The sequence below is a fragment of the Candidatus Nitrosopumilus sp. genome (assembly GCF_040878665.1).
In the GTDB taxonomy this organism is placed as follows: Archaea; Thermoproteota; Nitrososphaeria; order Nitrososphaerales; family Nitrosopumilaceae; genus Nitrosopumilus.
Genome location: NZ_JBBDLU010000008.1, coordinates 161,258 through 218,928 on the forward strand (window position 1 = coordinate 161,258; position 57,671 = coordinate 218,928).

At 32.4% G+C, this 57,671-nt stretch carries 63 protein-coding genes and 1 tRNA gene (2 of these 64 running past the window's edge); 19 read left to right on the top strand and 45 right to left on the bottom strand.

From position 1 onward, the window contains the following. The 3 genes from WDZ98_RS08930 to thrC form a co-directional block, all read right to left on the bottom strand. A protein-coding gene (locus WDZ98_RS08930) for a hypothetical protein (protein ID WP_368060383.1) crosses the window boundary here: on the bottom strand, window positions 1-1,710 show its 5' end (the start). 3,417 nt of this gene lie to the left of the window's left edge; the window shows 1,710 of its 5,127 coding nt (coding positions 1-1,710); its start codon is at window positions 1,708-1,710; its stop codon lies beyond the left edge, outside the window. Between the two features lie 210 nt (window positions 1,711-1,920). After that, on the bottom strand, window positions 1,921-3,258 hold the full coding sequence (locus WDZ98_RS08935) for a ThiF family adenylyltransferase (protein WP_368060381.1): 1,338 nt from the start codon (window positions 3,256-3,258) through the stop codon (window positions 1,921-1,923). Continuing rightward, window positions 3,258-4,472 (bottom strand): threonine synthase, encoded by a 1,215-nt coding sequence (thrC, locus tag WDZ98_RS08940; RefSeq protein ID WP_368060379.1) that lies wholly within the window; start codon window positions 4,470-4,472, stop codon window positions 3,258-3,260. Before thrC ends, WDZ98_RS08935 begins: the two co-directional genes overlap by 1 nt. A gap of 184 nt (window positions 4,473-4,656) precedes the next feature. Here thrC and WDZ98_RS08945 point away from each other — a divergent pair, with 184 nt between their 5' ends. Next, entirely contained in the window at window positions 4,657-5,289 is a 633-nt protein-coding gene (locus WDZ98_RS08945) for a hypothetical protein (protein WP_368060377.1), read from the top strand. Window position 5,290: 1 nt separating this feature from the next. On the opposite strand, the gene hisI is transcribed toward WDZ98_RS08945, so the two are convergent. From hisI to WDZ98_RS09005, 12 genes are all read right to left on the bottom strand, one after another. Beyond that, window positions 5,291-5,617, bottom strand: a complete 327-nt coding sequence (hisI, locus tag WDZ98_RS08950) for a phosphoribosyl-AMP cyclohydrolase (RefSeq protein WP_368060375.1) — start codon at window positions 5,615-5,617, stop codon at window positions 5,291-5,293. Window positions 5,618-5,640: 23 nt separating this feature from the next. After that, window positions 5,641-6,444 carry an imidazole glycerol phosphate synthase subunit HisF gene (gene hisF / locus WDZ98_RS08955; protein ID WP_368060373.1) on the bottom strand — a complete coding sequence of 268 codons (804 nt, stop codon included), beginning with the start codon at window positions 6,442-6,444 and terminating at the stop codon, window positions 5,641-5,643. Then, a complete protein-coding gene (hisA, locus tag WDZ98_RS08960) occupies window positions 6,441-7,148 on the bottom strand; it encodes a 1-(5-phosphoribosyl)-5-[(5-phosphoribosylamino)methylideneamino]imidazole-4-carboxamide isomerase (protein WP_368060371.1) in 708 nt (235 codons plus the stop codon). The genes hisF and hisA overlap by 4 nt, the downstream gene beginning before the upstream one ends. Continuing rightward, window positions 7,145-7,750, bottom strand: a complete 606-nt coding sequence (hisH, locus tag WDZ98_RS08965; protein ID WP_368060369.1) for an imidazole glycerol phosphate synthase subunit HisH — start codon at window positions 7,748-7,750, stop codon at window positions 7,145-7,147. The genes hisA and hisH overlap by 4 nt, the downstream gene beginning before the upstream one ends. Beyond that, window positions 7,750-8,337 carry an imidazoleglycerol-phosphate dehydratase HisB gene (gene hisB, locus WDZ98_RS08970; RefSeq protein ID WP_368060367.1) on the bottom strand — a complete coding sequence of 196 codons (588 nt, stop codon included), beginning with the start codon at window positions 8,335-8,337 and terminating at the stop codon, window positions 7,750-7,752. Before hisB ends, hisH begins: the two co-directional genes overlap by 1 nt. Window positions 8,338-8,363: 26 nt before the next feature. Next, window positions 8,364-9,338: an HAD family hydrolase gene (locus WDZ98_RS08975; RefSeq protein WP_368060365.1), complete on the bottom strand. Its 975-nt coding sequence runs from the start codon at window positions 9,336-9,338 to the stop codon at window positions 8,364-8,366. Beyond that, the gene (gene hisC / locus WDZ98_RS08980) at window positions 9,335-10,405 is read right to left on the bottom strand and encodes a histidinol-phosphate transaminase (protein WP_368060363.1); all 1,071 of its coding nucleotides are present in this window, start codon (window positions 10,403-10,405) and stop codon (window positions 9,335-9,337) included. The genes WDZ98_RS08975 and hisC overlap by 4 nt, the downstream gene beginning before the upstream one ends. Continuing rightward, complete coding sequence (hisD, locus tag WDZ98_RS08985) at window positions 10,402-11,673, bottom strand: histidinol dehydrogenase (protein ID WP_368060361.1); 1,272 nt, start codon at window positions 11,671-11,673, stop codon at window positions 10,402-10,404. The genes hisC and hisD overlap by 4 nt, the downstream gene beginning before the upstream one ends. Beyond that, window positions 11,673-12,650, bottom strand: a complete 978-nt coding sequence (gene hisG / locus WDZ98_RS08990) for an ATP phosphoribosyltransferase (RefSeq protein ID WP_368060359.1) — start codon at window positions 12,648-12,650, stop codon at window positions 11,673-11,675. The genes hisD and hisG overlap by 1 nt, the downstream gene beginning before the upstream one ends. Before the next feature lie 103 nt (window positions 12,651-12,753). Then, complete coding sequence (locus tag WDZ98_RS08995) at window positions 12,754-13,893, bottom strand: RNA-guided endonuclease InsQ/TnpB family protein (protein WP_368060357.1); 1,140 nt, start codon at window positions 13,891-13,893, stop codon at window positions 12,754-12,756. 102 nt (window positions 13,894-13,995) lie between these two features. Further along, window positions 13,996-15,255 (bottom strand): hydroxymethylglutaryl-CoA reductase, degradative, encoded by a 1,260-nt coding sequence (locus tag WDZ98_RS09000; protein WP_368060355.1) that lies wholly within the window; start codon window positions 15,253-15,255, stop codon window positions 13,996-13,998. Then, a complete protein-coding gene (locus WDZ98_RS09005; RefSeq protein ID WP_368060353.1) occupies window positions 15,252-16,343 on the bottom strand; it encodes a PQQ-dependent sugar dehydrogenase in 1,092 nt (363 codons plus the stop codon). Before WDZ98_RS09005 ends, WDZ98_RS09000 begins: the two co-directional genes overlap by 4 nt. Before the next feature lie 82 nt (window positions 16,344-16,425). Between WDZ98_RS09005 and WDZ98_RS09010 the strand changes: the two genes are divergently transcribed. Then, window positions 16,426-16,500 (top strand) — tRNA-Met (locus WDZ98_RS09010). 1 nt (window position 16,501) lies between these two features. Here the strand turns inward: WDZ98_RS09010 and WDZ98_RS09015 are convergent. Beyond that, window positions 16,502-17,830 carry a DUF1743 domain-containing protein gene (locus WDZ98_RS09015; RefSeq protein WP_368060351.1) on the bottom strand — a complete coding sequence of 443 codons (1,329 nt, stop codon included), beginning with the start codon at window positions 17,828-17,830 and terminating at the stop codon, window positions 16,502-16,504. Window positions 17,831-17,912: 82 nt separating this feature from the next. Here WDZ98_RS09015 and dph2 point away from each other — a divergent pair, with 82 nt between their 5' ends. Further along, a complete protein-coding gene (dph2, locus tag WDZ98_RS09020; RefSeq protein WP_368060349.1) occupies window positions 17,913-18,908 on the top strand; it encodes a diphthamide biosynthesis enzyme Dph2 in 996 nt (331 codons plus the stop codon). Here dph2 and WDZ98_RS09025 read toward each other — a convergent pair whose 3' ends face one another. Further along, the gene (locus tag WDZ98_RS09025; RefSeq protein WP_368060347.1) at window positions 18,909-19,508 is read right to left on the bottom strand and encodes a tetratricopeptide repeat protein; all 600 of its coding nucleotides are present in this window, start codon (window positions 19,506-19,508) and stop codon (window positions 18,909-18,911) included. A gap of 5 nt (window positions 19,509-19,513) precedes the next feature. Beyond that, window positions 19,514-20,590, bottom strand: a complete 1,077-nt coding sequence (locus tag WDZ98_RS09030) for a zinc-binding dehydrogenase (protein WP_368060345.1) — start codon at window positions 20,588-20,590, stop codon at window positions 19,514-19,516. Between the two features lie 88 nt (window positions 20,591-20,678). Between WDZ98_RS09030 and WDZ98_RS09035 the strand changes: the two genes are divergently transcribed. Together WDZ98_RS09035 and pheA are read left to right on the top strand one after the other, a co-directional pair. Beyond that, a complete protein-coding gene (locus WDZ98_RS09035; protein WP_368060343.1) occupies window positions 20,679-21,230 on the top strand; it encodes an exosome complex RNA-binding protein Csl4 in 552 nt (183 codons plus the stop codon). Between the two features lie 3 nt (window positions 21,231-21,233). Beyond that, the gene (gene pheA / locus WDZ98_RS09040) at window positions 21,234-22,049 is read left to right on the top strand and encodes a prephenate dehydratase (protein ID WP_368060341.1); all 816 of its coding nucleotides are present in this window, start codon (window positions 21,234-21,236) and stop codon (window positions 22,047-22,049) included. Here the strand turns inward: pheA and WDZ98_RS09045 are convergent. From WDZ98_RS09045 to folP, 4 genes are all read right to left on the bottom strand, one after another. Then, window positions 22,046-22,546 (bottom strand): hypothetical protein, encoded by a 501-nt coding sequence (locus WDZ98_RS09045; RefSeq protein WP_368060339.1) that lies wholly within the window; start codon window positions 22,544-22,546, stop codon window positions 22,046-22,048. The genes pheA and WDZ98_RS09045 overlap by 4 nt on opposite strands. A 131-nt stretch (window positions 22,547-22,677) precedes the next feature. Next, entirely contained in the window at window positions 22,678-24,042 is a 1,365-nt protein-coding gene (locus WDZ98_RS09050) for an MBL fold metallo-hydrolase (protein ID WP_368060337.1), read from the bottom strand. A gap of 77 nt (window positions 24,043-24,119) precedes the next feature. Next, on the bottom strand, window positions 24,120-25,550 hold the full coding sequence (guaB, locus tag WDZ98_RS09055; RefSeq protein WP_368060335.1) for an IMP dehydrogenase: 1,431 nt from the start codon (window positions 25,548-25,550) through the stop codon (window positions 24,120-24,122). Window positions 25,551-25,580: 30 nt separating this feature from the next. Next, the gene (folP, locus tag WDZ98_RS09060) at window positions 25,581-26,447 is read right to left on the bottom strand and encodes a dihydropteroate synthase (RefSeq protein ID WP_368060333.1); all 867 of its coding nucleotides are present in this window, start codon (window positions 26,445-26,447) and stop codon (window positions 25,581-25,583) included. Between the two features lie 34 nt (window positions 26,448-26,481). Here folP and WDZ98_RS09065 point away from each other — a divergent pair, with 34 nt between their 5' ends. The 5 genes from WDZ98_RS09065 to WDZ98_RS09085 are packed head-to-tail and all read left to right on the top strand — an operon-like array spanning window position 26,482 to window position 29,994. Further along, window positions 26,482-27,219, top strand: a complete 738-nt coding sequence (locus tag WDZ98_RS09065; RefSeq protein WP_368060331.1) for a 6-hydroxymethylpterin diphosphokinase MptE-like protein — start codon at window positions 26,482-26,484, stop codon at window positions 27,217-27,219. Window positions 27,220-27,254: 35 nt separating this feature from the next. Beyond that, window positions 27,255-27,824, top strand: coding sequence for a hypothetical protein (locus tag WDZ98_RS09070; RefSeq protein ID WP_368060329.1), 570 nt, complete (start codon window positions 27,255-27,257; stop codon window positions 27,822-27,824). 4 nt (window positions 27,825-27,828) lie between these two features. Then, entirely contained in the window at window positions 27,829-29,352 is a 1,524-nt protein-coding gene (gene guaA, locus WDZ98_RS09075) for a glutamine-hydrolyzing GMP synthase (RefSeq protein ID WP_368060327.1), read from the top strand. An 8-nt stretch (window positions 29,353-29,360) separates the two neighbouring features. Beyond that, a complete protein-coding gene (locus WDZ98_RS09080; protein ID WP_368060753.1) occupies window positions 29,361-29,720 on the top strand; it encodes a hypothetical protein in 360 nt (119 codons plus the stop codon). 13 nt (window positions 29,721-29,733) lie between these two features. After that, window positions 29,734-29,994, top strand: a complete 261-nt coding sequence (locus tag WDZ98_RS09085; RefSeq protein WP_368060325.1) for a DUF2024 family protein — start codon at window positions 29,734-29,736, stop codon at window positions 29,992-29,994. On the opposite strand, the gene WDZ98_RS09090 is transcribed toward WDZ98_RS09085, so the two are convergent. The 4 genes from WDZ98_RS09090 to WDZ98_RS09105 form a co-directional block, all read right to left on the bottom strand. Then, window positions 29,991-30,599, bottom strand: coding sequence for a hypothetical protein (locus WDZ98_RS09090; RefSeq protein ID WP_368060976.1), 609 nt, complete (start codon window positions 30,597-30,599; stop codon window positions 29,991-29,993). The genes WDZ98_RS09085 and WDZ98_RS09090 overlap by 4 nt on opposite strands. A gap of 118 nt (window positions 30,600-30,717) precedes the next feature. Beyond that, complete coding sequence (locus WDZ98_RS09095) at window positions 30,718-31,584, bottom strand: ROK family protein (protein WP_368060751.1); 867 nt, start codon at window positions 31,582-31,584, stop codon at window positions 30,718-30,720. Between the two features lie 40 nt (window positions 31,585-31,624). Continuing rightward, the gene (gene thsB / locus WDZ98_RS09100) at window positions 31,625-33,244 is read right to left on the bottom strand and encodes a thermosome subunit beta (RefSeq protein WP_368060321.1); all 1,620 of its coding nucleotides are present in this window, start codon (window positions 33,242-33,244) and stop codon (window positions 31,625-31,627) included. 44 nt (window positions 33,245-33,288) lie between these two features. Then, the gene (locus WDZ98_RS09105) at window positions 33,289-35,004 is read right to left on the bottom strand and encodes an adenine deaminase (RefSeq protein ID WP_368060749.1); all 1,716 of its coding nucleotides are present in this window, start codon (window positions 35,002-35,004) and stop codon (window positions 33,289-33,291) included. A gap of 118 nt (window positions 35,005-35,122) precedes the next feature. Here WDZ98_RS09105 and WDZ98_RS09110 point away from each other — a divergent pair, with 118 nt between their 5' ends. Both WDZ98_RS09110 and WDZ98_RS09115 read left to right on the top strand, forming a co-directional pair. Further along, window positions 35,123-35,404 carry a 50S ribosomal protein L44e gene (locus WDZ98_RS09110; protein WP_368060319.1) on the top strand — a complete coding sequence of 94 codons (282 nt, stop codon included), beginning with the start codon at window positions 35,123-35,125 and terminating at the stop codon, window positions 35,402-35,404. Further along, on the top strand, window positions 35,401-35,598 hold the full coding sequence (locus WDZ98_RS09115; RefSeq protein WP_368060317.1) for a 30S ribosomal protein S27e: 198 nt from the start codon (window positions 35,401-35,403) through the stop codon (window positions 35,596-35,598). The genes WDZ98_RS09110 and WDZ98_RS09115 overlap by 4 nt, the downstream gene beginning before the upstream one ends. On the opposite strand, the gene WDZ98_RS09120 is transcribed toward WDZ98_RS09115, so the two are convergent. The 13 genes from WDZ98_RS09120 to WDZ98_RS09180 form a co-directional block, all read right to left on the bottom strand. Then, window positions 35,581-36,165 carry an NTP transferase domain-containing protein gene (locus WDZ98_RS09120; protein WP_368060315.1) on the bottom strand — a complete coding sequence of 195 codons (585 nt, stop codon included), beginning with the start codon at window positions 36,163-36,165 and terminating at the stop codon, window positions 35,581-35,583. The genes WDZ98_RS09115 and WDZ98_RS09120 overlap by 18 nt on opposite strands. After that, window positions 36,162-36,887, bottom strand: coding sequence for an adenosylcobinamide-GDP ribazoletransferase (gene cobS / locus WDZ98_RS09125; protein ID WP_368060313.1), 726 nt, complete (start codon window positions 36,885-36,887; stop codon window positions 36,162-36,164). The genes WDZ98_RS09120 and cobS overlap by 4 nt, the downstream gene beginning before the upstream one ends. Next, the gene (locus tag WDZ98_RS09130; protein ID WP_368060747.1) at window positions 36,880-37,851 is read right to left on the bottom strand and encodes a cobalamin biosynthesis protein; all 972 of its coding nucleotides are present in this window, start codon (window positions 37,849-37,851) and stop codon (window positions 36,880-36,882) included. Before WDZ98_RS09130 ends, cobS begins: the two co-directional genes overlap by 8 nt. Then, window positions 37,851-38,687, bottom strand: coding sequence for a cobyric acid synthase (locus WDZ98_RS09135; protein WP_368060311.1), 837 nt, complete (start codon window positions 38,685-38,687; stop codon window positions 37,851-37,853). Before WDZ98_RS09135 ends, WDZ98_RS09130 begins: the two co-directional genes overlap by 1 nt. Continuing rightward, window positions 38,684-39,766, bottom strand: coding sequence for a histidinol-phosphate transaminase (locus WDZ98_RS09140; protein WP_368060309.1), 1,083 nt, complete (start codon window positions 39,764-39,766; stop codon window positions 38,684-38,686). Before WDZ98_RS09140 ends, WDZ98_RS09135 begins: the two co-directional genes overlap by 4 nt. Window positions 39,767-39,921: 155 nt before the next feature. Further along, window positions 39,922-40,434, bottom strand: coding sequence for a hypothetical protein (locus tag WDZ98_RS09145; protein ID WP_368060307.1), 513 nt, complete (start codon window positions 40,432-40,434; stop codon window positions 39,922-39,924). Next, the gene (locus WDZ98_RS09150; RefSeq protein WP_368060305.1) at window positions 40,431-41,051 is read right to left on the bottom strand and encodes a hypothetical protein; all 621 of its coding nucleotides are present in this window, start codon (window positions 41,049-41,051) and stop codon (window positions 40,431-40,433) included. Before WDZ98_RS09150 ends, WDZ98_RS09145 begins: the two co-directional genes overlap by 4 nt. Before the next feature lie 3 nt (window positions 41,052-41,054). Then, window positions 41,055-41,735 (bottom strand): hypothetical protein, encoded by a 681-nt coding sequence (locus WDZ98_RS09155; RefSeq protein ID WP_368060303.1) that lies wholly within the window; start codon window positions 41,733-41,735, stop codon window positions 41,055-41,057. Continuing rightward, window positions 41,732-42,574, bottom strand: a complete 843-nt coding sequence (locus tag WDZ98_RS09160; protein ID WP_368060978.1) for a hypothetical protein — start codon at window positions 42,572-42,574, stop codon at window positions 41,732-41,734. The genes WDZ98_RS09155 and WDZ98_RS09160 overlap by 4 nt, the downstream gene beginning before the upstream one ends. A 149-nt stretch (window positions 42,575-42,723) precedes the next feature. Further along, the gene (locus WDZ98_RS09165; RefSeq protein WP_368060299.1) at window positions 42,724-43,911 is read right to left on the bottom strand and encodes a hypothetical protein; all 1,188 of its coding nucleotides are present in this window, start codon (window positions 43,909-43,911) and stop codon (window positions 42,724-42,726) included. Between the two features lie 323 nt (window positions 43,912-44,234). After that, window positions 44,235-44,438 (bottom strand): hypothetical protein, encoded by a 204-nt coding sequence (locus WDZ98_RS09170; RefSeq protein WP_368060297.1) that lies wholly within the window; start codon window positions 44,436-44,438, stop codon window positions 44,235-44,237. Between the two features lie 51 nt (window positions 44,439-44,489). Next, window positions 44,490-45,902 carry a hypothetical protein gene (locus tag WDZ98_RS09175; protein WP_368060295.1) on the bottom strand — a complete coding sequence of 471 codons (1,413 nt, stop codon included), beginning with the start codon at window positions 45,900-45,902 and terminating at the stop codon, window positions 44,490-44,492. 8 nt (window positions 45,903-45,910) lie between these two features. Next, window positions 45,911-46,114: a hypothetical protein gene (locus WDZ98_RS09180; RefSeq protein ID WP_368060293.1), complete on the bottom strand. Its 204-nt coding sequence runs from the start codon at window positions 46,112-46,114 to the stop codon at window positions 45,911-45,913. A 605-nt stretch (window positions 46,115-46,719) separates the two neighbouring features. Between WDZ98_RS09180 and WDZ98_RS09185 the strand changes: the two genes are divergently transcribed. Then, window positions 46,720-47,091, top strand: coding sequence for a hypothetical protein (locus WDZ98_RS09185; protein WP_368060291.1), 372 nt, complete (start codon window positions 46,720-46,722; stop codon window positions 47,089-47,091). Here WDZ98_RS09185 and WDZ98_RS09190 read toward each other — a convergent pair. After that, on the bottom strand, window positions 47,072-48,739 hold the full coding sequence (locus WDZ98_RS09190) for a hypothetical protein (protein ID WP_368060289.1): 1,668 nt from the start codon (window positions 48,737-48,739) through the stop codon (window positions 47,072-47,074). The genes WDZ98_RS09185 and WDZ98_RS09190 overlap by 20 nt on opposite strands. 164 nt (window positions 48,740-48,903) lie before the next feature. Between WDZ98_RS09190 and WDZ98_RS09195 the strand changes: the two genes are divergently transcribed. Then, window positions 48,904-49,170, top strand: a complete 267-nt coding sequence (locus WDZ98_RS09195; RefSeq protein ID WP_368060287.1) for a hypothetical protein — start codon at window positions 48,904-48,906, stop codon at window positions 49,168-49,170. 192 nt (window positions 49,171-49,362) lie between these two features. On the opposite strand, the gene WDZ98_RS09200 is transcribed toward WDZ98_RS09195, so the two are convergent. Together WDZ98_RS09200 and WDZ98_RS09205 are read right to left on the bottom strand one after the other, a co-directional pair. Beyond that, window positions 49,363-50,001: a DUF4352 domain-containing protein gene (locus WDZ98_RS09200; RefSeq protein ID WP_368060285.1), complete on the bottom strand. Its 639-nt coding sequence runs from the start codon at window positions 49,999-50,001 to the stop codon at window positions 49,363-49,365. 177 nt (window positions 50,002-50,178) lie between these two features. After that, the gene (locus WDZ98_RS09205) at window positions 50,179-51,531 is read right to left on the bottom strand and encodes a hypothetical protein (RefSeq protein ID WP_368060283.1); all 1,353 of its coding nucleotides are present in this window, start codon (window positions 51,529-51,531) and stop codon (window positions 50,179-50,181) included. Window positions 51,532-52,251: 720 nt separating this feature from the next. Between WDZ98_RS09205 and asd the strand changes: the two genes are divergently transcribed. The 3 genes from asd (at window position 52,252) to cyoE (ending at window position 54,799) form a co-directional block, all read left to right on the top strand. After that, window positions 52,252-53,328, top strand: coding sequence for an aspartate-semialdehyde dehydrogenase (asd, locus tag WDZ98_RS09210; protein WP_368060281.1), 1,077 nt, complete (start codon window positions 52,252-52,254; stop codon window positions 53,326-53,328). A 131-nt stretch (window positions 53,329-53,459) separates the two neighbouring features. Then, window positions 53,460-53,867 (top strand): Lrp/AsnC family transcriptional regulator, encoded by a 408-nt coding sequence (locus WDZ98_RS09215; RefSeq protein ID WP_368060745.1) that lies wholly within the window; start codon window positions 53,460-53,462, stop codon window positions 53,865-53,867. Between the two features lie 2 nt (window positions 53,868-53,869). Then, complete coding sequence (gene cyoE / locus WDZ98_RS09220; protein WP_368060279.1) at window positions 53,870-54,799, top strand: heme o synthase; 930 nt, start codon at window positions 53,870-53,872, stop codon at window positions 54,797-54,799. Here cyoE and WDZ98_RS09225 read toward each other — a convergent pair. After that, complete coding sequence (locus tag WDZ98_RS09225) at window positions 54,794-55,000, bottom strand: hypothetical protein (RefSeq protein ID WP_368060277.1); 207 nt, start codon at window positions 54,998-55,000, stop codon at window positions 54,794-54,796. The two genes, cyoE and WDZ98_RS09225, sit on opposite strands and share 6 nt — an antisense overlap. A 321-nt stretch (window positions 55,001-55,321) precedes the next feature. Between WDZ98_RS09225 and WDZ98_RS09230 the strand changes: the two genes are divergently transcribed. Next, window positions 55,322-55,804 (top strand): hypothetical protein, encoded by a 483-nt coding sequence (locus tag WDZ98_RS09230; RefSeq protein WP_368060275.1) that lies wholly within the window; start codon window positions 55,322-55,324, stop codon window positions 55,802-55,804. A gap of 24 nt (window positions 55,805-55,828) precedes the next feature. Here the strand turns inward: WDZ98_RS09230 and WDZ98_RS09235 are convergent, their stop codons facing one another. Together WDZ98_RS09235 and WDZ98_RS09240 are read right to left on the bottom strand one after the other, a co-directional pair. Beyond that, entirely contained in the window at window positions 55,829-56,833 is a 1,005-nt protein-coding gene (locus WDZ98_RS09235) for a DUF5679 domain-containing protein (protein ID WP_368060273.1), read from the bottom strand. Window positions 56,834-56,876: 43 nt separating this feature from the next. Beyond that, on the bottom strand, window positions 56,877-57,257 hold the full coding sequence (locus tag WDZ98_RS09240; RefSeq protein ID WP_368060271.1) for a PleD family two-component system response regulator: 381 nt from the start codon (window positions 57,255-57,257) through the stop codon (window positions 56,877-56,879). 112 nt (window positions 57,258-57,369) lie between these two features. Between WDZ98_RS09240 and WDZ98_RS09245 the strand changes: the two genes are divergently transcribed. After that, window positions 57,370-57,671: the 5' portion of a hypothetical protein gene (locus WDZ98_RS09245; protein ID WP_368060269.1), read on the top strand. The gene runs 82 nt beyond the window's last position; 302 of the gene's 384 nt are visible here — the first part of the coding sequence; it begins with the start codon at window positions 57,370-57,372; its stop codon lies off the right edge, out of view.

The following is a 57,671-nucleotide window of genomic DNA, read 5'->3' on the forward strand; positions in this document are numbered from 1 at the left end:
TAGTTCTGCAGCGTCAGTGCCCAAGTCAATTGTTAATGATGTTGCATTAACAGACTCGTTTGGATCAATGATAGCTCTTTGACTAAATCTATCGACATTAACAGTTGCAGTAACGTTTCCTTCTCCAACACCTGAAGTTGTTGCAATGATATTTTTCACAACATCACCTGCAACACCACTTTTACCTGTGAAGGTAATATCTACAGTATTGTTGGTAAACAAGGCTCTTTGTATTCCAGTTGCACCAGTGCCTGATTCTCCTAGGGAGAATGGGTCACCAGTGACTAATGATGGAATAAGAGGAACGTCAGGGTTGTTAAGATCAAGATCTTCATCAACTCTGCTGTTCAAGTTTGCATCTGTATCAACTAGTACAACAGGAATTTCTTCACCAGAAGTCCATTCATCATCAGTTGGTTGGATATCGATAGTACCGAATCCAAATCCGACTAGAATAGTCTTTGGGGTCTCATTGTAATCTATGCTTGCTGATACACCTCTTGTGGCATTGCTTGCAATGGCCAAGTTAGATACATCATTTTCATCATAGTTTGCAAAGAGACCAGCGTTTGATGATAGTTCAGTAAATGTTACTGGTTGTGTTCCTGCATGGAACGTGGTAGTTGTAGTACCAACATTAGATGCTTTGATAGTTGCAGATCCGTTAGTAACAGAGTCACCGTTGTCGATGATTCTTAATACTTCGTTACCTACACCTTGTGCATCTAAGTCAATCAATAGTATACCGTTATCTTCAAACATAAAGTCTGCTGTTCCGAGGGTGGTTGAGAGGTCTACTGCACCTGCGGTACCGTCTGCATCAGCTACTCCATTTTCATTGAAGTTCTGATAAACGACAGTACTGTTGGATGCACTAGTTCCCCAAGTCCAAGAGTCCTCGTCAGTTGGGTCAATATTTAGTTGTACATCAGTTAGTGTGAGGTGTACGTTTGCACCGGTTGGAAATACAGTACGATCTGATTCAACTTTAGCGAATTGATCAACTGAATCAAAAGTAAGTGTTGTTGATTGAACACCACCACCTTTGTTATAGTTAATTATAACGCTACCAGTTGGGTTTAGATCGAATGCCTGAATTACAGGCCATGTATTATTTGCCCAACCAATTTGTCCATTGACTGTGCCTCCGTCTGCGTTAGTGTTGATTGTTTTGTTTTCTCTGATTACGTGCATTGTAGCTGCTCCTGTTGGAGTAGTACATACGCCAGTAAATGCACCTTGTACATCACCAGTCATGTCACGTGGGAACCATACACCAACAGTGTTGGTGAATGTTACTGAACCTGCAGTAGAAGTATTACTACATGAAGAACCAAAGTCCAGACCTCGGCCTGAATTCTGGGTTTGTGTATTATCTGCTGCTAAAGAGGCATCAGAGTCTGCAAAGTAACCATACCAGTTACCGTCTGTGGCTTGGGCCATTCTCAGGTCTTTGCCTTGTACGGTGACATCTGGTTCACCTTCACCCTCATTTGTATCACTAATTGCGGAATCAATTACAACTACTTCGATGACCATAGGGCCAGCCATGTAGTTTTGGAATTGAGAGTTTTCTGCGGAAACAAATAGGTTAGCGTTGGCTGCATGTGCTGCTGGCATTACACCAGGAATAGCAAATGTCATACCACCGGCTAACATAATTGTCATTAATGTAAGACTAGTTATTTTACGTCCTATTTCGTTATTCATGTTATTGGCTTTTTTCTTTAAAATTAGTATTTAAGCCTAATGGACAAATTGTCCACAATTACACAATTTTTTGTAATTATTTCACTGTATTTTAAAATTTAATAAAATATCTAGATATTTTCTCTATAATAATTATACTTTACATCACAAAATTAGATCTGATCTGCATATTCTTTATAGTTTACGCATAATTTATGAAATTTTTATAGCCTATTTAATAGGCTTGAACTCTTTTCCTATCAAACTTTTGTATAATGTTATCGCGTCAGACTCATCTTTTGGACCAACAACTACTGCAGAACCTCGTTTCATAAAACTAACAGATAGATCATTTGTTCGCAGAGACAATCCCAAGTCACCTTGATTATCCACAACAAAGCCTTTCTCTTTTGCAATCAAAGTGACATTGCCAACATCAAGATCAAATGTATCAGTAGGAGTAATAGAGTAAGTTCTCTTACCGCGATTTCGTCCGCATAGTTCTTCTAGGATTAATTCTTGTTTTTCTACAACATCAAGTTTTCCTGTTCCGCAAATTGGACATTCTTCAGCTCGAAATGTTCTAGTGCTGTTAAAATCAAGATTTTCCAAATCAATATGTAATATTTTTTCAGACAAGCTAGGTTTTTTTCCAATAATAATTTTTACAGCTTCTGCGACTTCAATTCCACCAACTATAGACAGTATTGACGGATGAACACCTTCAATACTACATGTTGGCATTGAGTCTTCATCCAGTGATGGAAACATGCAATAGTAACATGCAGACTTTTTAGGCAACACAGTAAATGCTTGTCCAGAAACACCAACTGCAGCTCCTGTAACAAAAGGAATTCCAAAATGCACACATGCTTTGTTTAGTGCATATCTAGCATTAACACTATCAAGTGCATCAATTACAACATCACATCCTTGTACTACTTCTAGTGCAGTATAATCATTAACAGATACAGCTAGTGCTTCAATCTTACAGTCAGGGTTTAGTTTTTGCAATTTCTTTGCTGCGACTTCGACTTTGATTTGACCAACATCATCTTCATCAAACATTGTTTGTCTGTGTAAATTTGATAACTCTATTACGTCTCTATCAACTATTCGTAACGTTCCAACACCCATTGCAGCTAATCTTGTTGTTATCGGGTTACCTAGTCCACCAGTCCCAACAACACAGACTATAGAATTTTTTAGTTTTAATTGTCCTGTATATCCTATCTCTTCAAGCATTACTTGTCTTGAAAATCTATCTAGTTCTTTGGGAGAAAGTTCTTCAGAACCGCCTGCTACTGCAGGCAATATGTAAACTTCATCGCCATCATTAAGAATAGTTTCCATACCGTTTGAAAATTTGGCATTTTTTCCATTTATGTAAATATTAATCAAAGAGCGTGGCGTACCGTCGCTTTCTAATACTCTGCGCTTAAAATCATCACCTAAAATCTCTGAGATTTTTGCAAATGCATCAGATAGTGAGGCTGCAGATAGTTCTGTTTTCTTTTCTCCTCCACTTTGATTTAGTACAGATGGAATTGTGAACACTATATTTGCCATTATTGAACTACCGCCGATATCTCTTTTACATCTGCTTTCATTACTTTGGGTTTAGTCAAAACCTCCATGATTGCCTCAGTTGCTTTCAGACCGTTTCCTGTAACATAGCACACCACCGTATCACTTTTGTCAATCTTTCCTTGTTCTACCATTTTTTGCAGTACAGAGACAGAAACACCGCCGGCAGGTTCTGTAAATATTCCCTCAGTTCTTGCCAAAAGTAAAATGGCATCAAGAATTTCTTTATTGTTTGTCTCTTCTGCAAATCCATTGTATTGTTTTAATCGTTTGAGTACGTATCTGCCATCACCAGGATCACCAATGGCCAAACTTTTTGCAACAGTATCAGGATGCTCAACAGGAATCACTTCATTGCTGTTTTTCTTAAACGCATCAACAATTGGAGCGCATCCATGTGGCTGTGCTGCAATCATATGCATGTTTGAAACATTATCAAGTAGTGAAACAGATTGCAATTCCTCAAATCCTTTACAAATTGCATTAAGCATTGCACCGCTACCCACAGGTACAATCAGTTGATCAGGAACTTGCCAATCAAGTTGTTCTGCAACTTCAAATGCTAGAGTCTTTGATCCTTCAACATAATGTGAACGCATGTTGATATTTACAATGCCAATTCCTTTACTGTCACCAATTTGTGCAGCAATCCTGTTTGCGTCATCGTATGTACCATCTACTGCAATGTAGTTTGCACCATAAGACAAGGCTTGTGCAATCTTTGCCATTTCAATATCGCTTGGTGCAAATATGTGACATGGGAATCCACCTTTTGCTGCATGTGCAGCAGTTGCAGAAGCTAAATTACCAGTAGATGCACATCCAACAGCAGACAATCCAAACTCTTTAGCTTTTGAAATTGCAACACCGGCAGGTCTATCTTTAAATGAGAATGTAGGATTAACAGAATCATTTTTTATGTAAAGATTTTTCAAACCTAGTATCCCACCAAGCTTGTCAGCTTTCAATAATGGTGTCATTCCAGCACCAATGCTGATTATGTTAGATTTGTTCTCTATTGGGAGCAGCTCAAAGTATCTCCAATAGGTTTGTTCTCTATTTGAAAAAGTATCTTTTGATATGGGAGGAAAACTGTATTTTACATCTAATGGGCCAAAGCAATCATCACAGACATACTTGAAAGCAGATTCGTATTCTTTTTTGCACTCTCTGCATTGTAATGATGTTCTAGCCAAGATTAATCATTCCTTTAAAACCATACATAAAAAATCCTAATATCAAGTTAAGTAATACTTAATTTTAAGGATTAAAAAATATAGTGAACAATAGTAATCATAAGGGGAAAAATAGGAAAACAGTAAATTAATTGAATTTACAATAATGAGTAAGGTTTTTAGAGATTTTTAGAGATTTTGTACTGTGGATAAAAATTCTAGCATCATTGCAGGAATTATTGGGATTACAGTCATCATAATTCTTGGAGCATATTTCATTAATGAATATGGAATTTCAGATATCAGTAAAGAAAAAGAGATTCAACAAGAGAATGATATTTCAGTAGAAAATCAACAAGAGAATGATATTTCAGTAGAAAATCAACAAGAGAATGATATTTCAGAAGTAGACAAAAAATTAAACGATATTGAAAAGAAAGCATCTGAAAATCAATTCACACCAGAACCAAGAGAGTGGATTACATCAGGACCATTTCAAATTGATCGTAGTCAATATCATTTAGGAGAGAAAATTTTTCTGAGAATTGGTGGATTAGATGTCAATGAAAAAGGACAAGTTGCATTTTTAAGACCATTAAATGAAACACATTATTCTGTTTATCAAACAATTCCATTTGACGGTACACAGAAAAATGCTTTTAATTATTACTTGGATGTGCGTTTATCAAAAGCATTAGGAATTTGTACAGTAGAAGACATTACCAGAGGAGAATGGGCTGTTGTTTTTAGGGGAACTGATTATCCAACTATAAAATTCAAATTCACAGATGAATTTATTCCAGGTGAAGAAGATGCATTTGAAGATTCACCATGTTAGATTATTTCAAATCATTGTGAAAGCAAACTCTTTCACCTGTATGACATGCAGGGCCTGATGGCTCAACAAGATAAATTATTGCATCAGAATCACAATCAACAAGTATCTGTTTTACTTTTTGAGTATTGCCAGATTCCTCACCTTTCATCCAAAGTTTATTTCTAGAACGACTCCAAAACCAAGAGTTGCCAGTTTTTTTTGTTAATTCAAGTGATTCTTTATTGGAATAAGCAAGAGTGAGAATATCTTTTGATGTAATATCTTGGACAATTACGGGTACAAGCCCGCCACTTTTTTCAAAGTCAATTTCATCAATAGATTTTTCCATGATGTAAAATGTAAAAATCACTATTATAATCTTACAGGAATTGATTTATTTTTTAAATAAGATTTGACACCATTCACGCCATGAGTTTCATAATGAAATATAGATGCAGCAAGTGCGGCATCTACGTTTGATTCTTGAAAAACATTAACCATGTCATCAGGTTTACCACATCCACCTGATGCAATCACAGGAATGGAAACAGAATTTACAACTTGAGCAGTTAACAAAATATCATATCCATCTTTAGTTCCATCTTTGTCTATACTGGTTAGTAGTATCTCGCCAGCACCTAATTTTTCTGCATCTTTAGCCCATTTTATAACATCAATTCCAGTTCCTTCCTTTCCTCCATAGATGAAGACTTCAAACCAGAACTGTTTATCGTTTTCAGTGAAAATATTTTTTGTTGTATCAATGTTATAGTTTCTTTTTGCATCAATTGCCACTACAACACATTGTCGTCCAAATAATTTCATTAATTCAGTTATTACTTGAGGATTATTAATTGCACCAGTGTTAATTCCTACTTTGTCTGCTCCATTAAGTAAAATATTTCGTGCATCCTCTAATGATTTAACGCCACCGCCAACTGTAAACGGAATATCAATTACAGATGCAACTTTTCTTACTAGATCTTTGATTGTTTTTCGTTGTTCATCAGATGCGGTAATATCCAAGAAAACAAGTTCATCAGCGCCTTCATCACTGTATTTTTTTGCTAGTTCTACAGGATCACCTGCATCTTTAATTGATTCAAAATGTAATCCTTTTACAACTCGTCCGTTTTTTACATCTAAACAGGGAATAATTCTTTTAGTTAATGTCATGATAGTTTCTTTGCATCTCCAATTGATAATCTGTTCTCATATAGTGCTTTTCCAAGAATCACTCCAAATGCGTTTTTTTCTTTTACTTTTTGAATATCATTTACATTAGAAATGCCTCCACTTGCAATGATATTGGCATTTGGTAAATTACATGCCTGTTCTAAAAATTCCAAATCAGGGCCTTCAAGAGTTCCGTCACGACTAACATTAGTTAGTAAAAATTCTGTGAATCCCATGTCAAGAAATTCTTTGATTGCAGGAATCAACTTTATTCCAGTATTTTTTTGCCAGCCATGAATAACAATTTCACCATCTTTATGATCAACTGAGATTACAATTTTTTTTGAACCTAGCTCGGATAATAGTGATTTTAACAGTGATTTGTCTTTGAAAGCTAGAGTTCCCAACACTATTCTCTCTGATAAGTTTGAAACTTCAACAACTAATGATTTCTCACGTAACCCACCAGCAACTTCTACAGGAATTGATACTGTTTCAAGGATTTTTTTAATAGTATCAAGATTAGAGCCCAGTCCAAGTGTGGCATCAAGATCCACTAAATGAAGAATGTCAGCACCGTCAGATTCCCATTGTTTGGCAACTTGTATAGGATTTGTACTGTATACTGTTTTTTGATTCGGATCTCCTTTGTACAATCTTACAACTTTTCCATCCATCAAGTCAATTGCAGGAATTATTTTCATCTTTTACACTCTTTGAGAAAATTTCCCAACATGATTTTTCCCACAGTACTTGATTTTTCAGGATGAAATTGTGTACCAAAAAAATTCTTGTATTCTACAACAGCTGGAACTTTGATTCCATAATCAGATACTGCAGTGATTACATCATTAGAATCAGGTTTGATTCTGTATGAATGAACAAAATATGCCCAAGAACCATCTTCAACTCCTTCAAGAATTTTTCCAGGTTTTTTTATTTCAAGGTTATTCCATCCCATGTGAGGTACTGTCATTGATGATGGAAGTACAATTACTTTTCCATCAATTACATTCAAACCCTGCTCTTTACCTTCTTCACTTTTTTCAAAAAACATCTCCATCCCAAGACAAATTCCCAAAACAGGCATGTTTCCTACATAGTCTTGAAAAAGAGTTTTGGATAAATCCCTAACACTATTCATAGCAGGATCAAAATTACCAACACCTGGAAGAAACAAACCTGAATAAATGTTAGGAGAATCAAAGTTTGTTATAACATCAACTGTTGCCCCTATCTTTTCAAGAGAATTTTTCAGACTGAAAATATTTCCAGCACCATAATCAAAAATTGCAACATTTACCATTACATTGAACCTTTTGTACTTGGTATGCCTTTCTGTTTCTTGTCTAACATAGATGCATTTCTTAGTGCTACAGCTAATGATTTTATGGCAGCTTCTACTTTGTGATGATCATTGTCTCCATACTTTACAGTAAGGTGAATGCAGCTGTTCAGATTCTGTAGTAGGGATTGGAAGAAATGTTCTAGATCCTCTTTTGAAACATCTTCAATTTTATTTCGTTTAATCAACAAAGTTAATTTCCAAAAAGGTCGTTTGATTAAATCAATTGAAGCCTCAGCGAGAGACTCATCCATTGGTACAGAAGCATAGCTAAACCTAGTAATACCACTTCTAGTGCCTAATGCCTTGTCAATTGTTTGTCCTATTGTAATTGCAGCATCTTCGATGAGATGATGCTCTATGTTGTCATTTGACTTTGCATCAACTTTGAGATCCATCATGGCATGTTTACCAAATGACACTATCAAATGATCAAGGAAATTTATTCCAGTTTTGACGCTAGTTTTTCCAGTACCATCCAAGTTTACAGATACTAAAACACTAGTTTCTTTTGTATTTCGTTTGATTGATGCCTTTCGTGGTGCCATATGTATCACAGATTATTTAATTTGTATCATTCTAAATTTAATACCTTTGGTAGTTGGTAGATTGAATCTAACACCAAGATAGCATCATTTTGTTCAAATAAATTTAATTTTTCTTGAGGGTTTTTGCTAGTTCCAATAATTCCACAAAATATAGTGCTATATCCCAGATCAGTCACTTTTTTTGCCATTATAAAATCCTCCATAGAATCTCCAACATATAGAGTAGAAATAGAATTCATTCCTTGAATTGAATTCAAGAGTGGTTGAGGGTTAGGTTTTGCAAGATCTCGGGATTCATCTTCAAGAAATACAGAGTTATCCAAATTGAATTTATTTAGTAGTGATTTTAGAGAATACTTTACTGATTCTTTTCCTCTGCCAGTAACCATAGCAATATTGGAATTAAATTTTTTTCTTAATTTATCAACTAACATATCATTTAAAATTACATCATCATTTTCAATCAAACCAGATTCAGAAAAATTTGAAATTTTATTAAATAATTTTTTGTATAATTCAGGTCCATAAAACAACTGATCAAATATTTGATATAATGGATTTTGATGATGAGTTCCTGGATATGATAACTGTTTTTTAATATCAGATATGTCAACTAAATTTTCAATATATTTTTCCACAGAAACAATACCTGTAGAATCTGTATTTTTTATTACTTGAAAAATAAAATCAGTTTGATCTTTTTCTAGTTTTGTTGCAGCAACTATACAAAGTATTGCAGCATATGTCAAATCTACTTCGTCGTTAAACCCGCCAGTTGATTTGAACCCATCTATAATTTTAAAATCAACAGATGTTACATTATTGATTTTAGCAAAATTTTCTAAGACGTATTGAACAGTTTTAATAATTGCCAAATCATAAGATTTGGTAATATCAATTAAAACTCCATCACAATCAAAAATTATAGTGTCAATCTCGTTTAGAATTTTAATTTTAGAATCATCTACATAGATCCCATCAGATTGTTTTGTTAGTGTCATACCAATAAATCACGAATAGCCAACAAAAATTTTGAGTTCATTTCTTTTGTTCCAATAGTAACTCTAAGGCATCCTTCATGATTTCCAATTTTACCAAGTTTACGAATTGAAATTCCCTGCTCAGCAAGTGCCGAATAGACACGTTTGTAGGAACTATGAGCATCAAATAGTACAAAATTAGCCTTGGAATCAAAGACTTCAAAGGTATCATATTTTTGTAGAGTGTCAATTATTCTTTTTCTTTCAATTTTGATGTTTTCTACTGCATCTTTCATGACATGGAATTTTTCAATGGATTCTATTCCAGATTCAATTGTAATAGTACTGAGCGGATATGGGTATTGCAACACTTTCATAAATACATCAGTGAATTTTTTATTTGCAATAAAATATCCCAATCTAAGTCCTGCAAGACCAAATGACTTTGAAAGCGTCTGAACTACAATTAGATTATTTTGAGTTTTCACCATATTTGAAAGTGAATAGTCACTAAACTCTCCATAAGCTTCATCAATAATCACAAGACCGTTAAAAGATTCTACAAGTTTTTGTAATTCATTTTTTGAAAATTGAAATCCTGTTGGGTTATTTGGAGAATCAAGATATAAAATATCTGCATTTTTTGACTGTTTTAGAAAATCCTCAACATCTAATTTCATATACTCAGAGAAAGGAATCGTAATTAGTGGAATACCATATAACTTACAGCGTTCTTCAAAGAAGCCAAATGTAGGATTAGATGTTAGAATTTTAGTTTGTTTTGATGCAAAATTTGAGAGAATTAAATCCAAGATTTGATCAGAGCCATTACCAACACCAATCATTGAAGAAGGTATTTTTGTAAACTTTGATAATGCATTAATTAATCTCTCAACACCGCCTAGTGGATATTCTCTTATATCAGAATTTTTTCGTGCAGATAAAATAATGTCATTTTGAAACTGTTTTGGAATTACATAATTTTCATTTGAATCAAGTTTTATTGAATCTTGAATGAGTTCAGGTTTTTGATAACCCCCAATAGAGCTAAACTGTGCAATTTTTTCTTCAAACCAATTTGTTTTCAATTCAATCTTCCTCTAACTGCTTCAAAGTGATTAGAAAGACCCTCAGCATTTGTCAATACTTTGAGATATTTTGAAATTTTCAATAGAGAGGGTTTTGATGAGGTAATCTCTGTATTTATCTTGATAAAATCCAAAACAGATAGAGAGCCTCTAGTTTTTCCAAAGCCATTCGTAGGAAGAATATGATTTGAGCCTAAAATATAATCACTGGCTGAGGAAGGAGTATTGTCTCCAAGTAGAATTAATCCCGAAGAAGTAATTTTAGATGATATGGATTCAGGATTCTTTGTCATTATTTGCAAGTGTTCTGGAGCTAGAATGTTTGCAAGTTTTATCATATCAGAATTGGTTTTGCATATTCCAATAAATCCATTATTTTTTAAACTAAATTTTGCAATTTTTCCTCGAGAAATCTTTGGAAGTAATTCTAAAACAATCTTGTTAACTGAATTTGCAAGTATTTTAGAAGTTGTAAGTAAATAACAAAAAGTATCATTACTGTGCTCTGCTTGAGATATCAAATCTAATGCAATGAATTTTGGATTGGCTGAATTATCTGCAATAATTCCTAGTTCTGTAGGACCTGCCAACATATCAATTGCTGTTTGATCACTAATCAATGATTTTGCAGTAGTTACAAATGAACCACCAGGACCTACAATTTTATCTACTTTAGAAATTGTTTTTGTACCATAAGACAATGCTGCAATTGATTGTGCACCACCAGTTTTGTAGATTTCATCAGCACCACAAATATCAGCAGTGACAACTGTTAATGGATCTATATTTCCAGCAGAATTTGGAGGGGACACAACTACAATTCTTTTAACACCAGCAGTTTTAGCTGGAACTACAGACATTATTACAGAGCTTGGATATCTTGCTAAACCGCCTGGAATATAGCATCCAACACTTTGAATTGGAATAAATTTTTTAGAAATTTTTACTCCGTCATGATTAATTGTTTGATTTTTAAATAAAGATTTGATTACAGATTCTGTTTTTTCAAGCCTAGTTTTTGCTAAACGTAATGCATCAAGTTCAGTTTTAGATACTTTAGAATATGCATTTTTGATTTCATTTGAGGATAAACGTAATGAGGAAAGATTTGCTTTGCTGAATTTTTTTTCGTATTTTTTTAGCGCACTGTCTCCATTTTTTTTTACATTTTTTATAATAGATTCAACAATAGTTTTGTTGTTTTGAGGCTGTTTTGGAATTATTTGTGCTGCAAACTTTTCAACATTAGTTATTTTGATTGTTCTCATCAATTTTCTTCGTCACGCTTTATCTCCTCAAGTTCAAGTATTTGTCGTGGTTCATGAACCACAAGGCCTTGAGCAATCTTCCTTAGTTTAGGGATTAGTTTGTGAAATTCGTCTTTTTTAATTACTGTGTTTACACCAAACCATCCTTCTTCGCTTAGTGGGCTAATTGTAGGCTTTTTTAGTGAGGGCATTTGTGTCAAAAGTTTTTTGAGGTTTTTTTCTTCAACATTGAGATAAATGTGCAAATATTTTTTGCCATGAACAGCACCCCTCATCAAAGTTACAATATCAAATATCTTTTCACGTTTTTTAGGATCTTTTAATGATTTTTTGTTTACAATCAAGTGTGCAGTTGATGTAAGTACTTCATCAACAATTTTCAGCTTGTTTTGTTTCAGAGTGGTTCCAGTTTCTGTAACATCTATAATTGCATCAACGTCTTCTGGTGGTTTTGCTTCAGTTGCTCCAAATGACAGGTGTATTTGAACACTCTTGTTGGTTCCAAGTCTAACCCAGGGAGTTACAATTAACGGATCTTTAGAACCATAGTATTTTTTATATGATTTTGATTGTTTAAGAAATTTTGAAGCAGTGATAAGATATTCTGAAGAAATGCGAAGTGTTTTTTTGTTTTTACCATAATCTGCAATCATTTCATCAAGATTTTTGTATTTGTATTTATCAGGAAATGCAACTACTAGTCGAATTTTACCATATTCTAAATCTAAAATAGGTTCGACATCAGAATTTGTTTCACCTACCCAATCTTTACCAGTGATACCTACATCATACAATCCTTCTGCAACCAAAGTTGGAATTTCTTGAGGTCGAAGCATTTTGACTACAATACTTGGATCATCAAGATATACTCTGTATGTTCTATCTTTTCTGTTTACTTTAGTCCAAGATCTCTCTAAAAGTTTGAAGGTAGCTTCCTCTAAACTTCCTTTAGGAATGGCAAATTTCACTTCTGACATTTTCAATTTTTTCACTTTTTATCTATATAATAGCGTGTGTGAACTGCCAATAATTAAGATTGTTGGCTTCCTAATTCATAGAGATCACATGACTATGATCAGTCTAGATCATAGTTAGAGGTATTCTCTCCAAAGGCGTAACTTCCCTGTATCCCACAGGTAGGCTGTCTATTCCTTTTTGTTTTATGTTGAGACTTGCATTATAATCTCTATTGATTACAATGTCACAAAATGGACAGCTATGGGTTCTTTGTGCCAGAGATTTTTTTACTAATTTGTTACACCTAGAACACTTCTGGCTTGTGTTGTGTGGTGAAATTTTTCTAAACAGAATACCAGCGTTTACAGCTTTGTATTCTAGTTTTTGGAAAAATAAATTCCAAGATGAGTCCAATATTGATTTTGCAAGATGGTGATTTTTTTGCATATTCTGTATTCTTAGATCCTCAACAAATATAGTATCATAATTATCTACATAATATCTTGATGTCTTGTGTAAAAAATCATTTCTCTGATTTTTTATTTTTTGATGTATTCTGGATAGATTTAGTTTTTGCTTCCACCTGTTATTAGAATTATTTATTTTTTTAGATAGTTTTCTTTGAGATCGTTTCAGTTTTTTCTCTGATTTTCTAAAGAATTGTGGATATTTTATAGAATGATTATCTGAATCATATGTAAAGTTATTTATTCCAACATCTATTCCAACTATTTTCTTTCTGAAAAGAGAACATGTTGATGTAATCTCATTCTCACAAACAACTATTGCATACCAATCTTCCGTAAGTTCTTTTTTTATTATTATTTCTTTTATTTTTCCTTGTATCTCTCTGTGAATGACACATTTAATTTTTCCAATTTTAGAGAATTTGATCTTACCATTTGGTAGAAATTTGAATCCTGATTGATTATAATTGATTGAGTTGTATCTTGTCTTTGGCTTGAACCTCATCTTTCCTGTTCTTTTTCCTCTCTTAGCTAATGCCGACAATGTTTTCAGATTGTTGTAGAACTGCCAAAATGCCATCTGAGCTACTTTGCTGTATATTTTATCTTTTGGAATCATTGCAGGGATCATTCTCTGTAATTCGTCAAATTTTATCTTGTAACCTTCTTTGTATGCAAGATGAGATTCAAAAATAAAATCATTATACAGAGTTCTGCAGATCTCTATCGTATCTTCTAGTTTACTTTCTTGTATTTTTGTAGGATACAAACGGAATTTATAGCTAGTAACAATCATCTTATTTTTGTTGTTTTATGCATTATACAATATCTGGTTATTGTGATATAGTTCGTTTTGGTCTTAGAACTAAAGAAGGTAAAAATTTTCAGTTTACGGCATTTAAATTTGATCAAGTAATTCTTTAGCCTTATCAAGTGAAATTTTCTTTTCCTCAATCATTTTTTGAACAATTTCATCTATTTGATTAGTGGTAGCACCAGCAGCTGCGGCAAGATTTCTTGCATGCAAACGCATGTGTCCTTTTTGAATTCCGTCAGTGGAGAGAGCTCGAATTGCACTATAATTTTGAGCCAATCCAGTTGCAGTTATTACACATGCGAGTTCTTTTGCAGATGCAATTCCTAGAATTTTCATACATATTTTAGCCACAGGATGAACATTTGCTATACCTCCTACAATACCCACAGAAAGAGGAATCTCCAGTGTTCCAACTAGATTTCCATCATTATCTTTACTCCATTTACTAAGTGAGCGATATTTACCTGATTTTGCAGCATATGCATTTGCAGCAGCTTCAATTGCCCTACTATCTTGACCTGCTGCATTTGCAGCAGCTATGATTCCATTCATTATACCTTTGTTATGAGTAACTGCTCGGTAGACATCATTGTCAGCAAATTCAAATGCAGATACAATATTATCAACTACTTTTTCTCCTCCAACTGCTTCTTTGTCAAACACTGCCGTTGCTTTTACCAATCTACGAGTAGAGTAATTAGATAAAATACGAAGTAATGTTCTTCCGCCAGTAATTTTTTCAATTAATGGCGAAATAGCTTCACACATTGTATTTGTAACATTGGCCCCCATTGCATCCCCTACATCAATTAAAAGTTCTAAAATGAGCATTTTGCCAGATGGAGTGTCAAGTTCTTTACAAAAGATTTCTTTTGCACCTTTTCCCATTTTAGATAAAGTGTTACTTTGAGAATTTGCAAGTTCAAGTATGTCATTTGTAGAATTTTTAATTTGTGAAATTGCCAAAGAGAAATCAGTCACATCCAATACTTGCACTTGACCTATACTGTAAGATTCATCTGCTGAAACTGTAAAACCGCCTTTGACTCGAGCAATTTTTGCTCCCTTGGATGCGGCTGCAATTACAGATGGTTCTTCAATAACCATTGGGACGAGATAGTCTTTTCCGTTAATCAGAAAACTGGTTGCAATTCCTAGTGGAAGTGAAAATGTACCAATGGCATTTTCCACCATTTTGTCTGCTTTATCAAAAGAGATTCCTCCATTATCGTTTTGTAAAATATCTAATTCCTCTTTTGAGAGTTTTGCAAAGTTTGCAACTAGATCTAATCTATCTTTTCTTGATTTCTCAAAAAACTTTGAAATTGATGAATCTGTCATTTTAGTATCCTCAATAGTTTATCATCCATACTGTCTGGAAAACCTTTTCCATCAGTGTTTGAAGTAATTACATAAAGACTTCCATCATTACCTTGAACTACATCACGAACACGTCCTATACCACTAAGTATTGATTTTTGGGAACTCAAGCCCTCTTCAAAATCCAATTGGTAAAGATTGGATGCACGCATTGATGCCATTATGAATGAAGATTCAAAGTTAATGGTATCTCCAGAATAAAATAGAATTCCACCGGGTTCTATACTAGGGTCATAACAAAGAATGGCATTTTCAAAATTGTCATTACCAGAACATTGTTGTTCAGGCCATCCATAGTTTTTTCCTGCTTGAATTTTATTAATTTCATCATTTTTTTCAGGTCCGAATTCTGCCACATACAATATACCGTCATCATCCCAAGTCATACCCTGTGGATTTCTGTGTCCTAAAGAATAGACCGGGGAATCAGAAAATGGATTATCATCTGGAATGGTACCATCATCGTTGAGTCTTAAAATTTTTCCAGATAAGGAATTAATATCTTGAGGAAGATGTGAAGAATCAGAAACAGTGCCAGTACCTACATACAGTTTTTCATCGGGTCCAAATTTAATAAAACCACCATTAGTAAAAGAAGATCCAGGAATTTTATCAAATATAGTTTCCGCGTGTTGTAGTTTATTTTTAAATTCAGTTATTTTTACAATCTTATTCCACAAAACACCGTTTTCTTCATATGTCAAAAATACATAGATGAAATGATTGTTTGAAAAATTTGGATGTAGTGTAATTCCTAATAATCCACCATCAAATACATCAGCAGTACGGAAAACAGCTAGTGGTGATTCTAAAAGAACATTATCTTCAATAACTCTAACTAAACCATTTTTTTCAGTTACAAAAATTCTATCTTCAGAAGCAGCTATTGCACGAGGTTTGTTGAGATTTTCAGCTATAATGGTTACAAAATCATTTTCATGATTTGAATTAGGCTCTGGTAACGGAATTGGATCATTTGGTGAAGTTAAAACAAATATTGAAAACACTATCGCAATGGAAATCACAATGATTTGAATTTTTTTGTCCACGAAAATACAATCTTTTCAAATCATATTAATTACTTTCAAAAATTTGATAAAGCGTATATACGGCTGAACTTCATTTATGTTCAGCGGGGTGGGGAAGCCAGGTCATCCCGGCGGGCTCATAACCCGCAGTTCAACAGTTCAAATCTGTTCCCCGCTACTTAGTTTCTATAAACACAAAACCATGAATTAGATTTATCAAATTTTGTTGTTTTGTTGATTGTTCCAATTCGTTGTAATGGTCTTGTAAGATGTCTATGTGCAGAGATTTTTGGGAGGTAAAGTTGTTTTTTGATCTTTCTTGAAATTTCAAAAGTTGTTTTTTTAAAAGTTTTTTTCCCGCAACTGATACATTGAAAACCTTGACTCTTGCCTTTGGATTTCATTTTTTTATTGCATTTATTGCAAACTGGGTTTGAAATAGAAGTGTTTTTCACAAGAGAAAGAATATCAAGGAATTCAAGATTTATTATTCGTGGGAAATTTTTTGAAGCTTTTCTAACGCCTCCGCCAATACAAATTTTGTCACCTTTTAACAAATGTGAAGCAATTGTTGAAAGTCCAGTAGGTTTGTAAACAGCACACCAAAATTCATGATCATTAGAAATTAGTTTAAAAAATACATGGCCGCCTTTTACAATTTTTGGTATGTCTGATACAATTCCCGTAATTTTTCCAGAAGAATATGGTTTCATATTTTCAAAAGTTAATTCATTTTTCAAATGATCACCTGTTCCTTGATTGGATTTGAAAATCATATAGCCATCTAATTTTTCATCACTTTTGAGAATTTTAGTGGCATAAAGTAACGAATCTACATTTTCGCCTCGAACACCGTAAAAAACAGGATCAGGTCCATGAGGAGTAATCAAGATACGTCCTTTCTTTGTATCAAAACTGTTAAACGTATTAGGAAATGTTTTTTCTTGCATAACTTTTACACTGTCAGTAGAAATTTGTCTCTCTTTTCCAAATTTTGATTTTTTTCGATAACTCAAAAGCTCTAATGTATGATCGTGAAAATCATATCCTATTGCACCAATAGCACCAACCAAACCTTGACCATTTCCCTGATAATGTATTTCTAAGTTATTTTTTTTAGCAAATTTTTTTGCCTTATTTCTATTAATTAATTGCCATAAAGCCAAGTTGCTAAATTTTACAAATTCAGATGGAATCAAATTATTTTCAAAAAACACCAATCCAGGATTTGCACCATTTTTAATATCAGAATATTTTAAAACTAAATTTTTGATTTGATTTTTAATTTTAGATGGATTTTTTGTCTTTATTTTAAGTGAAACTGCTCCATTGCCTCTTGTTTTCCATGGAATATTTGGATTAAATCTTATCAATCGTGGAAAATCAAGAAATTCGGTTTTCTGTTTCTGAAGCAAATCTACTATTTTGTAGGCTAAAAATGTGGTACACATTCCTTTTGGAGAATCTGTATCATCAAATCCAACATTAAGAATGGTTTCTTTTTCCATACTTCATTTTAGCAACTCAGACATTTTTAGTTGTTGCATAGTTCAGTTGATTTAAATTAATAGCGCTACATTCCAAGCTAAATTGATTGTAATAGACGAGGCAAGGATTTTCAAAGAAATTGAGGAAAAAAATCCTGCATCAGTTTCATTGAATGGTCCAGATGGAATATTACCTCAAGTTCAAGAAATGGCAATAAAAATATCAAAAAAATTTGGAATTCCAGCTTATGTTTTAGCAGATACAACATGGGGAACTTGTGATCTTAATACAAATGGTGCAAAAATACTTGGTTCTGAGATTCAATTTAATATTGGACATACAATTAATACAGAATCATTAGAGAAAAATTTAGTTTTAATTGATGCTTTTGATGACGTAGAATTTGATAGTGTTGCACGAAAATGTATTGATTTATTGAAAGGAAAAATTATTTCACTAGTCACAGACAGCCAACACTTACATCAAGTCGATAAAGTTGAAAAAATTTTAACAGATGGTGGAATTAACGTCAAAATTGGAAAGGGAAAAGGACAATTAAATGACGGTCAAGTGTTTGGATGTGAATTTTATCCCGCATCACAACTAAAAAAAGAAGTTGATGCCTATGTGTTTCTGGGGCAAAGTAATTTTCATGCAGCAGGAATTGCATTATCAACTAATTTACCAACTTATGTTCTAGATCCATATTTTAATGAAGTAAGAGAAGTTACTGAATTTGCACAGAAATTAAAAAAGAAAGCAACGCTGGCAATATACAAAGCAGCTGATGCGAAATCATTTGGGGTTATTGTAGGGCTAAAAGAAGGACAACTATCCAAAGTTTTTGCACTAAAAATAAAACGAGAACTAGAAAAAGAAGGAAAAGAGGTTCAGTTGTTTGCATTAACTGATATTACAAATGAGAGGCTGAAAAATTTCAAAGGAATAGATGCTTTTATTCAAGTGGCGTGCCCAAGAATCTCTACAGATAACCAGTTTGACAAGCCAGTATTATCCACACCTCAAGCAAACGCGCTTCTCAGAATTTTAAGAAAAGAAAGCATTGATGAATATTTAGAAATTCCACATTGGTTATAGTTACAATATCAGGTGTTGGAATCTAGGATTATTAGATAATTTTTCAAATGATTTTGATTTTTTAGCTTTAATTTTATATTGAATTCCTTGAGAGATTGCCCTTTCAAGTAAATCAAGTGCCTCATCATGTTTAGATATCATGACAAGATTACATGATTTATCAAATAAAACATCCCCATTATCAGGATAATCATTTAAAATTTGATTACAACATAAGATGGAATCGTTAAAGTTTCCCATAGAAAATAAAATTCGTTCCTTATGATATAGAACAATGTTGTATTTTGGATTGCTAGTTAAAATTTTATCACATATTGATAATGCTTCAAGAAAATTTCCTTGTTTACGAAATGCCGAGATTTTATTTATCAGTACAGATAGATCGTCTGGAAAAAGATGTAAAGCAACATCATAACATTTCATAGCATTATCAAAATCTTTTAGTTTACTCAACGCATATCCTTTATTATTAAGAGAACCGATATGATGAGGATTTTCGTTTAAAATTTTATCATAATACGTTATTGCTTCTTGAAATTTTCCTTGTAAAAATAATCTGTTTCCTTCATCTAAAATTGAATTGATTCTTGGATCATCCATACTAATCAAATACTAGGTTTGATTAAGATTTTTCCAAATAATCCTTTACCATGAAGCATTTTTGTATGAGCTTCCGCTGCTTGCTCCAAAGAATAAGTTGAATCAATTATAGATTTTATTTTACCTTGAGACATCCAATAAAGACTCTGTTCCAATTCAGCTCGTGTGCCTTGTGTTGAGCCCAATATATTGACACCTTTAAAAAAAATATGGCGTAGATCAGTTTTAACATCGTATCCTGTGGTAGCACCAGTTGTAACAATTGTTCCACCATAATTTAACAAGGTTAGTTCTTTATTCCAATGAGTACCTCCAATATGTTCAAAAATCACATCAACTCCTGGAACATCACTACCAGATTTGAGAATTTTTTTTGAAATTGATCTGACTTCTTTATGCCAGTCTTCTTTTCTATGATCTACTGCAAAATCAGCACCAAGTTCTAAACATTTGTCTAGTTTATCTGAACTTGCAGTTGCAATAACAGTACATCTATAGAGTTTTGCAATCTGGATTCCATAATTTCCAACACCAGAGCTTCCACCCATAATCAAAACCAATTGTCCAGGTTGAATTTTTGCTCTACCTACAAGCATATGCCATGACGTCAACAATGTCATTGATGCAGCTGCTGCTTCATCATACGATATTCCTTCTGGAATTTTTACGACATTAACTTCTGGAAGATGTGTAAATTCACAATAACCCCCCCAAAGTGGACCTGTTTCAAAACCCCATATTACTCGCTTTCTGCAATCATATTCTCGTCCATCAGTACATGCTTTGCAAACTCTGCACGACATGTTTCCATGAGATACTACTCTATCGCCAACTTTGATATTTTTAACATCATTACCAATTGCAACTACTTCGCCTGCAGCATCAGTCCCAGAGATATGAGGCAATGGTATTGCAAGTGGTTTGCCTCTCATTCCCCAAATATCATCATAGTTAAGGGCAGCCGCTTTTACTTTGAAAACAACTTCATTAGATTTTGGCTCAGGCTCAGGAATTTCTTTAATTTTTAAGATTTTAGAAAAATCATCATCAGTAGTATATTCATCATATACCAGAGCTTTCATGGTTTTTTTCTAATTTTTAGAGATATATGATTTACCAAAATCTGACAATACCACAAACAATTATAATCATAAAAACAAAATTCCCAATATGTCTGAAAATACAACATTTCCTGGTGACAGTATAGCATCTATTGAAGAATACGAGGCAGGGCACAATGCTTTTGACGATGGAGATATGGTAAGAGCAGCAACGGTTGGAGAAAAATACATGGACAAAGTAACACGAACTGCCAACATCAAACATCCAAAACTTCTATCAATACCTCAAGTGGGAGACATTGTAATTGGAACAGTTGCAGCAGTAATGTCATCGATGATTGCAGTTTCAATTGATTACATTAATGGTAAACCTACAACATCAAAAGTAGAATGTGTATGTTCAACACGAAATATGAGAATAAGAAATGTTGCACTAGTTAATGACATTGTTACGCTAAAAATTATCAGTCACCTTAATGGTACAATTCATGCTGTAATTAACGAACCAAATTTAGGAATTTTATTTACTAAATGTAGAAAATGTGGTGGCAAAGTTGTTCCAATGCGCGATGCTATAAAATGCGTTGAATGTGCATGGATTGATGAAAGAAAACTTTCTTCAAACTTTGGAAATAGTGATTTTGTAAATTTAAGAGGTTAAAAAATGATACATGTGTCGTTCCAAGGTGAACGAGGTGCTTATAGTGAAGCTGCAGCAAAATTATTCTTTAATGAAGAAATTGAAACTGTTCCCTTGGCAACATTTGCAGAAGTACTAGAGAGTACTTCTTCAGATAAAACAGAATATGCCATTTTACCAGTGGAAAATTCATTGGAAGGGAGTGTTGGTGAAAGTTATGATCTGTTATATTCTACTTCACTTAACGCAACAGGCGAAGTATATCATAGAATTGAGCATTGTTTAATCGGAATTGGTAAAATAGATGAAATAGATACAGTTTATTCACATCCGCAAGCATTAGGTCAATGTAGACAATTTATTGAAAAACACAATATGAAAACAATTCCTGCATATGATACAGCAGGCAGTGTAAAGATCATCAAAGAATTAAACAAGAGTAACTGTGCATGTATTGCCAGCAAAATTGCTGCAGAAATATATGACATGCCAGTTATTTCAGAAAATATTGCAAACAATCTAAATAACTATACTAGATTTTTGGTTCTATCAAAAGAAAATAGTCCGGAAACGACTAATGATAAAACATCTATAATATTCTCGATAAAACACGAACCAGGATCATTATATAGAATAATTGAAAACTTTCACAAAAACAATGTAAACCTTACAAAGATAGAATCAAGGCCAACAAAAGCAAATACTTGGGAATACAATTTCTATGTGGATTTTGAAGGACATGCAAATAATCCAAAAATTTCAGAGATGTTAAAGAAAATAAAGCAAGAAACGCTATTTATGAAAACTTTGGGTTCATATCATTCAGCTAAATTAAACTAGAATCCTTTTGGTTTTCTCAGAGTAAAGCCCATGCTAAATCCAATGATAACCATTCCGGAAATTATCACCATAAGATCAAATGTGAACCAAATAGGATCAGAGCTTCGAATTAATTTTCCAGTTATAACTAATTCAGAATTTCCTGTGTTTTGAATTTGAATTCGAGTTTCGCCATCTTCTAAGTGTACCCAATCTAAAGTCAAAGGTTCCTCAGTTCGATCCTTAAATGACTCCATAGTTGTTTCTGAATTAGATGATGGAATCTGTAATCCAGTGCTTGGACTGGTAAGTCTAAGATCAAAAGCATCACCAGTTATTTCCATATGTTGTGGAGTGTGATCGGGAGCAGGAATTGTATACGATGTTGAATCACCAACCCCTACAACATAATTTTCATTAATAGTAATTGTTCCTATATGTAAAATTAAAGAGTACCCTCCAATGGCAATTATTGCGCTGCCGATTATCAGTCCAATAACGGTTCTTTTAGAAAGCATATTGAAAATATTTTAAATGCTGCTTAAAAAATTACCGTATTTCATTTTGTATCATCAAGCAGGCATAAAACTATGCATTTTACACTCGTTTTTGACAAATCATATAAATTAAAAACTTAGCTTCAAGAATATTATCTGGAATAGAAATGATTCCAACAATAAAATAATCCTCGTTTGTAAATACTACCCACACGATTATAAATTAAATGAGAACCAAGATCAGCATTACTCCAATGGGCTTTTTGTGGTCCATTCAATAACCATTTCAGTAATCTAATATCCAAAGAAATAGTCATGTATTGATCATAGTTTTCTATATCACTTTGAGATATTTTTTGAAATCCTTTACCATTACAACTTATTGCAATTATCAAATCCTCATTATTCACATCAATAGTTTTAAGAATTATAATAGAATTTGAAACCCAATTAATCTTCTTCCTAATTTTCTCAAAATTTTCATATGATTTTGGAATTAGATCCCAGATTTCTGAAGAAGATGGTATTGGTTCATGTTCATATGGAAATTTTTTCTTTGAAAGGACATCATTGACGTATTTCTGTTTCTCGGTTTTATCAATTGGAGTATAAGTTTTGTTAATTTTTCCAGTATCAATGTCAAGCCAACAGTCATTATTCATAATTATTCCTCGGTACTTTTCAGGGGATACATTAGAGCACAGCCACTCAAATGCATCTTCTAATTCTGGTTCTCCCCTATATTGATTCATAACAGTATTTTTACCACATAGTGTGTATCGTCCTGCAAATGGGATGTAGTATTTTGGTTGTAGTAATTCAATGTATTTTTTTGTCGTTTCAAGTTTTGTGAATTGTTTTTTTATAGATTCTTGATGTTTTTCGTCATCAGGTAAATTATAACAATGCGGCCAAGATGATGCTGCAACATATCCAACAAGAAGAACATCGATATTTCCATATAATGACTTGATTAAAGAAGCAGTATCTTTTGCAATATCAAATGGACAATCATTTGTGTTTACAATTACTTGTTTTTCGTTATCAAATACGGCTATGGTGTCAATTTGCGTTGTTTTGAATTTAATCTCGGCTAAACCACAGCCCATAATCTGACCACAGATGTTGGGATCACAGTTATCTGCTGCCATTATATTGATATGTAGATTATTTTTTAGTGAAATTCTAACGCCATGTTCTAATTCAATTGTTTTAAAACCCAAACTCTCAATTTTATTTTTAAGAAATTTTTCAGGAAAATTATGTATCAATACAGGAATATCTTTGTTTAATTTAGAGAGGGTTTTTGCAGAACTATGATCAGGATGAATGTGACTAACATAGATAAAATCAACATCGATGAAATTATCAGGATTAAAGTCGTACGGTGGGTACATCGCCCAAGAACCAAGATATTCTTCGCCCTCAAGCCACGGATCACATAAAATCTTAACTTTAGAATCACCAGTACTATCTTCAATCATTACAGATGCAGAATTAAGCTGGATAATTTTCATACAAAGATACAAAAAATAAAGTGTCTATTAAAATTCTTCATTATTTAGTTTTTTATCCAGCTATACAAGAATGCAAATCACATTAAAGAAACATCGTGAGGTTGGCTTTCTGCAAATCCTGCTCTTGACATTTTGATAAATTCTGCATTTGTTTGCATTTGTGGAATTGTGTGAGCACCACAATAACTCAATCCGGAACGTACTCCACCTGTAAGCTGTTTTAGAATGTCAGTTACTGTTCCCTTGTATAGAACCATAGCCTCTACACCCTCTGCAACGTAATCATTTAGATCATCATCTAGTGAGATTGAGCCTGTTTCTTTTGATTTTCTTCCTATCGAAGCAGCTAATGATGCCATTCCTCTGTACACTTTGAATCGTTTACCATTTTTAGTCAGGACTGTTCCAGGAGATTCATCAGTTCCTCCAAGCATGCTGCCTATCATTACTGAAGAAGCACCAGCTGCCAATGCTTTTGTTGCATCACCAGAAGTTCTAGTTCCACCGTCAGAAATTATTGGAATACCATGATCTTTACCGATTTTTGCACAATCCATTACTGCAGTCAATTGTGGCACACCTGAACCAGTAATTACTCTAGTAATACAGATTGAACCAGAACCTACACCGACTTTTACTGCATCAACTCCAGCTTTAATCAAATCTTCAGTACCTCGAGCAGTTGCAATGTTTCCTGCAATTAATTCACAATCTGGAAATGCTTTTTTGATATTACGTATTGTGTTAATTGCATTTTCACTATGCCCATGAGCAATATCAACTACAAGTACGTCTACACCTGCTTCTAAAAGGGATTCGCTTCTTTCTAAAAAGTCACCTTTAACTCCTACAGCAGCACCTACTAATGGTCTGCCTTTTTTATCTTTAGATGCATTTGGGAAATTAGCATTGTTTGTAATGTCTTTACTGGTGATTAGACCTTTGATAATTCCCGAATCATCCACTATTGGCAATTTTTCAATCCTGTGTTTGTGTAAAATTTCTTTAGATTCTTCTAATGTAACACCAAATTTTGCAGTTACAACATCCTTAGTCATTACATCTTGAATTTTGTTATTTGGATTAGCAAATAGTAAATCTCTTTCAGTTACTATCCCAATTAATTTTGAGTTTGAATCAACAACTAAGAGGCCAGAAATTTCTTTATCTTCTGCATAATCTATAGCGTCTTTGATAGATTTATCCGGAGAGATAGAATATGGATTTTCTATCATTACACTGCCTGAGCGTTTTACTTTGAGAACTTCGTTTGCCTGTTCTTTGATTGTTAAAAATCTATGAATGATTCCTATACCACCTGCACGAGCCATGGCCCCTGCCATAGAGGATTCGGTGACAGTGTCCATATTTGCGCTCACAAAAGGGATGTTAATTGAGATATTTTGAGATAATTTTGTAGTCAGATCAGTTTGGCTTCTACTTGTAATATCTGAATATTTGGGTACGAGAAGAACATCGTCAAAAGTTAATCCTTCTTTGAATTCCAATGAAACCTTGTTAAGAAAGTAAAATATTGATTATAAGCCTTTGCGTCGTTTAGTAAGTTCAGAGGCGATCCTTACAGTATCTTTAGTTGCTTCTACATTATGAGTACGAATAACATTAGCCCCATTCATGACAGAAATAGCTTCAGCTGCAATAGAGCCAAATAATCGATCAGACGGATTTTCTTTTTCTAGTATTTTTCCCAAAAAAGATTTGTTTGAAACAGAGATCAAGATAGGATGGTTTTGTTTAATGGCATTCAGATTTTGAATTATGGATAGATCTCTTTCTAGCCAATCTGATTTTATTTTTGTAAAAAATGATCCCTTTCCTGTTTTTCTAAAAAATCCGATAGCAGGATCTAAGACGATCTTTTCAGATGGGATGTGAGCCTTTTTTGCAATCTGTAAGCTGTCTCTAAGAAGTTTTTTAGTTGTTGTTATAGGATTGCCAATGACAATTTTTGAATCATATGCACATAAAATTAATGATGGCGTAAATTTCGAAATGACTTGTTGCATTTTTTTATCATATTTTAGTCCAGAAATGTCATTAATTATTTCAACACCATGCTCTAAGGCATCTTTTGCAACATTAGCTCTACAAGTATCAACAGAAATGGGAAGATTTGTAAAATTTTGAATTATTTTAACTGCTTTTAGAATTCTATCAGATTCAGTTTTTTCTGAAACTAGTGTTGATAGATAAGGTGCAGTAGACATTCCTCCAACATCTATAAAATCAGCACCTTGATTTTCCATTGCTTTAACAGTATTTTTTATCTGAGTCTTACTAACTTGGATAGATTTTTTGTAAAATGATTCACGACTAGTGTTTAAAATTCCCATTATACGAACAGGATTACTTCCACCTACTTTCAATTTCCCAATTTGTGCCACATGGTTTATCAAAAACTAACTCAATTTGAGTTATATGATGATTTTAGGTTGGAAAAAGAGATATTCAGAGATTTTAAAAGAATTCAATTATGATGAAAAGAAAGACAGAGAATCAGCTCTTCTTTTAGATGCAATTTTAGAAAAATCAGATGTCGATACAAAAATAATCAATCTAGTGAAAGGAAAAACAGTACTAGTCATTGGTTCTGGACCGTCACTACAAAAAGCAATTCCAAAATTGAAAAATCATAAAAAAGTTGTTAAAATTGCTGCAGACAGTTCAGTAAAGGTATTAGTAGAAAATGAAATAATTCCAGATATTGTTGTTACAGATTTAGATGGAGATGAAATCATATTAAAAAAAATTGCAAAGACAAAAACCATATTTGTTGTACATGCACATGGCGACAATATAGAAAAAATAGAATTTGCAAAACAGTTTAAAAATTGTATTGGAACAACACAGTCAATACCATTTAATAAAATTCAAAATTTTGGAGGATTCACAGATGGAGATAGAGGAGTTTTTTTAGCAAATTATTTTGGGGCAAAGAAGATTATCTTAGTTGGGATGGATTTTGGGAAAAGAATTGGTAAATTTTCAAAAACAAAAAAAATAGATAGGAAAATAAAATTACAGAAATTAAAAAGAGGAGAATTGCTTTTAGAATGGCTATCGACTATTACAAAATCGGAATTATTTACCACATCCAAGGCAATCAAGGGATTCAAAAAAATATCATACAAGGATCTGGATATCATAATTACCTAGAATGCATTTAATACCCATCATTGATTTATCAAATTATGAAATTTTCAGAGGAGCAAGTTAAAGAAATTGTTGCATTGAAAGAAAGTTTGATCGAGCAAATTGACAAGCATCAGCAAGGCATAGATACATTAGAAAAAAACATCGTGATTTTAGACTCATTCTTGAAAGACTCTAGTTTTACAAAAGCTTCTCAATTAGGAATTAAAAAAATAATAGAGAGAAAAATAGAGATTGAAGAAAAACAGGTAGAGAATTCAATCCCAATTAAAAGAGGAAGCGATGGTAAAATAATTGCCAATGCATATGTTACACCAGATCAACTTTCTATAATTTTAGATAATGGGATTACCATCAATGCAGATACTCCACCTTTCAAATCCTTCTTTTTGGATAGAATAATTGGAGAAATGAAAAAGAAGGACTCTGTAGAGGCAGAAAATGGAAGAATCCAGAAAGAATCAATGATTGATTATATTATCAACAAAAACGGAACCGACATTAGAGAAATCATAATTAAAAACTATAGACAAAAAGAGAGAGTAAATGAATTAATCAATACAGCTGGATGGTCATTAACTCGAATGCTTGAGAACATCAACAAGTGATGATATGGATAAAATCATAGTTTTAGATTTTGGTTCACAGTACAGTCATTTGATTTGTAGAAGAATTAGAGAATTTTCTGTATATGCAGAACTTGTACCTTATGATATCAGTTATGATGAATTACAAAAACTAAATCCTACTGGAATAATTTTTTCAGGAGGGCCATCAAGTGTTTATAATTCTGATGCTCCCACTCCAGAAGATAAAATTTTTGAGATGAATTTACCATTGCTGGGAATTTGTTATGGCCATCAATTAATCGTAAACAGATACGGTGGCAAAGTAAAAAGAGCAAACAAAGAGTATGGATCATCACTACTAACAATTGACAATAATGAAGATCTTCTAAATGGAATTGGACAATCAGTTAGGGCATGGATGAGTCATGGGGATGAAGCAGAGCAAATCCCAGAAGGCTTTAAAATAATAGGACATACAGAAGGGGCAAAGGCAGCAGCTATAGCATCAGAAGAAAGATCAATTTACGGAATTCAATTTCATCCTGAAGTGGTACATACGGAACAAGGTACTGAAATTTTAAAGAATTTTGTTTTGAAAGTTTGCAAAGCAAAACAAGACTGGACTATGGAGGGATTCATAGACTCAGCTGTAGAGAAGATTACAAAAATAGATGGAAATGTTCTTTGTGGCGTTAGCGGAGGTATTGATTCAACAGTAGTAGCATTACTTATTCATAAAGCAATTGGAAATAGACTCAAATGTGTTTTTGTAAATAATGGATTGTTAAGATTAAACGAGGAAAAAGAGATCGAAGAGATGTTCAAAGATAATTTCAAAGTTGACTTTACATCAGTTAATGCAGCAAACACATTCCTTGGAAAACTCAAGGGAATAAAAGATCCTGAGCAAAAAAGAAAAATTGTAGGTGAGGAATTCATTCATGTTTTTACTGAATTTGCGGAAAAAAATGGCCCATTCAAATGGTTAGCTCAAGGTACACTATATCCAGATGTAATTGAAAGTGGCGTGTCAAAAGGACCAGCTGCCGTGATAAAATCTCATCATAATGTTGGAGGATTACCAGATTGGCTTGATTTAGAAATTTTAGAACCGTTAAGAGAATTATACAAAGATGAAGTAAGAAAAATTGCAAAAATTCTTGAAGTTCCAGAAAAACTTTTCATGAGACATCCATTTCCAGGTCCTGGTTTAGCTGTTAGAATAATTGGTGAAGTTACTCCAACAAAACTAAAGATTTCAAAAATAGCAAGTAAAATTGTTGAAGAGGAGTTGATGGAGGCTGGATTGTACGAAAAGGTATGGCAAGCATACGCAGCAGTAGGAGATGACAGAGCGGTAGGTGTGGTGGGAGATGAACGTCGATATGGAAATATAGTCATGATTAGAGTTGTAGATTCAGTAGATGCTATGACTGCAGATTGGACCAGATTATCACATGAATTATTAGAAAAAATGAGCAATAGAATAACAAATGAGATTGAAGATGTTACATGGGTAACCTATGCCATTTCAAGTAAACCACCAGCTACAATTGAACCACAATAAAAATAGTGATGATTTTGGAATATGAAAAAATTTCGGATGCAATTTTAGGATGTGATGATAAGATCAGGTATGTAGGAATATATGATTTTGGAGAGCTTTATGAAAAAATGCGACCAGGACTACAAAATTATTTATCAAGAGAAGAAACTGAAATGTCTTTATCTCAAGCAGTATATCGTTGGTCTTCTCGTAAAAAAACAGCAGATAAAATTGGAAATCCAATATTTGCGTTAGCAAAATATGGAAAAATTTATCGAGTAACTGTACCGATTGGTGGAGCAGGATTAATTTTGATAAGTATTGAATTAGATGCTGAGATAATGACGGTCATAGAGAAAATTTTAAAAATAAAAAATCAATATGCTTGATAAGAGGGATAGTATGGATTTTCACGTATTTGACACATATGTAAAAGCAAAAGACGGACACACTATGCATTTTGATGTTGTAACTGATACAGATAATTTAGAAAAAGCAATATCTTTTGCAAAAGAATGGTTAAAATCAATCGGAGAAGAATCTTCTATAGTTACAACTAAAGAATGTAGATTTTGTCACACACAATCAGTGCCAGAGGATATGGAAATCGAAATAATGACAGATGGGTATTCTATTTCCAAGATGGAAGGATGCCCAAATTAATTAGAATCTACGTTAATAATTTCTTGTGTAATAAGGTACTCTATTGCTGCAAGTAATTCATTTTCTGAAATAGTTTCTTCTGCATACCAAACAAAAATATCATGTACCCAAGAAGGTATTTTAGATTCAGATTGGATTGAATCATTCTGTAATGATACAATATTTTCTACAGATTCTTCTTCAGGTATTATCAATTCTTCAAGTGAAGTCTGAGTAATGTTTAATGGCATACTGGAGCTAACAATAGAAAATGTTGAGACAGCCTCTCCAGTACCAAATTCAGAATAAATTCTTAATGCATAATCACCAATTAGATCTGACTGAGCAGAATCAGGCGTAAGGTAATGTAAAATTTGAACACCGTATAATTCATCATCTATGACTTTGGGAAAAATTTCAGTATTTTTTATGATTTCATTATCACTTAATCGAATAATTTCCATAAAATGATAACCATCCTGAGGATTATAGTTTTGAATTTGTATGTTAGCGCGAATCATTTGGGTTTTATCTAAATCGATTATATCACCAGAAAGAAAATCAATAGTGACGACAGGTAATTCTTCAACGCCATAAACTTGATTTATTTGAAATAACATAATCATTGAAAATAATCCAAAGATAATATTTGAAACCAATTTTTCCATAAAAGTCATTGATTTGAATGGTTATAACTATAATTACCATTTTGTTGACAAACAGATTCCAAAAAGGAAATGTTGATCAAAGCATGCAGGCACCAAAAACGCCTGCTGAATCGCCTAATTTGTTTTGCAAAATAGGTGTATCAACTAAATCTGAAAAAACTTTACTGTAAACGAATTCTTTTCCCTCAGTATAAAGAAAATCAATATTTGATAAACCTCCACCTAAAACAATCACATCAGGATCTAAAATATCAATTACGTTTGCAAGACCATATCCAAAATTTTCCAAAAAATCATCTTTCCATTTTTTCCCAATTTCATTATCAATATTAGAAAGGATTTCTGGGAGAGGTTGAGATTTTCCAGAAAGTAAAGTCCATTGGTTTTCAAGTGAAGGTCCACTAATGTAAGTCTCTACACATCCAGTTTTACCACAATAACAGGGATTTCCATTACGATGTAATGTGTGATGCCCCCATTCTCCACCAATATTGGTTCTTCCAGAATGTATCTTTTTATTAATTACAATTCCTCCACCTACACCTGTACCAAGAATTATACCAAAAACTAAATCAAAATCCACAGCAGCACCCAATGTAGCCTCGGCTAGGGCAAAACAATTAGCGTCATTTTCCATTGAAATTTTTTTGTCTAGTTTATTTTCCAAATCTTCTTTTAAAGATCTGCCAATCAAACACTGAGTGTTGCTGTTTTTAATCAATCCAGTTTGTTTAGAAATTGCACCCGGTGTACATATGCCTAATGTAAAATCTGAAATATTTTTAGATAGATCTAAAACAAGTGATGACATAGCACCTAAAATTTTGTCATAATCATTTTGAGGAGTAGGAATTCGTTTTCTTTCAAGGGCAACAAAATTTTCATCCAGTAAAACAGCTTCGATTTTAGTGCCACCTAAATCTACACCAAGTTTGTACAACATCATTTACAAGAATTCTTAGAGTTAAGGTTTAACTAGAATTTTAGCCCATTCCAGGCATACCGCCACCTGGAGCACCAGACACGGCAATTACATCATCAATTCTAAGAATCATGCATGCTGCCTCTGTCGCAGATTTGATTATCTGCTCTTTAACCACTATTGGTTCTACAACATTAATTGCCATCATATCTGCAATCTTCATGTTTCTAGCATCAATTCCAGTCCACTTTTGATTTTGATTTTGCTTTGCGCGAAGATTAGCCATCGTATCAATTGGATCCATGCCTGCATTTTCAGCAATAGTTAATGGAATTGTCTCTAATGCCTCTGCATATTTTTTGATTGCAAGTTGTTCTTTTCCATCAAAATTATCAGCCCAGTCTTTGAGTATGGATGCTGCGTATGCTTCAGGAGCACCGCCACCTGCAACAATTGCAGGCTTTTCAATTACATCTTTTACAACCATTAAAGAATCATGAATTGAACGATCAACTTCATCAATTACTCTTTGTGTACCACCTCGAATTAACAATGTAACAGACTGTGGATGTTTACATCCTTCAATGAAAACCCACTTGTCAGATTCAACTTTCTTTTGTTGAGCCAGATCTGCTAAACCCAGATCATTTTCTGAAAGATCATCAAGACTGCTTACTACACGTCCACCTGTTGCTTTAGATAGTTTAATCATGTCACTTTCTTTGACACGTCGTACTGCCATAATACCATACTTTGCAAGATAATGTTGTGAAATATCATCAATTCCTTTCTGACAAATCAACACATTTGCACCTACATCATGTAGTTTGTCAACCATGGTCTTCAACATTCTATTTTCTTCTTCTAAGAACATCTGCATCTGTGTTGGATCAGTAATTCTAATTTCTGCACTTAATTCAGTTTTTTCAATTTCTAATGCAGAATTAACTAATGCAATTTTTGCCTTTTCAATTTTGGTAGGCATTCCACTATGAACAATTTCTTTATCCAAGACAATTCCTTTGATAATTTGTGTATCATCGATTGAACCTCCTGCCTTTTTTTCTACTTTGATATTCTCAAGGTCAACAAAATAATTATCACCTTTCTTGGTTGCAATACTAAGAATTGCATCAACAATAATTTTTGAAAGCAGACTACTATCGTCAGAAATTAATTTTGATTGCATGCTAGTTGTGGCGATTTTTATAAGAGATGCTCTATCATCAGGTTGAATTTTTTTTGCTAGTTGTGAGTAAATTTCTAGAGTTTTATCAGCAGCTGCTTGATAACCATCAATTATGGTTGAGGCATGAACATCCTTCTTGAGAAGGTCTTCTGCTCTAGCTAATAATGCGCCTCCAAAAATAACAGAAGATGTTGTACCATCGCCTACTTCATTATCTACGGTTTTAGAAATTTCAACCATCATTTTAGCTGCAGGGTGCTGAACATCAATTTCTTTTAGAATTGTGGCACCATCATTTGTAATTGTAACGTCACCTAAAGAATCAACTAACATTTTATCAAGACCTCTAGGACCAAGACTGCTTCTAACTAATTGTGCAACCAATTTTGCTGCAGCGATATTATTTTGTTGAGCATCTCTGCCTTTTTGTTGTAATGCACTCTCTTTGAGAACTAAGACAGGTCCATTTGGTCCTTGTTGAATTGATGCCATTTAGATTCAGCTACAATCCCCTGAATCCCCCTTTTTAACATTACTTAGTTGATCGGCGAAATGTAGCTGCGTTTTTTCACATCGACTATCCCACCTGAGAGAATTCTGACAGATGGTAGTGCTAGAAATGGTAAGAATAACGGAATCAAATGTGGTCTAGAAAAATGACATCCAGAATCAACAATTGAATTATTTATTTTTTCAAAATTCGAGGTTACATTTTCAAATGAATCAGTTGAGAGAATTCCTGCAAATTGTAATGGTAATGAAGCAAGAATTTTTCCAGATTTAACAACAACTAATCCACCTTGATTATCAATGATATGATTTGAAGCAATGATCATGTCAGAATCATTTGAACCAATAACTATCATATCATTTTCATGAAAACTCCAAGATGAAGCAAATGCTCCTATATCAGCACCAAAATTTTCAAGAAATCCAATAGTATGTCTATTTGTTCCGTGAATTCTATCAAATGCTGCAACCTTCCAGATATCAGAATCTAATGAAGCAGAAACATATCCATCCTTTGGATAAAGTTGTGCAGTATTGATTTTGGTAATAATTTCGGTTTGCATGAAGATAGTATTTGCAGTAATTTCTTTCTTTTTTGTTTTTATGAGAAAATCATTTTTTGTGAATTTTTTTAGTTTAACAGTTTTTTTGATCCACGGTGAGATTGGTTTTTTCTTAATGGAACCAACAATTTTTCCATCAGAAACGACAAGTTTTCCTCCAACGAAAACTTTGTTTGGTTTGAATGATTTTAAATCATCAAAAATTAAGATATCGGCTAATTTTCCAGGAGCTATTCCACCAAGATCTTTTCCCATGTTATAATAATCAAAATTATTCTTTGATGCCATGGCAATAGCATCAATTGGCTTTAAGCCAAGTTTTATTGATTCTCGTATACAATGATCTATATGACCAAATTTGACAATGTCAAGCGGATCAAGGCCATCAGAGCAAAACATCAAACGATCAAGATATGTACCGTGAGATAAAACTCGTGGAATTATTTCTTTCAAGTCACGTCTAATTGACCCCTCTCTAATCATTATCCACATTCCAAGACGTAATCTTTCTAAAACTTGATCAAAATTGATTGGCTCATGACAAGACAATATTCCAGATGAGACATACGCGTTAAGTTTTTTGTCACTTGCACCAGCAGTATGTCCATTAATTATGCAATCACATTCCAACATTGCAAAAAGTGATTTCATTGTTTTAGGTTCACGAAGAGTGACTTTGGTCCATGAAAAGACTTCACCTAAACCTAGAACGTGAGGATGTTTAATTGCAGATTTTTCTTGCGACAGTGATAAAGAATCACTGTTACTAAATTTTGCATCAACTGGAAGACCTCCTGGTACAACTTGGAAGATTCTAACAGGAAGATCTTCTCCAAGTTTAAGAAATTCTTTGAAACCTCGATATCCTGCAACGCTAACAACATCTATTGGATCAGAGAAAAGAGAAGTAACACCACATAGAAGAGCTTTTTTTGCAAACTCTGAAGGCAATACAAATTGATCAATGTGTAAATGTGGATCTGCAAAACCAGGACCAACATATTTTCCATTTACATCAAGTACTGTAGTTTTGGGACCAAGTGTATGTGTAGCATCAGGACCAACATATGCAATTCTATCATTGATAATAGCAATCTGAATTTTTGGAATTATTTCTCGTGTATATACAGATAATAAATTACAATTTTTTAGAATTAGATCTGCTTTTTTATCACCCATAGCTACAGAATTCAGAATCGAGATCGAATTTGCTAGGCTCGAAGTCACGATTTTTAATTAGATTTTGCGCCTATTATAGATTCAATGCTTAAATTACGGTTGGGAAGGTTTTGTTGATATGAACATTCCTAAGGTGATCAGAAAGTATTGTGCAAAATGTAAAACACATACTGAGCAAAAGGTCTCCATTTACAAGGCTGGAAAAAGACGTGGTTCAGCAAGAGGTGAACGCCGACATGCAGAACGTAAACGTGGATACGGTGGACAGAAATTCCCAAAACTAGCAAAACCAGCCAAAGTTACAAAGAAAGTTACTCCTATTATGACATGTACTGTTTGTAAAAAGAAATACAATAAACCAGGCATACGAATTAAGAAATTTGAGTTGATAGCAGCATGAAGAAAGATCATATTGAAATTCCAAAACCAGCTAGTAAATTTCAAAAAGTCAATTGTAATGAATGTGGTGAACTACAAGTAGTTTATTCTCACGCATCAACACAAATAGCATGTAATTCATGTGGAAATACTATCTCAGAACCAACAGGTTCAAAAGCTCAATTAAATGGAAAGATATCAGGTAGTGCCGAGTAAATCATAATCTTGTTTTGAATTTAAATTAAAAGCAACTCTCTTATCATCAAGTACAATATAATTTTCAACTAAATTTTCTAAGGAAGTGATTTTTTTCGCATTAACTAATGAAATTCCAGTATAGTGACATATTTGATTATTAAAATTAACTGAATAATTAGATTCAAGTCCAAGGGCAGTTAAGAATTTGTTAGTAACAAGAATGCTAGTCCAACTTTTTTGAGGATTATAATAGGTTGTTATTTTTTGAATTATTTCTTTATCTAATAATGGTAAATCTCCAGATATGACAAGAAATTCATCGCAAAAAGTTTGAAGTGCTAAATTTAGATCTTCTACATAACCAATTCCAGGCGTATCAAAAGTTTCAACATTATTTTCTTCAAGTAATTTTTTTGTTTTTGGTGAATTACAACTAGTAACAGATAATATTTTTGAAAAACAATTTGAATTTTTTAATGAATCTATTACATGAAGAATTACAGGTTTTTTGTATTTGAGTAATAATTTTTCATCATTTAATTTCATACGAGTTCCTTTACCACCTGCCATAACAAGTGCAATCATAATGAAACAAATACCATCAAAGAAGCTAATCTTGTAAATTCGTTAGTAGCCCCAAGTACATCACCAGTAATACCACCAAAACTACGAGTAGATAATGCTAATAAAAACAAGGTCAAAGAAACAGTAACTCCGAACATCATCAATCCAATAGTTTCTCCAATCAGAATTACTGGGATTAGCATGATGATGAATGCTGCTGAAAGTTTTTTCTTATCTTTCATGAATTCTACAAAAGGGGAATTTGAGCCTAAAGAAGCAGATTTACCTAGACTTGCCATCATCACCATTGAGAATTTTGCTAATATTTCACTAATCAGAATTGCTCTAAACAGATCAAATCCACTAGTTAGTGAGATTGTGATTATTAAACCAACTAAATACAAAACAATGGTGACAACTCCAGCAGAACCAGTAGAAAGATCTTTCATAGCTTGTAGTTTTCTATCTTTAGTTCCTTTTACCATAAGTCCATCTGCAAAATCAGCTAATCCATCTGCATGATGTATTCCAGTAACAATTGCAATAGATGCAACAACTAACAAACTAACTAATAATGGATCTAAGAAAAAAGATAAACCAAAACCTAATGAACCAATTAAAACTCCGATTACAATTCCTACAACAGGAAAGAGATACATGTATTTTGCAATATTTTCTAATGTTGCATTTGATGATGGAAGTATTGTCAAAAAAGAAAAAATAGATCCAATTTCTTTAAGCATGTATCCACCATCCAATAAATGATAAAATAGAAATTATTGGTATAACAATTATTCCAAAGAAAAGTATTGAAGTAAGTTTCATTATTGCAATTGCAGATAATACATGTTCTTTTGTTAATGCGGTTTCACCATCACCTAATTTGTAGTAATTTATTTTTTCAAATTTTGTTTCTAAGGCTCCTGCTAAAGCAGCCATAGGATATCCAGCATTACGACTTTCAGTTTTTTTACCATCCCTCATCATTATCTTGTATGATTCCCTCCAATTATTTTGTAAGATAATAGATGAGATTATCATTATTAGTCCTGTAAGTCGAGATGGAATGTAATTTAAAATGCTGTCACAGGTTGCTGCAAACCAACCGATATTTTTGAAGATTTCAGTTTTGTATCCAATCATTGAATCAGCAGTGTTAATTACACGGTAAACAAATGCTCCAGGCAATCCAAAAAAAGCATAATAAAACAAAGGACCCGTAATTCCATCAACTGTATTCTCACTTATGCTTTCAAGTACGCCTGAAATAATGTGATTTTTATCTAAATTTTTGGTGTTTCTCTTTACGATCATAGATAAGCAGGATCTGGCCTTGTCAAGATTATCTTCATCAATCGATTTTATTACGATCTTAGCATGTTTTTCCATTCCACGAATGGCAATAGTAGTCTTTAACAGCAATCCACCAATAATTATTGAGACAATTAGTGAAATATAATCAATTAAAATCAACGATATTCCAATCTGCAAAATAAAAAGTAGTAAAATTACTAGACTTGAAACAATCACAATAATAAAAATACCACCAAATTTTTCAATTATAGGGTATTCATTTTTTGTAATAGGTGTAAGTTTTGCAATTAATATTCCAATCCAAGCTGTTGGATGATATTTATTTTTAGGATCTCCAAATTTGAAATCAAGAAAAAGTGCAATACCAACTATAAGTATAGATTCAAAAATCATCATAACATTCTCTCAATTGACTTCATATCTATATTTGATCTGACAACTTTTGCTAATTTGTTTAATTCATTATCAATTTTTAAAATATTTTTCTTGGTCCAAGTAATATGTTTAGGATTAGAATTAAGAGAGTCTTCTTCAGGTAGATCAAGTGGTATTAATGGAATGGTGCCAACAACAGGTATTTTTGTAATATTTCTGAGTTTTTGAAATCCTGGTTTTAATACAGATACATCACCTCTAAATTTATTAAAAATAAAACCTTTTACAAGTTTTTGATGTTGTTTCTCAATTAGAGCCATGGTTCCAACGAGACTAGCAAAAGATCCACCTTTGTCAATATCTGAAATTAAAAGGACAGATGCATTTGCTTTTTGAGCAATTCTCATGTTTGCAATATCAAATTTTTGTAAATTGATTTCAGCAGGAGAACCTGCACCTTCCAGAATTACTAAATCAAAATTTTTCTGTAAATTTTTTAATGAATTTGAAACAATTTTGAATCCTTCCCGATTAACAAATTTTTCATAATACTCTTTTGCATTCATTTTTTTGTAGCGTTTTCCATTCAGATACACAATACTATTGTAATTTCCAACAGGTTTGAGCAAAATAGGATTCAAGTCTGGAATAATATCACATCTAGCACCAATAGCCTGAATAGCTTGAGCACGAGAAATCTCAAATTCAGGTGTAATATATGCAAAATTTGACATGTTTTGAGATTTGAATGGTGTAACACGATATCCTTTATCTGAAAAAATTCTACAAAGTGCAGCTACTAACGTTGTTTTTCCAGCTCCCGAAGATGTTCCTTGAATCATTAAGGATTTCATGAAAATATCTCCAATGTTTTTACAAGTTTCAAATTATCTTTATGGGATTTAACTGCAATACGAATATGATGATTATCTAGTCCTCTAAAATTTTTACAGTTTCTAATTAAGATTTTGTATTTGAGTAATTTTTGTTGTAATTTTGTTGAGTCAAATTTAGTTTTGATTAAAATAAAATTTGTAGACGAATCATAACAATCAAATCCATTTAATTTATTTATTTTATTTTTTAAATAATTTAATTCCCTGTCAATTATTATATTTGATTTTTTAAGATGAGATTTATTTTCAAGTGCAATAGTTGCAGCGTCTTGAGCTAAAGAATTCACACTCCAAGGTATTTTGATTTTTTGTAATATATTGATGATTTGCTTAGATGCGGCAGCATAACCAATTCTTATTCCAGGTAACGCAAAAGATTTTGTCAATGAACGTAAAACAAAAAGATTGTCGTATTTTTTTACATACGAAATTATAGATTCATTTGACTTTGGAACTATTTCAATAAAACATTCATCAACAAATACAATTGTAGAAAGTTTTTTTGAAGCTTTTATTATCTGAAGTAATTGATTTTTCAACAAAAGTTTTCCCGTAGGATTATTAGGATTACAAAGGAATACACATCCATGTTTTGGAATTTGTGAAATAAATAAATTAAGATTTTTAGATAAATCCATAGTTTTGAAATAGGATATTTTACAATTACTTAGTTTTGCCGCTGTTTCGTATTCTTGAAAAGTGGGAATTGGAATTAAGACAGGAGTTTTTTTAGATAGAAATGCAAAACAGAAATTATAGATAATCTCAATGGCACCATTCCCAACTAATAAGTTAGATTTTTCTAATTGAGTATATTTTTTCAAACTTGATAAAACTATTGAGGAACTAAAATCTGGATAATTTTTGATATTATCAATATTTTTTTTAAGGATTTTCTTTACGGATGATGGAATTCCAATAGGAGTGATATTAGAACTAAAATCAATAATATCTGGATCAAGTTGTGACAATGGATTTCTTCCACCATGTATTACTGGAACATGTTTAATGATAGATGGTTTTACTCTTATTTTCACAGTTCCAAGTAGAATTAGCCGATTTAGTATGTTTTGGTAATCCAGAAAAGTACTGAGCGTGATTTTTAATTGACAAAACATTTTTTGAAGTTGGTTGATAGTTAACAATAATTCAAAAAAATATAGTGTGGGTTAGTTCATCAAGAATCTAGTTTTCATTTTTTATTTTCTTCAGATAAAGTCATACAATATGGATTTTTCAAATAGCTCAAAATATCCTCTTGTGCTACTTCATGTTGTAATTTATCTCCAATCCAACAATAAAATCTCATATGAGTTAGATCATAACTGCCATCAAAATACAGATTCATTCTAACATGAAAATCATCATCATTTCCTGCAAAATATGATACATGAGCATCTTGTACTGATACGTTGGCATCATCATATTTGGCATAAAATGCTACAACTTCTGGTTTGTCTTTGTAACGTTCAATTAATGTCAATTTGTGAGCCTGTTTTTCAGCATAGTCTTCTCTGGCATCCGACCAATCTGGAAGATGCCCGTTTAGGAATAGTTCCCAACAATGATTAAAACTCGAGCGAGGAGTCTTCATCCATAAAGGTGGATATAGACAGTCATACATTTGATCAAAAAGATATACAGTAATGCCTGAAATAATTATTCCAAATACTATCATAATTATTATCAATAGTCTAGTTTTCATTTTTTCTTTCTCCTAAAGATTACAAACACAGACACGCCAGTGATTGGAATAAGCAATAGAAATGCGATAATAGTAAGTTGCATTTGAATACTACCTGAATCCCATCTCTCAACTCTTTTTTCTTGAATCAAGTTATTGATTGATTCAAACTCTAGTTTTTCTTGCTCTGTCAGGGATTCATAGAATATGTTAGAAGTAGCAGATCTCATATCTCCCTCAGAGATTGATACCTGACGAATTATTTCCACAACACTTGGAAATGCTAGAAACTCTGGAGAACACTGGTCAATCTCAAGGGATGATTCGGTTTTCTGCACAAATATGACATATTCAAATCCATTTTCAAACTTGTAATCCCAATTCTCATTAACTGAAACAGAAATTTGCCCACTCGTATCCCCCTTGAACGATTCTAATACTTCAAATGTTACTACAGGCATTCTAGAGTCCCAAGCGTAATAGTTTTTGTCCAAAACTTTGCCATGTAAAACATAATCAGAGTTATCATACTCGGTACCAAGCTGAGGTAAGGCACAAGAAAGAGCTTGTGCATTATTGATGAATCCAAACAATGGCAATAATGCAATCAAAAATATTATAAGAAACTTAGTTTTCATTTTCTACAACTCTCGAAAATTATGATTCAAACTGTGCTGTATGATTTGAGGATATTTGCATTCGAATCTATCTTCAGGCTCTATTACTGTATGCCATGTCAGAAAATAATCAACACCATCAATTGTTGTAGTTCCAAGATATTGAACTATTGTTGCACCAGTTCCATCAAAATTTCCGCAATGCGTGATAAAAGAATCATATTTTTCAATGATTGTGTTAAATTCAAAGTCTTCTGTAATCTCATAAATTGTTTTGTTCTCGTTTCCTATGCGATAGTCCTTGTCTGCAAACGTAAACAGTGCAGTATTTTTGTCAATTAGTTTCATATTCTTTATTGTAAAGATCCCTCCTTCCAACCCGACTCTATCAAAGTGGAGTTCACCGTTAATTCCGTTATTTCCTGTGATAAATGATGTCAAGTGATCTCTGTCTTGTTTGTCATGTACTGTTGGTTTTTTGTAACAATATTGATTCATTGACGGAGTAGTATAACACGTAGAATCTTTTTCATCTTGTACGTCTTGGAATTCATTTGGTTTTAGAAGAAAGTTTGGAATTATTTTGGCATTGTTTAATGGAACAGAATATTTGTAAAAATCATCTATTTCAGAATAGTTTAATGAAATTAGCAATAATGGTACAAGAATTACACTAATTACAAAGAGTCCATTCACAGTTTTCATTGTCTCATCATTGATCTCAATTTTAAAAGTTCATCCACACAAATATCAAATTCTGATTGGGGAAATCCAAATCCAATGTCTTCAATACCATATTCTGCTCCATTCTCAAACATACTTGAGTGTCTAGCAAGATGGATCATCATGTCATATGTACAAATTTGAGGTACATCATATCCCAAAAATGAATAACCAAATTGGAGTCTGTATTCTATAGGAGCATATTTGGAATCACATAATTTTTTATCATCATACCAAGTTCCATTTAACAAATCACATTGCACTTTGTTTTCAACTATCGGTATTCCTGTTTGAAGGTCATAGTTTCCAATTCTTTCACATTTATCATTCCGTATAAAACCTCGACCTCCTGAACATAATGCTTCATCTAATTCATATGAACCAGAATCTGTTTTGTTTTCTAATTCTCTTGTTGTACGTTTTTCAAGAATCACATTCCAACATTCTTCAAATTTTTCTTTAGACATTCCATCAGGTAAGCCAATAAAATCTAGATAATATCCTCCATCAGACTCAAAATCCAAAATATTTGAGTGTCTGGAAAGATGCTCAAGCATTGGTTTGGTACACCCCATTTCCTCAAATTGTTTTAATGAGATACAGGTATCGAGAGTAACACCACTTTCAGTTTCACCAGAAGTTTCCCTATCCACAACAAAACAAATTGGGTCAGGTAAGATTTTTTGAGGTTGAGGATTTTCATCACTAGTTATCATTCCGGTAGCTAGTTTAATTTCCTGATTATATGCAAGAGAAACGTAGGTTGTAGAAATTGCAATAATAACAATTATTCCGATGATTATCACGGGTTTAGTTTTCATTAGGGTAAAAATCCTCCAACGTTGTCATAATCTCTTTCTTTATTACAAAACGTGCAACGTTCTTCACCTTTTTTGTTTTCTTGATAATCATGAAACAATCTACATCTACAAAATATACGAAATAGTTTTTCTAACATTTTTTGTTTATCCTATTTTTCATTGTCTAGTTCCTGTATTGATTCTGGTTCTAAACAAGCAAAATTCTGCAGTATTGTTGGAGGAAAAATATCTCCATTTGATACTTGTATTCTATAGTATCCAGTTTTGTCGCAAACAAATTCCTCAAAGTCATCTCCCATAGAATACAAGTTAAAAATAACAAATGAATCACCAGTGGTAACACACAGATTTTTTGAAATATGTTCAAACATCACTTGATCTTGTACATCAATTATTCGCAGTTTAAGATTTGAGCAATCAGAATAGTTCCCCCACTCTAGCAGATCAAACTGTATTTTGTCTCCTACATCATGATGCTTTTCATGTGAGGTTACTGCATATTCTAGATAGTTTTCTTCAGGATGATACTTTTGTGAATATTCCAAAGCAATCTCTTTTTTTCTATCATGGCTCAAAGGGTATTCATCATCCCCATAAACAAGATTCCCCATAACTCTATATGAAAATTCATTTTGTCCCGTTATCTCAAGTTCCTTAATTGGATCAGCACTTGCAGGCAACATCAAACGTAGCTTTGCCCAGCCTCGCTTGATAAGCTCTGATTCAGTGTCTGAATAAACACATGCAGGTTTGTAATGAATATTCCAAACTGGGAATTTATCTTTGTCACAAATGATGTGTCCTAGTTTGATTCCAAGTTTCATTTGTTTATAGGGGGATGGCATATCAAATGGAATCGGATAAACTGTACGGTCAAGGCTTCCTCCTCCATGATTTTGCCTTACTACAAACTCTCGTTTAATGACTGCATCAACAAATTCCACTTCAAGATAGTATCTCCCAGACTCGTTGATGATTATGGGTTTGCTTTCATTGTATCCAATTTTGGTTTGTACTAGATTTGAAACAAAATTAGGATCACATGAGATCTCAGCACCCCAACCCAAAACAAAATTGCCCTCATCATCAGTTATTTTTGCATCGTAGGAATTACAATTGGTATCTCTTGTCTTTTCTATAATGAATTGTATTGGCTCTCCAACTGTATGTGTATATGAAAAATCAATGAATTTGAGATTTTGCCCTTCTGATGCTATTTGGAGAATACTGGCTAGAGCAGTTGGAATATCATGTGAAGAGTAATCCTCAAAGTCTACTGTATGAATAGTTGGATATACAATCACGCCCATCAGGAATACAGTAATCGAAATACCCAAGAAAATGCAATATTTTAGGTTCACATAGTTATTTTTTACCAGAACTTCATAAAGAGTTCTAATCTTTTAGATTAGTCTTCATCAATGATTGTCCAAGACAATCCAAGTAATTGTTCCCAAGAATCAGATTTATCATTTGACATGACGTAGATTTACAAAATTTACTTAAAACACTAATGAACAAATGATCCATGAGAATTCTCAACATCTAGGTAATCCTTACGCTAACTTTTTCTTTTTTGTGCGTGAACATTTCGAGATTGGCAAGGTACTTTCTTCATACTTTGTGATATTTTACAGTTATCATAGAAAATAATGATATGCTAAAAACAATCTGTTTTACTAAATTTCTTAAAATTAGGCTCAAATTTACCTTGAATTGTCAAGAATCCACAGTTAGTACATCTTCTTCCGTCAAATGTTTTTTTTTCAGCCAATCTGTAACTTTTTGTTCGCCTTTGAGTGCAACCAGTAGGGCATACACGTAATTTTGTTTGTAGTTGAGTAGGAAGTTTTACTTGTTCCACAAGAAAATATTCAATGTTGTATTTAGAAAGAATGGGTTATTGTTTAATTACCTATTTTTGGGAAACGGCAGTATATTTTCCAAATTCGGATTCAATTATTGTAGATTTTGATAATAATGTTTGAATAGTTTTTTGAACTTCTTTGATAGGTAATTCTAAATTTTCTGCAATATCATTTTCAGATCTATTTGAATTATCTCTAAGATATTTCCAAACACGTCTTTGTTCGATAGATAATACTGCTGATGCGGGGATTTCATCATATCCCCACATTTCTTGAACTTCCATCACATTTTCTATATTTTTAAGATAAACTTTTGATGCTTTTTCTATACTATCTAAGGTAATTGAATCAATGGAATTGGAACGTCCAAATGATAAAGCTAAATTATGAATTGATAGTGGTTTTCCTTTATGTCCAAGATCTAAGAACTGATTATTTCCTGTTCTTTCTGAAAATGATTCAAATGTTTCAGAAATCGTACTTAGTGCTTTTCTATTCTTTTCTATCCCTTCATTAAAGATATCAAGTGATACTGTAGGAGAAGACAGTCTTGTAGTAAGAATAAATTTGTATATTTCAGGATCAACATCATACGAAACATGGTTTCGTTCTACATGTTCTTCAATGATAATTGGATAATCAGATTTGACCAATCCTCTTGCATCAAAATTAAACGGACCCATAGTTTTTTGTAGTAATGTAATAGAGCATTCATCCATACTTTTTGGAATTCGATCTAATTTTGTATCAATATTTTTTGGAATCTTTTCAACATTTGCAACATTATCATCCCATCCAAATTTTGGAAGGTTTGCCGTAGTTCCTAATTCAGGAATTTTAAATGAAAGAGACTTGTTTTTTGTAAAATCTTTAGGGATAAACCTGTTCAAATCTCCTAAAAACATAGATAATGCGTTTGATTTTGAATAACTTGCAATGGTCAAGGTGAATCCCCCTGTTCTTTCAACAGTAGAAGTTGGAGAACTTACAAAATCCTGTGCAATTAATGCTTTAGTTGTACCTCTAATGTTTCTCCATTTCTCAAATAAAATATCAATAAAATCTTTAGGGGAAATATCAGGTTTTATTTTTCCAAAATCATGTTTTGTTTTATCAATATCAATAACAAGTAAAACTTTGACAGTTTTGTTTAGAATTATGTCATATTGCCAATTACCGCGAATAGTTGAATATTGATTTAGATCAGGATAAGACAACCCATTTTCTACTTTACAAATAATACTTCCATTTGTAGTGGTACTTGTAGGAATTAATAGAAAATAAGGAGGTCTGCTCCAAACTACATACCCAGATATTTCGACACGATCTTGTTTTCTAGATTCACTAAATTTTTTCATTTGTTCTAATTCAAATTTTGTGAATTCAATACCATGTTCTCTTTCAAAAAATCTTGTTTTAGCATATTGATATTTTGGAATATCATATGGGATTATAGACATAAAATCACCTAAAGATATTCTTCTTCGTCATGGATGATTTCATCATCAATGATAATTTCTTCACCTTGAGCAGTTCTTTGAATATTTTTTTGTTCATCAATTTCCTGCATTACTGATTTTATTGCTTGCTTTAGTTTTTGACCATCTACATTTTCTAGCCAAGTATCTCCATAAGCAATTTCCAATAATAGTTTTTTTTCTTCTTCATTCATCATTATTCCTATTATGTTTTAGATCCTCAAGTATCGGATCGATCAATTCAGTTAACAATTTAGTGAGATCAATTGATCCTAATTGTTTTCCAATTTCATTGCGAACTTGTAGAAGATCTTCTTTGTTCTCAATATTTACATTATAGGCATAGTTTAGAAGATCGATCAGGAATTTACAATTGACTAACAGATAACAAATGTTCGATAGAATATTTTTTAGATTTTAACAGTGTATAGATTACAATGGCAGGACACAGAACATACAAATGCACAGAAGAAAATGGTCAATCCAAATGTGAATTGATAAAAACTGAACCTTCTTGCGAAGAAAAAGTTACGTTCATCACACAAGATGACAATTGCGGATGTAGTGAGTAACTTTATTTTTTTTCAAAGAAACACAAGCCGTCACACTTGTACAAGATTTAATGACGGGACGGTCATGAACTTGTGTCTCAATAAAACATGGTAATTCTGATTTAAAAACACGATTAAATTATGAATTCTATGAATTTTCATAATCACCAAAACCACAAAAAGGATCTAGTGTAATACTGGTATATCCTCATGAAGGCTCTTTGGGTACAAAGGAATACTGGAAACCCATGAATGAGGTATTTTCAGATTATATCAGGTACAATGATGCAAAATCTGAGGGAGAAATTGGGCTTTTGAGTAGACGACATCTTACAATCAACAATTCAGATTCGATTCACTATATCGGCAAGGAATCAAACGAGTTGGAAAAATCAGAGATTTTTGGAGTTTTAAAAGAGGATACGATTCAATATGTGAATTTTCAAAAGAGAATAAGAGAAATGATTGAAAGTCTCACTTTGGAGAAAGCATTAGAGATTGGAATTTCTAGAAGAGAATTTTTTTATTTGAAAAAGAAACTAATCAATAGACATTTGATAAAATTAAATGGAAAAACAATAAATAAATTTAGGTCACAACTTAACTTTCAACAATTTTAGATAATCTAAAAATTAATATTTTTTCAATCATTGATTGAAATTTTTCTAACTCATCATTGGTTACAATAACTCCTTTATCTCCATGTATAATGTTATTACGTTTTTTTCTAGCTGATCTTATCATCTCCCACTCTTCATCTGTAATGGAAATGTTTTCAGAATTACAAAATTGCTTAATTCTTTCAAAGAGAGGAGCATCATTTAATCTATTTAATGATGCTTGTAGTATTACACTTTGTTTTTCATCTAAAGTAATACTTTTTAATATTTTTTTTATTTCATCTATCTTCTCAGTTGTAAAGATCTTTGTTGGGGTAATTTCAGTCATAACAAATTCTAAAGAAGTACTAAGAAAAATTAATCGTTCAGTTTTATCTGAAGAAAATAACGACAGTCTTAACCAATGACAGCTTTCAAGTAGCGATGATTCTTCCTTTGAAAGAGATTCAGCTTCTTTTGAAATCAAATATTCAAATGTATCTTTGGTGTGCTTAAAATAATCTCCAGCAAATCTATCTAAAACAAGCAAGTTTTCCACAATTGAACGTAAATCTAAAAATAAATGCCCGTTACTAGTTGTGTCTCTACAGTATATTTTTGGTGGAACTTTGATTCGTGAAAAATGCCTGTATGCAGAAAATGGAACTTTTGTAGATTGTTTTATTCCATAAGATGTAAAAGAAAAATCTGAACGAAATGATAACCAGTCCATAATTCTGGATATTTTCTGATATCCTTTTTTGACAGCTGTATGATAATCCGTTGCCTCAACCTCTGTTTTTATTCTTAAATTATTGCCATTCCAATCAGAGTCATTTCTTCCAGTACTACTTTTTCTGATAAAATTGTCGTCTGGAGAATTTAGTTCATGATAAATTACCGCATCAGCAATTTTAACATCTTCCTGCAACACAATATTCATTACTGGCATGATGATGGAAAATTTTCGTTTATTGAAATTAATTTTTTTAATTATTGCTTCATCATAATTAGTGTGTAATTCTACTAATTTTGATGTGAAATATAACGACTCTAAAGCAGGCATGTTAAGAAATTGAAATGTCACTTTAGAATATTGAATGTATTTGTCACTTCCCACACAGTGAAAAAACAAATCATCATTATGTGGCTCTGCATCTCTTACAAATCCTCCAAAAATTGCTTTACCTGTAGATTTATCATAAATTTTGACCCAATCTTTGAAATCAACGTTTTTAAGATTTGGATTTTTTGCTTCAAAAAGAAAAAATTCAGCTACTTGAGGAATGTTTGGCTGTGGTGGAGAAATGTATCTCATCCATATTCCTTGTTCAAATTTTCTTGAACCAATTTCAATTATGTGTTGGTCAATCATAATTTTTGGAATTTTATCCACAGGTGGTGTTATATTTACAGATTCGGCATATTCGAAAACGTAATTATCAAATCGATCTCTTTTTTTTATAAAATGCTCAGTGAATCCAAGAAACTCAGAATCATTTTTAGATATAATTTCTTGTACATCACTCCCTTTAGCTAACTTTATTGTGACTGTTAAGACAGCCTCAGATGCACTATTATTGAGATTAACCATACTCATTTCTTTTGATGCTATTTGATATCCTTCTGAAATGAGTTTTTTTAGTATCTCTATATTCTCATTGACCAATTAACAGGTTTTGGGGGCATCTATATTATTAATTTTGAAAGAAATGGATCAAGAATTGAAAACGTTCATGCGTTAGAACATATTTTGAATTTTCTAAAGAAGTTTTTAATTCAGATTAGTTAAAAAAGTATTATTGTTAACCGAGGATGTGGAAATTATTAATTATGAGAAATTTACGGAATGGAAAGTATAGAAAATATGAGAAAATAATACTTCAGATTCTACTAAAACCACCTTATGATATAATGGGTACTGGTCAAATCAGATTTGTTTCAAAGATCCCAAAATCCTCGTGTTACGATGTTTTAGGAAAATTGAGGGAAGAAGGATATATTGATTGGATTGGTGAGTCACAGGATTGGACTAGTTTGATATCAATCACAGAGGCAGGAAAAGATTATCTAAAAAATATTCAAGACCAAAATCTGTAATTTACATCTGTCCGAGTTATCTAATTTTTAAAAACCAGTTTAAGAGAAGGAGATAAACTAATTGTGAGTTCAAATGAATCTAAATAAAATCCAAACATAGATCATTTACTCGTTTCTTCTATAAAAAAATTGTTTTTAATTTAAGAAATTACGGAATTTAGTACAAAATCCGAGACAAATCAATGTTTGAATTTAATCCAATTGAATAATGTCTTGCTTAACCAAATATTTGATTGCGTTAAGAAGATCACCTTCTGAAACCTGTCCTTGTCCATACCATACAAAGATGTTCTTTATCCACTCGGGAATTTTAGATGGTAATTTACTTTCTGAATTTCCATCACCTACATTGATTGGAAAAGTCTTGATAGTGCAATCAAAAATCGGTTCTGCACATATTTCAGGAGTAGACTCGTATAGTTTTAACGAATATTTCAGATTGACATCTTTTGGAATTTCATAACACAAATTTGCATTTTCTGTGAGTCCGGGGTTCACATTGATTGTAAATAACAGTGGACAATCTTTTGAAGACACATCATAATCCTTTTCTTTTAATTCCAGATATGATGATGATGTAAACTCTCTTTGTTTTGAATCAACTAGGAAAATAGTATTTGCCAATATTTGGGATGCAGAATTCCCCTCATTGATAAAAGATACATTAATCTTTAAAACATCTGAATTATCCGAACTAATTTTATCAATACTGATGACTTTGACATTGACATTTTCTAAATTCTGCAATTGAGCATATGTGGGAGTAATGAATGAAAACCCAAAGCCTACTAAAACAATCGTTAATAAAATAAAATAATTGATTTTTCTCATATCTATTCTAAATTTTGTATGAACTTAAGATTATCGAAAGTGAAGAGTTAGTGCAAAATCTTGTTCCCTAATTGTCCAAAATAGTGCAAAATCTCACTCCCTAACTATATTCCCTCAATAATGACGCGGGTAAATTAATTTGAACCCAAAGTAAATGAAAGTGTTTTTTTAATATAATTAATTCATCATCACACCCTTGATTTTTCTCTGAAAATCCTTCTGTGTTCTTTTACCGTACCATTTTTTCAGAGTTGCGGTATCTTCATGTGACATTTCACCAACTAAATCATAATTGTAATCAGTATCAATTAACCACATTTGCAATCCAAAATGTCTAAATGCATAATTGATTCTGTCATGAGTTCCAAAATCACCATGTTTGAAACCGACCGCAAATAGGATTTGTTTTAGAAAATGATTGTCCTTAGTAACTTCTTTTTTTACTATATCATCATAATTTTCAAAAGTGAAAACTGTACTGTTATCATCCCAAAACAAATATTTTTTTCGTTGGGATTTTCTAATGTTGTATAATTTTTCTAATGGCTCTACAAATTCAACATCTAAAATATATTTGTGATAATCAGTGTCAGTTTTATTTTCAATAACTTCAAAATGACAAATTCTTCTTGGATATGCAAATATTTTATCACCTTTGTATTTTGCATACTCTATGACTTTGGTATCTGTAATTTTTTTGCCGTCACCAACTTCTACGTATTCCACTACTTGGTCTAGGAATTGTATTTTGTCAATTTCAATTAGATAAAGTGTTGATGGTCTCACAAAACTCCATGTCTTTACACCAAATTTCAAAAACCAAATAGGATCCACATTTCTTTTTAGGAGTAATTTTTTTGCTTCAATTACTTGTTCAGTTGTGATATGTAAATCACTAGATTTTGGTTTGTACTTTGTGCCAGATATTTTTAGTGTCTCACCTTCTTTCTTTGAAATTTTAATTTCAACTACATCTTCTAAAAATCCTCTAATTGCTTGACGTAATCCCCAATTCAATTCACCATTTTCATCAGGTTTTGTAACTTTGAATAGTTCAATAACCATAGTTCTAACAACATCTTTCCAATTTTCTTGAGTTATGTTGTCAGGATGTATTTTGAAAGTTGGTGTCTTGAGACCTAGACAAAGCCTTGCAAATGCAGTTTTTTTAACATGTATTGATTTTGTCGTGTTGGTTTCATCCCATTTTTTAAATGAATCAGTTTGGTAAATTTCTGATTTTTTAATTAGTGCTTTTTTGATGGAACGTGATGTATTTTGTTGGAGTGGTAGTTGAAAATAGTTGGATCCGTCTACTTTGATAATTTTACCTGAATCCCTTAGTGGGTACAGATAATTTCTTGAAAATGGCTCTCTTTTCATGTGAAAATGTTTTGCTAATGATGATGGGGTTTGTGGTGATTTTTTTAAAATTTCTAGAATTTCATTTTGAATATCTTCTTTGGTAGATACTGCACCGTCCAGTCTGGAACGAGTGGAAGGGATTTGTGTATTTAATACACTGTCCAATTATCCCAACCCCTAAAAGTGGGATTGAGATTAATCTCATAATTGGATACAACAAGATTTAGACTCTTTCCCACTATATTTCTCACAAAAAATGATTCTCATGCCTAGATTAAAAGTGAATCTGTCAAAAAGTAGTTGGCAAAGTGGGAATTAGGCATTAATTTGATAGTATCATTATTACGCATTTGATGATATAGCATCATTTTATGAAATTGTGGGATTCATGTCCGATAGTGTGGAAAGTCTAAATAAATTGTGAGAAATATCTAGGGAAATCCCATCACTACCGAACATCATTTCATCATTTCATTTTGTATAAAAGATATTGGATCCTGTCATTTGATATTGTTTAGTCAATTTCATTAATTAGCATTTTTTGAAATGCTTTTCATTTCCATTTTTTCAAGTATGTGAACTATTTTGTGGGCACACATTTTTTGTGAAAGTGGGCGTCACTATTCCATAAATGGAAAAATGAAAAAAGTTCATTCCCACAAATTAAATGGAAAAATAATGGTTGTACCTAGCACGTTATTTTGGTTGTACCTAACTGTATGAAAAAACGTGGCTTTGGTTGTACCTGATGGTCGTACCTAAATGCTTTCATTTTGTGAAAGCCACGCTATAAGTCACGTTTTAGGTCACGCTTTGTGCCTGTAACACTACAAATTAAGTAATCCAGAAAACGATTATTAATTGAAAGCGATCAATAATCAAAATATGGATAAGAAGAGAGTGGCAATAATTGGAGTTACAGGTTCTGTTGGTCAGGAATTTGTCCAATCCTTAAATAATCATCCATGGTTTGAGGTAACCCAAATTGCAGCATCTGAACGTTCTGCAGGCAAGAAATATCTTGATGCAATTAAGGATTCAAGTGGCATTGTATCATGGGATGTAGGTGGGGAAATTCCAGAATACATTAAAGAAATGACAGTAAAATCAATTGATGAGTTAGATGTTTCCCAATTAGATTTAGTATTTTCTGCAGTTGAATCAGAAGCTGCTAGAAACATTGAAACCAAGATGGCAGCAGATTTACCAGTTATTTCGACTAGTTCAGCTTATAGATATGAAGAAGATGTCCCAATACTAATTCCAGGCATTAATGATGAACAAACAGAATTACTTGAAATTCAGAAGAAGAATCGAAATTGGAAAGGATGGGTAGCACCGCTACCAAATTGTACTACTACTGGTTTAGCTATTACATTAAAACCACTACTTGAAAAATATGGAGCAAAAAAAGTTATGATGACTTCGATGCAAGCAATATCTGGTGGTGGAAAATCAGGAGTATCTGCAATGGGAATTACAGATAATATCATTCCATATATTCCAAAAGAGGAAGGTAAGGTTAGATTAGAAACTAGAAAAATTTTAGGTAAACTGAAAGATGGTAAAATTATAGATGCAGATATTAGAGTTAGCTGTACATGTACCAGAGTTCCAGTAATAGATGGACATACAGAATCTGTTTTTGTAGAAACTACACTGGATATAGATCCTGTCAAGGCAAAAGAAACCTATGATAAATGCAATGAAGAGAGTTCAGTAGTAGGATTACCATCAGCTCCAGAAAAATATTATGCATTTCATGAAGATCCTACAAGACCCCAACCAAGAATGGAGAGAATCGTAGGGGACGGAATGACTACAACGATTGGAAGAGTTGAAAGAGAAGAACTATTTGATCATGGTTTGAAATACATGTTATTCTCACACAATAAAAAAATGGGTTCTGCAAAAGGAGCAGTATTGTTGGCAGAAATGTTATACAAAAAAGGCAAGATTTAGATTATTTTTTGCAATTTTTACAATAATAACTTTATAAGATCCAAAAATCTAGATCGCTTCAGGTGTTTTAAACGACAAAAGTAGATGAATTAGATTTACAGATTTTATCAGAATTATCAAGTGATGCCTCAATTTCAGTTCCACGTTTATCAAAAAAAATCAATGTTAACTCATCAGTAGTATATTCTAGGATCAAAAGACTTGTTAAAAGAAAATTAATTGAACGCTTTACAATCGTAGTTAATGATGAAGAACTTGGATATAATGTAAAAGCATTGACTGGAATTAATATGGACACAAAAAAACGGGATCACATTATTGAAGAATTATTCAAGATCGATGGGGTTAGAGAAGTTGCTGAAGTTACAGGTAGGTTTGACATACTAGTAACGATGTACGCAAAATCATTGGATCATATGCACAAAATGGTCTCCGAACGAATTGGTAGGATTGAAGGAATTCAATCTTCAGAGTCATTTATTGAAATGAAATCACGAATGAAAGCAATGCCATATATGCCATCAAAGGGTAGTGAATAATATTGCAAAAACAAAAGGCAGAATCTAGAGTTGCCGTATATTATGAATTAACAAAACCAAAAATTTGGTATTTACTAGTATTTACTGCATTTGGTGCGGCATTAACTGCATCCAATATTTACAATATTGAAATTTCCCCATCTACATGGATACTTATGTTACTCTCAGTAGCATCAGGTTCAGCTGCTGCAAATACTTTGACAAATTATCATGATAGAGACATCGATGCCATAATGGAAAGAACAAAAGGTAGACCGCTCCCATCAAAAAGAATCTTTCCTGCAGTTAAAGCACGAAATTTTGGATTAGTGCTAGCTGGAATATCACTAGTTTTAGCATTTGGAATTTCATTTACAACAACATTAGAACAAGGCGCATGGGCAACTGCATTTATCGCATTTGGATTAGCAAATAATATCCTAGTCTATTCTTACATGTTAAAACGAAATTCCAGAACTAACATAATTTTAGGCGGGTTATGTGGAGGTTCACCACCAATGATTGGATGGGTAGCTGTAAGTATGTCTGATTTATGGACAATGGGTCTTGCAATGGCAGGATTGGTGTTTATTTGGATTCCAATGCATATTTGGGCTTTGACGTTACATTTCAAAGATGATTACAACAAAGTAAATGTTCCAATGTTAACTGCAGTACAATCTGAAAAAACATCTGCAAGAGCTATAGCAGGTTCAACTGTTGTAATGGTATTATTTTCAATTGCTCCATTCTTTTTAGTAACTGAAAGTGGTGAGGAGATGATAGGAGCAGTATACCTGTGGACAGCAATTGCGTCAGGAGCATTAATGATTGCATTATCAATATGGGTGATAGTCAAACCAATGGAAAAGGCGGCATGGACTTTGTTTAAATTTTCTAGCCCATATTTGGCTGTATTATTTATTGCGTTGATGGTAGATTCAGCATTATAAAATACTGTCATCATCAAGACTGTTAAGTTCTTTAGTAATTTTGGAATGTTTTTCCATGAGTATTTCAAGATCATTTTGTAATTGTGGAGAAGTCCATTTTAATTGAATTAATGAAGATAATTTTGCTACAATATTCCATTGAGCATTATTTTGTTCATTGATTAATTCTAAAAAGCGTTTACCTTTTTCATCATCATCCATAATTTTTTGATATTTTGCATTCATAAAAAGTTAGCATTGGTAATTACATAATTTCAAAGTTTTATTAGCAAATAGACATAATTTGGTATATTGCAATGTAGTATTTCAGAATGTAAACAGAAATCAGTTGAAACCGTAAAAATCAGTTTTAGAGAAACTAGAAATTTATGCGTAAAACACTATGAATTATTTAAAAATAAGGACACAAAACATGCTGTAAATTTTTCTAAAGCATCTAAATTTTAGCGAAAATTCAAAACATTCTTTTTCGATATTTGAAATTACTGAAAGATTTAACATCTACTATTTTTAATCAAGAATATGGCAGTAAAGAAGAAAAACGTGGTTAAAAAGAAACCAGTGAAGAAATCACTTTCTAAGCCAAAAAAACAAGTTAAAGCTTCGTCAAAAAAACCAGAATTTGAGAAAGCATGGGAAGATTACAATTCTGCATTGAGTGGTTGGAAAGAATCTCTTGCACAATGGCAAAAGGCTACAAATGAAACTTTAATGACATATCATGAAGCTTGCCAAAAAGCAATAGAATCAGATACAGAGTTATTGAAAAAAGTTAGTTCGAGTTGGGAAAATACTTGGGAAGAGATCGGTCCAGAATATATCAAGCAGCAAACAAAAATGATGGAAAGTATCTTTAAAGAAACTAATATTGAATCAATAAAAAAATTCAATGAACAATGGGAAAAATTTCTAAAAACTTCTGGAGAGGATTCCATTGTAGCATATCAAGATGCCATCAAAAAATTTAACCAAGCATGGCAATCAGGAACTGGTGTCATTTCTTAGAATTAAAACTAATTTAAAATCAAATTATTTTTTCATTTTTACTATTCGAAAAACTTTACTATTACAAACAGGGCAAATTCCTCTAATTGCGGGTCTGCCATTTTTCATAATTGATTCTTCTGGATTTTTGATTGTTCGTTTAGTTTTACATTTAACACAATAAACATCAGATGCGTGGGATTCAAAAGAAATTTTCTTATTTTTTCTTGGATTATGAAGTTTATGCTCAATGTCTTCAAGTTTTTTATTTTGTTTTTGTAAAGTTTGAATTATTTCATGTTCAATATCAATTGCTTCAAGTTTTTCAATTTCTTTCTCTAATTCTTTCACTCTGGATAATTGTTTAGGTGTTGGTTCATCTGAAGTATTCAATTGGATGGCAAGTATATTTTCTAATTCATCAATTTGTTGCTGTAAATCATTTAATTGTAGTAGTTGTTCTGGTGTAGCTTCTTCAGATGTATTTTTATCAGATTTTAATTCTTGCAGATTTTGATTAACAAGCATATTTTCTAATTCATCAATTTGTTGCTGTAAATCATTTAATTGTAATAGTTGTTCTGGTGTAGCTTCCTCTGTTTGTTCTACTGTTGATTCTGGTGCAAGATCTAATTCTTGAGGAAGTTCTTCTGTAGATTCTTTTGGTAATGAACCTCTAGGACTTGAAAGTGGTTCTACTGTTGATTCGGATTTAATTTCTGATTCTTGAGGAAGTTCAGATTTTATAATCAAATGTTCTGGTATGTCACCTAAATAATCAAATGCAACTTTATTTCCATCGATACGGAGATACGGATTACCTAAAATAGAAAAAGATCTAATTTGATGTCCTTTTTTCCACGAGTTTTTTCCACTGTAAATAGTGAGGTAAAATAATCCATTTTTGATATCAGACGCAATAGTTAAACGATCTACAGGTTTACCGACAGCAATTCCATGAGCAGTATCTTGATGCCTAATAGCAATATCAATCAAATTTTCATGATCATAACTTACTTCTGAAATTAAATAATCTGCCCATTTAGTCACTACAAAAAATAATGATTAGTGTCTACTAAATAAGCGATCTTAATTATGATGATTGTAATAGATTAATTTCATTTACAAATGAAATTGTAGATAAAATATCTTCAAAATTAAGCGGTTTTGAGATAAAAACAAGTGAACCAAATTTAATACATTCTTCAAGAATGTTCATTTTGTCGTTTGAAGTTAATATGATTATTTTACTAGATGGATCCTTTTGTTTTATTTTTTTTAAAATTTCTAATCCATCATAATTATTCATCATAAGATCTAAGAAGATTATTTCGGGTTTTATCAAAAAATACCTTTCAATTGCTTCAAAACCATCATGAGTTTCATACACTATATCATGATTATGTGTTAAAAGAAAAGATTTCAATTCTAATCTTGATTCATGTGAAGAATCAATTAGCATGATTTTTGCCATACTATATTATCAAAGAAATCAAATTTACAAGTATGAGTGTCTAATAGTAAGACGGACAACAAATTAGGCTCAAAAAATAAGATTATAATTGGCACTTTACCAGTATCAGTAAATGGATATTTCTATAGAACCATGGAAAAAATTAATCATTCATGAAGTGATTGAATATAGATTCGAGGATTGGGTAAAACAAATAGCTTTTAGTACACGATCATCAGGAGGCGGCATTCCAACTATGCAGTGGACAAATGGAATAGTTTTTTCTCCAGCAAATTTTCCAACAACAAATTCTACTGTTGAGGAACAATTGAAAGGTATTCTGCATTGGTCATCAGTATCATTTGCAATTAAAGAAAAATTTGAAAAACAGATTGTCAAGGAGAATGCTACAATAAATTTAGTCGATGTAAGTGT

Excerpts from the sequence above, each read along its gene's own strand:
- WDZ98_RS08935 (WP_368060381.1), bottom strand. The coding sequence starts at position 3,258 with ATGGCAAATATAGTGTTCACAATTCCATCTGTACTAAATCAAAGTGGA.
- hisI (WP_368060375.1), bottom strand. The coding sequence starts at position 5,617 with ATGGAAAAATCTATTGATGAAATTGACTTTGAAAAAAGTGGCGGGCTT.
- hisF (WP_368060373.1), bottom strand. The coding sequence starts at position 6,444 with ATGACATTAACTAAAAGAATTATTCCCTGTTTAGATGTAAAAAACGGA.
- hisA (WP_368060371.1), bottom strand. The coding sequence starts at position 7,148 with ATGAAAATAATTCCTGCAATTGACTTGATGGATGGAAAAGTTGTAAGA.
- hisH (WP_368060369.1), bottom strand. The coding sequence starts at position 7,750 with ATGGTAAATGTTGCAATTTTTGATTATGGTGCTGGAAATATTTTCAGT.
- hisB (WP_368060367.1), bottom strand. The coding sequence starts at position 8,337 with ATGGCACCACGAAAGGCATCAATCAAACGAAATACAAAAGAAACTAGT.
- WDZ98_RS08975 (WP_368060365.1), bottom strand. The coding sequence starts at position 9,338 with ATGACACTAACAAAACAATCTGATGGGATCTATGTAGATGATTCTAAA.
- hisD (WP_368060361.1), bottom strand. The coding sequence starts at position 11,673 with ATGAGAACAATCAAAATAACTAATGTTGAAAAGTTTGCAGCACAAATA.
- hisG (WP_368060359.1), bottom strand. The coding sequence starts at position 12,650 with ATGTCAGAAGTGAAATTTGCCATTCCTAAAGGAAGTTTAGAGGAAGCT.
- WDZ98_RS08995 (WP_368060357.1), bottom strand. The coding sequence starts at position 13,893 with ATGATTGTTACTAGCTATAAATTCCGTTTGTATCCTACAAAAATACAA.
- WDZ98_RS09000 (WP_368060355.1), bottom strand. The coding sequence starts at position 15,255 with ATGACAGATTCATCAATTTCAAAGTTTTTTGAGAAATCAAGAAAAGAT.
- WDZ98_RS09015 (WP_368060351.1), bottom strand. The coding sequence starts at position 17,830 with ATGGAAAAAGAAACCATTCTTAATGTTGGATTTGATGATACAGATTCT.
- WDZ98_RS09025 (WP_368060347.1), bottom strand. The coding sequence starts at position 19,508 with ATGGATGATCCAAGAATCAATTCAATTTTAGATGAAGGAAACAGATTA.
- WDZ98_RS09030 (WP_368060345.1), bottom strand. The coding sequence starts at position 20,590 with ATGAAAGCTCTGGTATATGATGAATATACTACTGATGATGATTTTTCT.
- WDZ98_RS09035 (WP_368060343.1), top strand. The coding sequence starts at position 20,679 with ATGTCTGAAAATACAACATTTCCTGGTGACAGTATAGCATCTATTGAA.
- pheA (WP_368060341.1), top strand. The coding sequence starts at position 21,234 with ATGATACATGTGTCGTTCCAAGGTGAACGAGGTGCTTATAGTGAAGCT.
- WDZ98_RS09045 (WP_368060339.1), bottom strand. The coding sequence starts at position 22,546 with ATGCTTTCTAAAAGAACCGTTATTGGACTGATAATCGGCAGCGCAATA.
- WDZ98_RS09050 (WP_368060337.1), bottom strand. The coding sequence starts at position 24,042 with ATGAAAATTATCCAGCTTAATTCTGCATCTGTAATGATTGAAGATAGT.
- WDZ98_RS09065 (WP_368060331.1), top strand. The coding sequence starts at position 26,482 with ATGATGATTTTAGGTTGGAAAAAGAGATATTCAGAGATTTTAAAAGAA.
- WDZ98_RS09070 (WP_368060329.1), top strand. The coding sequence starts at position 27,255 with ATGAAATTTTCAGAGGAGCAAGTTAAAGAAATTGTTGCATTGAAAGAA.
- guaA (WP_368060327.1), top strand. The coding sequence starts at position 27,829 with ATGGATAAAATCATAGTTTTAGATTTTGGTTCACAGTACAGTCATTTG.
- WDZ98_RS09080 (WP_368060753.1), top strand. The coding sequence starts at position 29,361 with ATGATTTTGGAATATGAAAAAATTTCGGATGCAATTTTAGGATGTGAT.
- WDZ98_RS09085 (WP_368060325.1), top strand. The coding sequence starts at position 29,734 with ATGGATTTTCACGTATTTGACACATATGTAAAAGCAAAAGACGGACAC.
- WDZ98_RS09090 (WP_368060976.1), bottom strand. The coding sequence starts at position 30,599 with ATGATTATGTTATTTCAAATAAATCAAGTTTATGGCGTTGAAGAATTA.
- WDZ98_RS09095 (WP_368060751.1), bottom strand. The coding sequence starts at position 31,584 with ATGTTGTACAAACTTGGTGTAGATTTAGGTGGCACTAAAATCGAAGCT.
- thsB (WP_368060321.1), bottom strand. The coding sequence starts at position 33,244 with ATGGCATCAATTCAACAAGGACCAAATGGACCTGTCTTAGTTCTCAAA.
- WDZ98_RS09105 (WP_368060749.1), bottom strand. The coding sequence starts at position 35,004 with ATGGGTGATAAAAAAGCAGATCTAATTCTAAAAAATTGTAATTTATTA.
- WDZ98_RS09110 (WP_368060319.1), top strand. The coding sequence starts at position 35,123 with ATGAACATTCCTAAGGTGATCAGAAAGTATTGTGCAAAATGTAAAACA.
- WDZ98_RS09115 (WP_368060317.1), top strand. The coding sequence starts at position 35,401 with ATGAAGAAAGATCATATTGAAATTCCAAAACCAGCTAGTAAATTTCAA.
- WDZ98_RS09120 (WP_368060315.1), bottom strand. The coding sequence starts at position 36,165 with ATGATTGCACTTGTTATGGCAGGTGGTAAAGGAACTCGTATGAAATTA.
- cobS (WP_368060313.1), bottom strand. The coding sequence starts at position 36,887 with ATGCTTAAAGAAATTGGATCTATTTTTTCTTTTTTGACAATACTTCCA.
- WDZ98_RS09130 (WP_368060747.1), bottom strand. The coding sequence starts at position 37,851 with ATGATTTTTGAATCTATACTTATAGTTGGTATTGCACTTTTTCTTGAT.
- WDZ98_RS09135 (WP_368060311.1), bottom strand. The coding sequence starts at position 38,687 with ATGAAATCCTTAATGATTCAAGGAACATCTTCGGGAGCTGGAAAAACA.
- WDZ98_RS09145 (WP_368060307.1), bottom strand. The coding sequence starts at position 40,434 with ATGAAAACTAGACTATTGATAATAATTATGATAGTATTTGGAATAATT.
- WDZ98_RS09150 (WP_368060305.1), bottom strand. The coding sequence starts at position 41,051 with ATGAAAACTAAGTTTCTTATAATATTTTTGATTGCATTATTGCCATTG.
- WDZ98_RS09155 (WP_368060303.1), bottom strand. The coding sequence starts at position 41,735 with ATGAAAACTGTGAATGGACTCTTTGTAATTAGTGTAATTCTTGTACCA.
- WDZ98_RS09160 (WP_368060978.1), bottom strand. The coding sequence starts at position 42,574 with ATGAAAACTAAACCCGTGATAATCATCGGAATAATTGTTATTATTGCA.
- WDZ98_RS09175 (WP_368060295.1), bottom strand. The coding sequence starts at position 45,902 with ATGTCTATAATCCCATATGATATTCCAAAATATCAATATGCTAAAACA.
- WDZ98_RS09180 (WP_368060293.1), bottom strand. The coding sequence starts at position 46,114 with ATGAATGAAGAAGAAAAAAAACTATTATTGGAAATTGCTTATGGAGAT.
- WDZ98_RS09185 (WP_368060291.1), top strand. The coding sequence starts at position 46,720 with ATGAATGAGGTATTTTCAGATTATATCAGGTACAATGATGCAAAATCT.
- WDZ98_RS09195 (WP_368060287.1), top strand. The coding sequence starts at position 48,904 with ATGAGAAATTTACGGAATGGAAAGTATAGAAAATATGAGAAAATAATA.
- WDZ98_RS09200 (WP_368060285.1), bottom strand. The coding sequence starts at position 50,001 with ATGAGAAAAATCAATTATTTTATTTTATTAACGATTGTTTTAGTAGGC.
- asd (WP_368060281.1), top strand. The coding sequence starts at position 52,252 with ATGGATAAGAAGAGAGTGGCAATAATTGGAGTTACAGGTTCTGTTGGT.
- WDZ98_RS09225 (WP_368060277.1), bottom strand. The coding sequence starts at position 55,000 with ATGGATGATGATGAAAAAGGTAAACGCTTTTTAGAATTAATCAATGAA.
- WDZ98_RS09230 (WP_368060275.1), top strand. The coding sequence starts at position 55,322 with ATGGCAGTAAAGAAGAAAAACGTGGTTAAAAAGAAACCAGTGAAGAAA.
- WDZ98_RS09240 (WP_368060271.1), bottom strand. The coding sequence starts at position 57,257 with ATGGCAAAAATCATGCTAATTGATTCTTCACATGAATCAAGATTAGAA.